This window comes from Periweissella beninensis, from assembly GCF_016908275.1.
GTDB lineage: Bacteria > Bacillota > Bacilli > Lactobacillales > Lactobacillaceae > Periweissella > Periweissella beninensis.
In genome coordinates this window covers 1-43696 of the sequence record NZ_JAFBDN010000013.1, presented here as the reverse complement: position 1 = coordinate 43696, position 43696 = coordinate 1, and the positions used below count along the sequence as shown (strand labels likewise).

The 43696-nt window shown below is 36.6% G+C and carries 42 protein-coding genes; 36 read left to right on the top strand and 6 right to left on the bottom strand.

Annotated features, from left to right (window positions below; genetic code table 11):
* Positions 1 to 199 precede the first annotated feature (199 nt).
* Entirely contained in the window at positions 200 to 460 is a 261-nt protein-coding gene (locus tag JOC59_RS06045; RefSeq protein ID WP_205143908.1) for a DUF2628 domain-containing protein, read from the bottom strand.
* Positions 461 to 620: 160 nt separating this feature from the next.
* Between JOC59_RS06045 and JOC59_RS06040 the strand changes: the two genes are divergently transcribed.
* The 7 genes from JOC59_RS06040 to manA all read left to right on the top strand — a co-directional run bounded on the left by JOC59_RS06040 (position 621) and on the right by manA (position 6319).
* Positions 621 to 1526, top strand: a complete 906-nt coding sequence (locus JOC59_RS06040; protein ID WP_205143907.1) for a YitT family protein — start codon at positions 621 to 623, stop codon at positions 1524 to 1526.
* A gap of 58 nt (positions 1527 to 1584) precedes the next feature.
* On the top strand, positions 1585 to 1773 hold the full coding sequence (locus JOC59_RS06035) for a 2-hydroxymuconate tautomerase (protein WP_205143906.1): 189 nt from the start codon (positions 1585 to 1587) through the stop codon (positions 1771 to 1773).
* A gap of 169 nt (positions 1774 to 1942) precedes the next feature.
* Positions 1943 to 3442, top strand: a complete 1500-nt coding sequence (gene glpK / locus JOC59_RS06030; RefSeq protein ID WP_205143905.1) for a glycerol kinase GlpK — start codon at positions 1943 to 1945, stop codon at positions 3440 to 3442.
* A 240-nt stretch (positions 3443 to 3682) separates the two neighbouring features.
* Positions 3683 to 4243: an alkaline shock response membrane anchor protein AmaP gene (gene amaP / locus JOC59_RS06025; RefSeq protein WP_205143904.1), complete on the top strand. Its 561-nt coding sequence runs from the start codon at positions 3683 to 3685 to the stop codon at positions 4241 to 4243.
* Positions 4244 to 4265: 22 nt separating this feature from the next.
* Positions 4266 to 4472, top strand: a complete 207-nt coding sequence (locus JOC59_RS06020) for a DUF2273 domain-containing protein (RefSeq protein WP_205143903.1) — start codon at positions 4266 to 4268, stop codon at positions 4470 to 4472.
* A 28-nt stretch (positions 4473 to 4500) separates the two neighbouring features.
* Complete coding sequence (locus tag JOC59_RS06015; RefSeq protein ID WP_205143902.1) at positions 4501 to 5028, top strand: Asp23/Gls24 family envelope stress response protein; 528 nt, start codon at positions 4501 to 4503, stop codon at positions 5026 to 5028.
* Positions 5029 to 5359: 331 nt separating this feature from the next.
* Complete coding sequence (manA, locus tag JOC59_RS06010) at positions 5360 to 6319, top strand: mannose-6-phosphate isomerase, class I (protein WP_205143901.1); 960 nt, start codon at positions 5360 to 5362, stop codon at positions 6317 to 6319.
* A 14-nt stretch (positions 6320 to 6333) separates the two neighbouring features.
* Here manA and JOC59_RS06005 read toward each other — a convergent pair whose 3' ends face one another.
* A complete protein-coding gene (locus JOC59_RS06005) occupies positions 6334 to 7173 on the bottom strand; it encodes a methylenetetrahydrofolate reductase (RefSeq protein ID WP_205143900.1) in 840 nt (279 codons plus the stop codon).
* 337 nt (positions 7174 to 7510) lie between these two features.
* Here JOC59_RS06005 and JOC59_RS06000 point away from each other — a divergent pair, with 337 nt between their 5' ends.
* The 17 genes from JOC59_RS06000 (at position 7511) to JOC59_RS05925 (ending at position 27527) form a co-directional block, all read left to right on the top strand.
* Entirely contained in the window at positions 7511 to 8701 is a 1191-nt protein-coding gene (locus JOC59_RS06000; protein ID WP_205143899.1) for an aminotransferase class I/II-fold pyridoxal phosphate-dependent enzyme, read from the top strand.
* A gap of 4 nt (positions 8702 to 8705) precedes the next feature.
* Positions 8706 to 9707: an NAD(P)-dependent oxidoreductase gene (locus tag JOC59_RS05995; protein ID WP_205143898.1), complete on the top strand. Its 1002-nt coding sequence runs from the start codon at positions 8706 to 8708 to the stop codon at positions 9705 to 9707.
* Positions 9708 to 9710: 3 nt separating this feature from the next.
* Entirely contained in the window at positions 9711 to 10757 is a 1047-nt protein-coding gene (locus JOC59_RS05990) for a PTS sugar transporter subunit IIC (protein WP_205143897.1), read from the top strand.
* 236 nt (positions 10758 to 10993) lie between these two features.
* Positions 10994 to 11728 carry an amino acid ABC transporter ATP-binding protein gene (locus JOC59_RS05985; protein WP_205143896.1) on the top strand — a complete coding sequence of 245 codons (735 nt, stop codon included), beginning with the start codon at positions 10994 to 10996 and terminating at the stop codon, positions 11726 to 11728.
* 27 nt (positions 11729 to 11755) lie between these two features.
* On the top strand, positions 11756 to 12985 hold the full coding sequence (locus tag JOC59_RS05980; RefSeq protein WP_205143895.1) for an argininosuccinate synthase: 1230 nt from the start codon (positions 11756 to 11758) through the stop codon (positions 12983 to 12985).
* Entirely contained in the window at positions 12978 to 14375 is a 1398-nt protein-coding gene (argH, locus tag JOC59_RS05975; RefSeq protein WP_205143894.1) for an argininosuccinate lyase, read from the top strand. The genes JOC59_RS05980 and argH overlap by 8 nt, the downstream gene beginning before the upstream one ends.
* Positions 14376 to 14527: 152 nt before the next feature.
* Positions 14528 to 14923: a tautomerase family protein gene (locus JOC59_RS05970; protein WP_205143893.1), complete on the top strand. Its 396-nt coding sequence runs from the start codon at positions 14528 to 14530 to the stop codon at positions 14921 to 14923.
* Positions 14924 to 15171: 248 nt separating this feature from the next.
* Positions 15172 to 16509 carry a hypothetical protein gene (locus JOC59_RS05965; RefSeq protein ID WP_205143892.1) on the top strand — a complete coding sequence of 446 codons (1338 nt, stop codon included), beginning with the start codon at positions 15172 to 15174 and terminating at the stop codon, positions 16507 to 16509.
* A gap of 150 nt (positions 16510 to 16659) precedes the next feature.
* Positions 16660 to 17067, top strand: a complete 408-nt coding sequence (locus tag JOC59_RS05960; RefSeq protein WP_205143891.1) for a hypothetical protein — start codon at positions 16660 to 16662, stop codon at positions 17065 to 17067.
* Positions 17068 to 17486: 419 nt separating this feature from the next.
* Positions 17487 to 17609, top strand: coding sequence for a hypothetical protein (locus tag JOC59_RS09430; protein ID WP_275588315.1), 123 nt, complete (start codon positions 17487 to 17489; stop codon positions 17607 to 17609).
* A gap of 27 nt (positions 17610 to 17636) precedes the next feature.
* Positions 17637 to 20609 (top strand): type I restriction endonuclease subunit R, encoded by a 2973-nt coding sequence (locus JOC59_RS05955; RefSeq protein WP_205143890.1) that lies wholly within the window; start codon positions 17637 to 17639, stop codon positions 20607 to 20609.
* A 22-nt stretch (positions 20610 to 20631) separates the two neighbouring features.
* Positions 20632 to 22233, top strand: coding sequence for a type I restriction-modification system subunit M (locus tag JOC59_RS05950; protein ID WP_205143889.1), 1602 nt, complete (start codon positions 20632 to 20634; stop codon positions 22231 to 22233).
* Positions 22220 to 23482 carry a restriction endonuclease subunit S gene (locus JOC59_RS05945; RefSeq protein ID WP_205143888.1) on the top strand — a complete coding sequence of 421 codons (1263 nt, stop codon included), beginning with the start codon at positions 22220 to 22222 and terminating at the stop codon, positions 23480 to 23482. Before JOC59_RS05950 ends, JOC59_RS05945 begins: the two co-directional genes overlap by 14 nt.
* A gap of 103 nt (positions 23483 to 23585) precedes the next feature.
* Positions 23586 to 24290, top strand: a complete 705-nt coding sequence (locus tag JOC59_RS05940) for a hypothetical protein (protein WP_205143887.1) — start codon at positions 23586 to 23588, stop codon at positions 24288 to 24290.
* 474 nt (positions 24291 to 24764) lie between these two features.
* Complete coding sequence (locus JOC59_RS05935; protein WP_205143886.1) at positions 24765 to 25550, top strand: DUF2785 domain-containing protein; 786 nt, start codon at positions 24765 to 24767, stop codon at positions 25548 to 25550.
* A 78-nt stretch (positions 25551 to 25628) separates the two neighbouring features.
* Positions 25629 to 26234 (top strand): nitroreductase family protein, encoded by a 606-nt coding sequence (locus JOC59_RS05930; RefSeq protein WP_205143885.1) that lies wholly within the window; start codon positions 25629 to 25631, stop codon positions 26232 to 26234.
* Positions 26235 to 26438: 204 nt separating this feature from the next.
* Positions 26439 to 27527, top strand: coding sequence for an NAD(P)/FAD-dependent oxidoreductase (locus tag JOC59_RS05925; RefSeq protein ID WP_205143884.1), 1089 nt, complete (start codon positions 26439 to 26441; stop codon positions 27525 to 27527).
* On the opposite strand, the gene JOC59_RS05920 is transcribed toward JOC59_RS05925, so the two are convergent.
* Positions 27524 to 27907 carry a ribonuclease HI family protein gene (locus JOC59_RS05920; RefSeq protein ID WP_205143883.1) on the bottom strand — a complete coding sequence of 128 codons (384 nt, stop codon included), beginning with the start codon at positions 27905 to 27907 and terminating at the stop codon, positions 27524 to 27526. The genes JOC59_RS05925 and JOC59_RS05920 overlap by 4 nt on opposite strands.
* A gap of 25 nt (positions 27908 to 27932) precedes the next feature.
* Here JOC59_RS05920 and JOC59_RS05915 point away from each other — a divergent pair, with 25 nt between their 5' ends.
* The 6 genes from JOC59_RS05915 to JOC59_RS05890 are packed head-to-tail and all read left to right on the top strand — an operon-like array spanning position 27933 to position 33896.
* Positions 27933 to 28322, top strand: a complete 390-nt coding sequence (locus JOC59_RS05915; protein WP_205143882.1) for an EbsA family protein — start codon at positions 27933 to 27935, stop codon at positions 28320 to 28322.
* A complete protein-coding gene (gene lspA / locus JOC59_RS05910; protein ID WP_205143881.1) occupies positions 28322 to 28795 on the top strand; it encodes a signal peptidase II in 474 nt (157 codons plus the stop codon). Before JOC59_RS05915 ends, lspA begins: the two co-directional genes overlap by 1 nt.
* Positions 28796 to 28797: 2 nt before the next feature.
* Positions 28798 to 29730, top strand: a complete 933-nt coding sequence (locus JOC59_RS05905) for an RluA family pseudouridine synthase (protein WP_205143880.1) — start codon at positions 28798 to 28800, stop codon at positions 29728 to 29730.
* A gap of 22 nt (positions 29731 to 29752) precedes the next feature.
* A complete protein-coding gene (pyrR, locus tag JOC59_RS05900; RefSeq protein ID WP_205143879.1) occupies positions 29753 to 30271 on the top strand; it encodes a bifunctional pyr operon transcriptional regulator/uracil phosphoribosyltransferase PyrR in 519 nt (172 codons plus the stop codon).
* 53 nt (positions 30272 to 30324) lie between these two features.
* The gene (locus tag JOC59_RS05895) at positions 30325 to 31401 is read left to right on the top strand and encodes a carbamoyl phosphate synthase small subunit (RefSeq protein WP_205143878.1); all 1077 of its coding nucleotides are present in this window, start codon (positions 30325 to 30327) and stop codon (positions 31399 to 31401) included.
* A gap of 2 nt (positions 31402 to 31403) precedes the next feature.
* Positions 31404 to 33896 (top strand): carbamoyl phosphate synthase preATP-grasp domain-containing protein, encoded by a 2493-nt coding sequence (locus JOC59_RS05890; protein WP_205143877.1) that lies wholly within the window; start codon positions 31404 to 31406, stop codon positions 33894 to 33896.
* Between the two features lie 177 nt (positions 33897 to 34073).
* Here the strand turns inward: JOC59_RS05890 and JOC59_RS05885 are convergent, their stop codons facing one another.
* The gene (locus tag JOC59_RS05885) at positions 34074 to 34922 is read right to left on the bottom strand and encodes a DNA-binding domain-containing protein (protein WP_205143876.1); all 849 of its coding nucleotides are present in this window, start codon (positions 34920 to 34922) and stop codon (positions 34074 to 34076) included.
* Positions 34919 to 36217, bottom strand: a complete 1299-nt coding sequence (locus JOC59_RS05880; protein WP_205143875.1) for an ATP-binding protein — start codon at positions 36215 to 36217, stop codon at positions 34919 to 34921. The genes JOC59_RS05885 and JOC59_RS05880 overlap by 4 nt, the downstream gene beginning before the upstream one ends.
* A 120-nt stretch (positions 36218 to 36337) precedes the next feature.
* Here JOC59_RS05880 and argF point away from each other — a divergent pair, with 120 nt between their 5' ends.
* The 6 genes from argF (at position 36338) to JOC59_RS05850 (ending at position 42778) form a co-directional block, all read left to right on the top strand.
* Positions 36338 to 37336, top strand: coding sequence for an ornithine carbamoyltransferase (gene argF, locus JOC59_RS05875; protein ID WP_205143874.1), 999 nt, complete (start codon positions 36338 to 36340; stop codon positions 37334 to 37336).
* Positions 37337 to 37350: 14 nt separating this feature from the next.
* A complete protein-coding gene (gene arcC, locus JOC59_RS05870; RefSeq protein ID WP_205143873.1) occupies positions 37351 to 38283 on the top strand; it encodes a carbamate kinase in 933 nt (310 codons plus the stop codon).
* 90 nt (positions 38284 to 38373) lie between these two features.
* Entirely contained in the window at positions 38374 to 39915 is a 1542-nt protein-coding gene (locus JOC59_RS05865; RefSeq protein ID WP_205143872.1) for a YfcC family protein, read from the top strand.
* A gap of 187 nt (positions 39916 to 40102) precedes the next feature.
* Positions 40103 to 41455, top strand: a complete 1353-nt coding sequence (locus JOC59_RS05860) for a cytosine permease (RefSeq protein ID WP_205143871.1) — start codon at positions 40103 to 40105, stop codon at positions 41453 to 41455.
* A gap of 59 nt (positions 41456 to 41514) precedes the next feature.
* Positions 41515 to 41970 carry a universal stress protein gene (locus JOC59_RS05855; protein ID WP_205143870.1) on the top strand — a complete coding sequence of 152 codons (456 nt, stop codon included), beginning with the start codon at positions 41515 to 41517 and terminating at the stop codon, positions 41968 to 41970.
* A 55-nt stretch (positions 41971 to 42025) separates the two neighbouring features.
* Positions 42026 to 42778 (top strand): class I SAM-dependent methyltransferase, encoded by a 753-nt coding sequence (locus JOC59_RS05850; protein ID WP_205143869.1) that lies wholly within the window; start codon positions 42026 to 42028, stop codon positions 42776 to 42778.
* Between the two features lie 189 nt (positions 42779 to 42967).
* On the opposite strand, the gene JOC59_RS05845 is transcribed toward JOC59_RS05850, so the two are convergent.
* Positions 42968 to 43576 carry a hypothetical protein gene (locus tag JOC59_RS05845; RefSeq protein ID WP_205143868.1) on the bottom strand — a complete coding sequence of 203 codons (609 nt, stop codon included), beginning with the start codon at positions 43574 to 43576 and terminating at the stop codon, positions 42968 to 42970.
* Between the last annotated feature and the right edge of the window lie 120 nt (positions 43577 to 43696).

The window sequence follows — 43696 nt, the reverse complement described above, 5'->3', positions numbered from 1 at the left end:
AATTTGGGTCTTTTAATGCGAGTGATATTTTGAGATAATTATCCATGGAGATTTCCTTTCTGCTTGGTGGTGGTGGGTTATCTCTTTTTTTACACTTTTTTTAAAAAATGCAAGAAAAAAAGATACCGATTAACATGACGACGTCATGTCTATCAGTACCAAAAAGTGTAGACCCTAAAAAATTGCCTGTCAGTCAGGATTAATGAAAAACAACCCAGCCTTGTGCTAACCGTTCTTTAATATAGAGTCGATTGTAGAAAATAGCAAAGATAAACCCCACAATTGAAAAACCAAAACCAAAGGTTGGGAGCGCAAAGATTAGTTGGAGGGCAAAAATAATCAAGGCATTTTTAAAATCACCACGTAATAGCGCAGGGAAAAAGCCAAAAAACATCGTTGTCCACGAAAAACCGGTTTTAACATTTTCAAAGTTATTATCTTTTTTTAAAGTTATGTACATACTTTACCTCAATAAAATAGTAGTTCTTATTATAGCCTTTGCCGATAAGTAATACAAATTAAAAATTAATTTAAAAATTTAAGCTTTATGTGTTGTCAAACGGTCTAATATACCATATTATTAGGCGTTGGATAATTATATAAGGATATTGGATAGTGCCATGAATAAAAGAGTTTTTTTAGAATATTTTACAAAAATTATTGTGTTAATTGGAACAGCGATTATAGAAGCGGTCGCTTTGAATGAATTTTTAATTCCAAATAATATCTTCTCCGGTGGCTTTAATGGGGTGGCACAACTGTCATCGTGGGCTGCTGAAACCTTGTTAAATGTGCATATTTCGACAGGGATCTTTATCTTAACCTTAAATGTCCCCATTGCGTTAATTGGTTGGTTAAAAATTGGCCCCCAATTTACGGTTTTTAGTTTTATCAATTCATTTTTAACATCAATTTTAACGTTAATTTTGCCGATATCACAGGTCGCCAATAATTCTCTTTTAGCGAGTTTATTTGGGGGTGTCTTAGTTGGTGCTGGCTCGGGGCTAACGTTTAAATATGGTTTTTCAACGGGGGGCATGGATATTGTTGCAATGGTCGTCCAAAAAACCACTGGTAAATCAATTGGGAGTATTACGATGTCAATTAACATGGTAATTGTGGCGATTGCGGGCCTTAATATTGGTTGGAATAATGCATTATATACCATCATTGGGATTTATGCTACATCACGTGTAATTGATACCATTCATACGCGCCATCAAAAACTAACCGCGTTTATCGTTACTGATATGGCAGAAGAAGTTATTCGGGCGTTACACGCGGAGTTAATACGTGGAATTACGATTATGCCGTCGCAAGGAGCATACACCCGGCAGGAATCAAAAACATTAATGATGGTTATTTCTAGATATGAATTATACCAAATGGAACATATTGTGAAGGAAATTGATCATGATGCCTTTATTAACTTAGTGAACACGGTTAATTTATCAGGTAATTTCTGGGATGAAGATGCGCAACAACAAATTCGTAAAAATGTTCAAGTCAATGGTATTAAACAATAAAAAAGGGTATAATTAAGTGACTATTTTCAATAATTATACTAAGTTGAGGTACTAAGGTATGCCATTTGTTCATATTGAGTTAGTTGCTGGTCGTTCACAAGATGCAATCAAGAAGATGGTTCAAGATGTTACCAATGCGGTGGTTACAAACACTGGGGCACCTGCAGAACATGTTCACGTGATTGTTAACGAAATGCCAAAAGATCGTTATGGCGTTGCTGGGGTTTTAAAAAGCGACGAAGATTAGCAAATTTAAAAAAGCTGTAACAAAACTGTGGTTTTGTTACAGCTTTTTGTTTTATACTTATAGATATCTACTAATAATTTTAATTAAATTACTATAAAATTAAACTATATTAAGACCATCACGAAATTTTCAGATTACTATTTTAAAGTGTAAAGTAAAGGAAAATAAAATGACAGACGAACAATATATTATGTCAATTGATCAAGGAACAACAAGTACACGTGCCATTATTTTTAATAAGCAAGGATCAATTGTTAAAGTAGCACAACGTGAATTTTCACAAATTTTCCCCAAAGCAGGGTGGGTTGAACATGATGCCAATCTAATTTGGGAAACCGTGCAACAAGTGATTGCAGACGTGTTAATTCAGGCAAATATTAAACCATATAAAATTGCGGGCATTGGCATTACCAACCAACGTGAGACAACGGTAATTTGGGATCGGATTACCGGGGAACCTGTTTATAATGCGATTGTTTGGCAGTCAAAACAAACGGCCCCTATTGCTGATGAGCTAAAAAAGGCAGGCTATACAGCACTAATTCATAAAAAAACGGGCTTAGTAATCGATTCCTATTTTAGTGCAACCAAAATTATGTGGATTTTAGATAATGTCGCCGGGGCTCGGCAACGGGCTGAACAGGGTGAGTTAATGTTTGGGACGATTGATACTTGGCTTTTATATAAATTGACCAATGGCCGCGTGCATGCCACTGATTATTCAAATGCCAGTCGGACCATGTTATATAATATTAACGACTTAACTTGGGATGAAGAATTACTTACACTATTAAAAATTCCCAAGAGTTTGTTACCAGAAGTGAAACCATCATCGGGACAATTTGGGTACACCCAAGACTATGGCTTTTATGGAATTAAAGTACCAATAACCGGAATTGCTGGTGATCAGCAAGCCGCCTTATTTGGCCAAACTGCTTTTGAACCGGGTATGGTAAAAAATACTTATGGTACGGGAGCCTTTATTGTGATGAATACTGGTGATAAACCAAAATTTTCTGACAACGGCCTGCTAACGACCATTGCCTATGGATTGGACGGTAAAGTTAATTATGCCCTTGAGGGGAGTATCTTTGTAGCTGGCTCAGCAATTCAATGGTTGCGGGACGGGATGCAGTTAATTGAACATGCTAGTGATACCCAAGCCATGGCGCAAGCAGCTAAGGAATTAGATAATGTCTATGTAGTGCCAGCCTTTACCGGTCTGGGAGCCCCATATTGGGATCAAGATATGCGTGGTGCCGTCTTTGGATTGACACGTGGGACAACCCATAATCAATTTGTGCGGGCAACGATTGATGCGCTAGCATATCAAACCCGCGATGTGGTTGATACGATGGTTAAAGATACCGCCTTGCCAATCAAAGCATTGGCGGTTGATGGTGGTGCATCAAATAATGATTACTTAATGCAATTTCAAGCTGATATTTTAGATACAACAATTAAACGGCCTGTTGTAACTGAAACAACGGCATTAGGGGTGGCTTTTTTGGCGGGCCTAGCAGTTGGTTTTTGGAAAGATCAAGCTGAAGTCCAAAAATTATGGCAATTACGCGATGAATTTAACCCGACAATGCCTGCTGTGCAACGGAATAAGGCTTATGCTGGTTGGCAATTAGCAGTTAAAGCTGCCCAAGCTTTTAAAAATTAAACATGTAATTATGCTGTTAGTAGCGCTTACATGGACGGTAGAAATAGACAAAAGCCTGAATTTTCACAAAAATTCAGGCTTATTTGCATTAATTTATGATTATATAAAGATATCAAGCATAATAATTGACTAATCATTAAACTTAATGGTATATTATAAAAAATATGTTAGCTAACTATTTGATATATTATTTGTACTTTTTAGGCAACTAAAAAATACTCAGTAGAGGGGGGTGAGTATGTGCGCAAATGGCAAAAGTGGTTAATTAGTATTATCTTAATTGTATTAGCAATTCCATCGTTAATCTTAGTATGGCCAACTCAACTAAGAAGTGTTGCTAGAGCAATAAATGAGGGTTTTACGCAGTTAAATATCACACCAATTCCGTGGTTGGAGGTTAGCTATTGGGTTGGTGTCGCTGTCTTGGTTATTTGTTTCCTAGCAATCATTTATGTAATTCTAATCCCACGTTACCGTCATAATGTTTTATTACATCAAGATGGCCAAGGCGAATTAGAGTTGAGCGAACAAAGTATCGTCAATTATGTTGGAACAGTGCTAGCTAGTCATGGGATTGGCGATCCAGATGTAAAAGTACGAGCTACCAAACATAAATTGCGGGTTCAAGCGCTTGGATATACTAGTCATAAAGAACAACTAGAGAAACATTTAGCTCCTATTACAGGTGAGCTTGATACAAAACTGAAAGAGTTGATTGGTGATGATAAATTAACCGTTGTTAGTACTTTAACAATTCATCAACGCGATCGGAAAAAGATTAAGTCGCCACGGGTAGTATAACTGAAATAGGAGGTGAGGCTGAATGGACAACTGGCGTAAGTCGCCACCATTAATCGGCGTCGGAATTGGTGCGGTGCTTGCAATCTTACTACTATTAGTAGGTTTTTGGAAGACCGTCTTGATTCTAATACTGGCGGGTGGTGGTTGGTACATTGGTAATTTTATGGAAAAAAATGATTTATCAATTAAACAACTGTTCCAAATTATAAAAACAATGTTAAGTCGTTAATAAGCTAATTCACAGGGGGAAATAATTTATGGTAACTATTAATAACACTACAACTAAAAAAGAAGACACAACTAAACAAATCAAGGGTGAACTTTCATATGATGATAAGGTAATTCAAAAAATTGTGGGTATTTCACTCGAAGGCACACAAGGTTTGCTCAGTATCGATGGTGGATTAATCTCAAATATTAAAAATAAATTAGTTAACTCAGATAATCCAACTGAAGGTGTTGATGTTGAGGTTGGAAAAGAACAAGTTGCTGTTGATTTAAATATTGTGGCTGAATATGGTGCTGACATTCGTAAATTATACGATGAAATTAAGGCAACAATTGCGAAACAGGTTGAAAAGATGACAGGTTTAAATGTTGTTGAAACGAACGTCCGCGTAGTAGACATTCAAAGTAAAACAGAATTTGAAGAAGGTAATGTTTCCCTACAAGATCGGGCTGGTGATTTAGGCAATAGTGTTAAAAATGCGACATCAAACGGCGTGAAGAAAGTGCAAAATACTGTAAGTAGTGACGATGATGATAAAGCATCACGTGTAAAATAAGCACGATTTGTTGTTCGTAATCAAACTGAATTAAAAATTAAATGAGTTAATTGTAAGTGTAATTAGCTCAAAATTTAAAAAATAAGGATGGCACATCTATTGTTAGCGTTATTTGCTACCAAAAAATCATTAGTGCTTAATCCTAAAGAAGAGCTGGATTGAAGTGAAAATCGAGCTCTTTTTTTGTGCTTAGGCACGGTTGGTTCCGTTTGCGCGGCCCCTGTGTTCTGGAGACTAAGCACCTAAATAAGTAGCGGATTATGGGATGTAAGTTTGAAAACGTTTTCAGAAAGCGCTATAATTAGGCTGGAAACAACATAGGAGGCAGATTATGCAAAGCGAGCCATTATTTTTAGAAAGTGTTTTACATGAAAAAATTTGGGGTGGGACAAAATTAAAAACTGATTTTGGTTTTAAAATTCCTAGTGAACATACGGGCGAAGCATGGTTGATTTCGGGTCATAAAAATGGAGTTGTGACGGTTAAAAACGGTCCATTTGCCGGCCTTAGTTTAGCTCAAGTATGGCAACAACAGCCACAATTATTTGAAAATAATGATGCGACCCAGCCGTTTCCCTTATTAGTTAAAATTCTCGATGCGAGAGCAGATTTATCAGTACAGGTTCATCCGAATGATGCATATGCCAAAGTACATGCACATGATTTGGGCAAAACAGAGTGTTGGTACATTTTAGCAGCGGAACCAGGGGCTAAATTGTATTATGGGCATACTGCTAAAACGCAAGCAGAGTTTGATGAAATGCTTGATCAGCATGCTTGGCAAAAGTTGTTTAGGACGGTGGCCGTTAAAGCCGGTGATTTTGTTTATGTGCCCGCTGGGACACTCCACGCCTTAGGAGCAGGAATCCTAGCATTGGAAACGCAACAAAGCTCGGATGTAACGTATCGAGTCTATGATTTTGACCGCGTTGATGAGACTACTAACACAAAACGAGCTTTGCATTTAGCGGATGCCAAAGCGGTCACGACAATTCCAGCACCACCAGCTGAAATAATTAATACCCAGGATAATCACCAAAATATATTACCCCTAGCCCATGAAAAATATTTTGATGTGTTTCACTGGTTAATTACCGATAGTTATGCTTTTAAAAAGCAAGCACCATACACATTAGTTACTATTATTGCTGGGGCAGGTAAATTGATAATTGGTAATAACACGTATTCCTTAACTAAGGGGGTCTCCTTTATTTTACCGGCTAATATCACCACATGGCGAATTGAAACAACAACTAAAATTGAGGCCATTGCGTCAAATGCTAATCAATAGTCATTAGCAAGACACTATGCGTAGGTGGCGGTATCTTTATTACTGATGAATTGGTGAAGATGATCTACGACACGTGGCTGATTCATTGTAAAAATATGAAAATTAGTAATGCCTGCTTGCATTAGGGTCGTAATTTGCTGATCAATAAAATCATTACTAATTGTTTGACAGCATGCAGCATCATTTTGATGGATTAGCAATGCGTTTTTTAACGACTCTGGTAGCGCAATTTGCAATTTATTAGTCACAATTTCAATTTGTTCAGGGGTTGTTATCGGCATTAAACCAGCGGTTAGTGCCAACTGCTGGTTTTTCATTTGTTGTGCTAAATTAAGAGCCGGTGCATTTTCGAAAAAAACTTGTGAAAGAAAAGCGTGCGCACCGTGCTTTTTTTTATCTAGTAAGGTGTTAAGGTGGCGCGTATTAGCAGCTACCGTTTGTTGGGGATGACAGGCACCATAAGTGTGGGCCGTCGGATAATTAGTCTGCATATACTTAAACAAAGCTAAGGAATCTGTAAAATGTGTCGGGTGGTTATTTTGATCACCACTAATGATTAAAAAGTCATTAATCTTAAGTTGCGCACAGTGAGCCATAATACGATCAATATCTTGGCGAGTAAAGCACGTAGCTGGCAGATGGAGCATTGTTGGTAAGTTATATGCTTGCATAAAGTTAGCTAATACTAAGCTAGTAGCAAAAAAGGAACGTGCATGATTACTGTATGCAATACTAACATATTTAGGTTTAAGAACCGTTAAACGTGTTAAGAGATCATGCATGGCTAACCAATCAATGGGATCAGTCGGATAAATTTCAAAAGAGAGATTAATTAGTGAAGATCTAAGCGGCATTAGGGCTCCTTTCGAGAGCAATAGTTTTCTTTGATTATAACGTAAATAAACTAAGAAAAGGCTTGACTTTAGTTAAAAATAGATTAGAATGATTAATAACAAATAAAAAAGAGGTATGAAAAATGCAAATTAAAACGACAGCAACAATTAAACAAGCGTTTTATTTCTGGTTCTTTTCGGTCAAGTCCGTATAGAATCAGTGCATTTTTTGCGAGATTCACGGGCGTTTAACATCCGTGAATCTTGTCATATCATTTAGATGAAACTAATGACGGGACCCGGATGTTATCCTAACATCCGGGTTCTTTTTTATTAAATTAAAAACGAGGAAACGATTATGCCAAATACGAAAACAGCACTACTTAAGCAATTAAATACAAATCTTACCAAAATTGAACCAAGTGAAATTAGAGCTTTTGATAATGAAGTAAGTCAAATTAAAGATATTGTTAAATTAACCTTAGGTGAACCAGATTTTGCGGTGCCAACGGTCGTTAAGCAAGCTGCCATTACTAGTATTGAAGCAGACGACTCACATTATGCGCCCGGCAACGGCACAGTCGCATTACGCCAAGCGGCCAGTGATTTTTTAGCTGATCGGTATCAGTTAAACTATGCGGCTAATAATGAAATCGTTATTACCATTGGTGCGACTGAAGCGATTTATGCCACAATTGCGACGGTGCTTAATCCGGGGGATGAAATTATCATTCCCACACCGATATTCCCATTCTATGAAGCTATTACAAACATGTTGGGCGGGCAACCGGTATTGATTGATACCAGTGCAACCGAATTTAAATTAACTAAAGCGGCTTTAACTCAAGTAATTGCAGAGCATCCCCATGCCAAAGCAATTGTCTTAAATTACCCATCGAATCCAACTGGGGTAACCTACAGTGCAGCTGAATTACAGCAATTAGCGACCGTTTTGGCGACAACCGATTTAGTAGTCATTGCCGATGAAATTTATTCAGAATTAGTTTATGATGGTCAGCATGCTTCAATTGCCCAGTTTTTACCTGAACAAACATTACTCCTTAATGGGGTTTCAAAATCACATGCGATGACAGGTTATCGCATAGGCTTTATTGCGGGCCCAGCCGCATTGATGCAAAGGGTGGGGATGGTTCATCAAATGACGGTTACGGCCCCATCAAATCCAGCCATGGCTGCCGCTGTTGTCGCTTTAGGAACACCAGCCGGTAAAGATGCAACCTTAGCAATGAAAACTGCTTATCAGCAACGGCGTGATTTTATCGTGACAGCACTAACTGAGTTAAACTTTACCGTTGCCAAACCCAATGGCGCCTTTTATGTCTTTGCCAAACTTCCCACTAACTTGGAACAAGATGATCGTAAATTTGCGCGTAGCTTAGCCTATGATGGACTAGTAGCGGTCGTGCCAGGAGCTGCCTTTGGCTTGGGGGGCGCGGGCTATATTCGCATTAGTTATGCCAATAGTTTAGCTAATCTGGAATTAGCGATGCAGCGGTTAGCCAACTATCTTAAACAGTTAGGAGCTTAGTATTATGACCAAAATTTTAATGACTAGTGTGCGCGATGATGAACAAGCGGCAATTACCAACTATGCCAAAAGACAGCAAATTGAAATTATGACAGTACCTCAAGCGCTAGAAGAAGTGCTGGAATTGACAAAGGAAGTCGATGGGGTCGTGATGCAACAGCGGCACCCGTTACCACCAGAAAGTTATCAACAATTAGCAGCCAATGGGCTTAAACAACTAACAACCCGGACTGCTGGGTATGACATGATTAATCTTAAATTGGCGCACCAGGTTGGTTTAAAAGTGACGAATGTGCCCGCATATTCACGAAATAGTGTTGCCGAACACGCCTTAATGCAAATTTTTAGAATTTTACGTAAGGCTTATCTGGTTGATGACCGCGTTGGCCGGAATGATTATCAATGGGCTGGTTTACAAGCGAAAGAAATTCATTCAGCCACGATTGGAATCATTGGGGTCGGCCGAATTGGGGGAACCCTAGCCCGGCTATTAGCTAGTTTGGGTGCGCGCGTTTTAGGGTATGACTTGCAACCCCAACCAGCCTTGCAAGATATTGTCACTTATGTTGAAAAAGATGAACTGTTAGCCCAAGCAGATGTCGTGAGTTTACATGTTAATTTGAATCCAACGGCCGTTGATCTCTTAACGGCTACTGATTTTCAAAAAATGAAGGCAACAGCCGGACTGGTGAATGCTAGTCGGGGGCCAGTCGTTAATACCAAAGATCTCCTGACTGCATTAGAAACACAGCAAATTGCTGCAGCGGCCTTGGATACGGTCACTGGGGAAGACTTTATTTTTAATTATGACCATCAAGCCGATGGGTTAAGCAGTCAGCCACTAATTGAAGCACTACATGCACTGCCAAATGTAATCTTAACGCCTCACATTGCATTCTTTACCAATATTGCGGTGCAAAACATGGTTGATTTTGCGCTTGACGATGTTTTAGCCATTTTAAATAATCAGCAACCACAACATGAAATTACAGATACTGGAGTATAAGTTATGAAACAAAAACCGCAGCAGACGTTCCACGATATTATTTTAGCCGTATTAAATGGTAATTCATTTGCCATTGTGGTGGCGTTGATTCCAAGTGCATTATTAAGCCAAATTTTAAAATTTTTACCGCAAACACCACTTGTTAAAAATCTGGAAGTTGTAATTACATTGGCGCAAAGTGCCTTACCATTAGTCGCAGCGTTTGCGGTTGGTATGCTCTTGAAATTTAGTATGCTAGAAATCGGTTCGTTAGCCTTAGCAACGTTTGTAGCGGCAGGCAATACCGTCGCTACGGCAAATGGGTTTACTTTAAGTGGCTCGGGGGTTATTTTAAACATTATTTTAACCACGTTGCTTGGGGCATTAATCACGCCAGTGCTACATCGCGTGCTTGGTCAATTAAAAATGGTGTTTGAGCCATTACTAGTCTTAGTCATCGTGGGCCTGATTGGGCAGCTAACTTTACCGCTTATGCTCAAAATGCAAATCCTAGTTGGTAAATTAGTAAGCGGTGCAACGAATACGCAACCCTTATTAATGGGTGTTTTGCTAGGCGTTTTATTTGCCATTTTGGTAGTTTCACCCTTGTCATCGGTCGGAATTGCCACGGCGATTGGTTTAAGTGGGGTTGGTGCTGGGGCAGCCAATGCGGGGATTGTGGCTTGTTCATTTACATTGGCATTAATCGGGGCATCGGTAAATCCGTTAGGGGTCACGTTAGCCCATTTTATCGGCTCACCCAAAATTCAAATGGCAAACTTACTTGCGCGGCCCAAAATCTTTATTCCGACAAGTATTGCTGCTGGCCTAGCCGGTGGGGTCGCTAGTTTATTGACAATGCACGGGACGGCCTTCTCAGCTGGTTTTGGTTTTTCCGGTTTAATCGGTCCATTAACGGCATGGCAAACTTCACCCGGAAGTTTATTAGGGCTACGGGTGTTAATTACCTTTGTCTTAGTACCAGTTTTACTAGCTTTTATCATGCAATTTATTTTTGTTAAACGGCTTAAGTTGGTCGAACCAGCCGAATTAGCAGTAGCAGAATTATAACATTTCAACCACTAAATTAAGTTGGCCCAGTCAGCCGCTAATTTAGTGGTTTTTTGTGCTGTTAATTATGAGAATTACAAAGTGATTTAGCTATTTTTATGCTACTAAATGTTTAGATAATTGCATACTCAACTAAATTTTGTATAATTATTCAATTTAAGCGAATTAAGATTGTTTTATTAAAATTGGGTGATAAACTAAACGCAACAATGATTTAACTTGCAGGAGGAACATTAATGACAAATGTATTAGATATTCAGGGACTACAAAAAACATATGGGACAAATGATGTTATTAAAGATATTACCCAAACAGTTACCAAGGGCGAAGTAATTGCCGTTTTGGGACCCTCAGGTGCGGGGAAGTCAACTTTTTTACGCTCATTAAATATGTTGGAACAACCCACCGCGGGTGCCGTGATTTTTGAAGGCAAAGATTTGGTGCAATTAAATGATAAGCAACTTGATCATTACCGAACCCGGATGGGGATGGTTTTCCAAAATTTTAATTTATTTCCACATATGACGGTGTTGGAAAATATCAAGTTGGGGCCCATTAAAATTAAGGGGGTGACGGATCAAGCGGCTACGACGTTAGCTAATGATCTCTTAGCCAAAGTGGGCTTGCTGGACAAAGCGCATGTTTATCCCGCCAGTCTATCTGGGGGGCAACAGCAACGGGTCGCGATTGCCCGTGCCTTAGCAATGCAACCAAAAGTTATGCTATTTGATGAACCAACCTCAGCGCTTGATCCCGAAATGGTGGGTGAAGTGTTAAAAGTGATTAAAGACTTGGCCGATGAGGGGATGACCATGGTGGTAGTTACGCATGAAATGGGCTTTGCCCGTGAGGTTGCTACCAAAATTTGGTTTATGGCAGATGGCTATATTCAAGAAAGTGCGACACCAATTGAGTTCTTTAGCGCTCCTAAAACGGAACGGGCGCAAGACTTTTTAGCCAAAATTTTATAAAAGAGACATACGAAAGTAAGTGATGAGATGACAAAAGAAAAATTGATTTTAGCGTATTCTGGGGGCTTGGATACGTCGGTAGCAATTCCGTGGTTAATTGAAAAAAATTATGAAGTGATTGCGGTGATTTTGGATGTTGGCCAAAGTGGTAAAGATATGAAGATGCTACAAGCTAAAGCGCTACAAGTAGGGGCAAGTCAGGCGCTAGTTGTTGAAGCACAGGCTGAATTTGCTCAAAATTATGTGGCGCCAGTAATTCTGGCGAATGCTTTATATGAAGGGGAGTATCCGTTAGTGTCCGCACTATCACGGCCGTTAATTATTAAAAAATTGGTCGAAATTGCCCATAAATTAGCAGCAACAACCATTGCGCATGGGTCGACGGGGAAGGGCAATGATCAAGTCCGGTTTGAGGTCGCAATTCATGCACTCGATCCAAACCTAAAGATTGAAGCCCCAATTCGTGATTTCCACTGGTCACGGGAAGAAGAAATCGACTATGCTAAGGCACATAACGTACCGATTCCGATTGGTAAAGCATCCCCTTATTCAATTGATGAAAATTTGTGGGGGCGCGCTAATGAAGCGGGAATTTTAGAAAACCCTTGGAATGAAGCCCCAGCCGATGCGTTTAGTTTAACGAGTGCACCAGAAGATGCGCCGGAACAACCACGGTTTGTCGAACTAGTTTTCAAACATGGTTTGCCAGTCAAAATGGATGGGGAATCACTCAGTTTAGCAGTCTTAATTACTAAGTTAAATAAAATTGCCGGTGCGCATGGAATTGGGCGGATTGATAAAATTGAAAATCGGCTAGTTGGCATCAAGTCACGGGAAATTTATGAAGCCCCAGCCGCTGCGGTAATTATGGCGGCACATAAAGATCTAGAAGACTTAACCTTAGAACGGGATATTGCCCATTTTAAACCAATGATTGAAAATAAGTTGACGAACTTAATCTATGATGGGCTATGGTTTTCACCATTATTTGATGCGTTAATGGCCTTTATTAACGCTTCACAAGTTGTTGTGAATGGGACCGTTAAAGTTAAGCTATATAAAGGACACGTTTTTGTGGTTGCCCGTAAGTCAATGGAAAACTCATTATATAATGAAGAATTAGCCACTTATACCGCTGCGGATAGTTTTGATCAAATTGCAGCTCAAGGGTTCATTAAGTTATGGAGTCTACCAACAACGGTCTATGAACAAGTTAACCATGTTAATTCCACTAAATTGGAGTTTGATTATGAGTGAAAAACTATGGGGTGGACGGTTTACCCAAGTAGCGGCTGAATGGGTTGATGAATTTGGCGCATCGATTAATTTTGATCAAGCAATGGCGGCTGAAGATATTGAGGGCTCATTAGCCCATGTTAAAATGTTAAAGAAACAAGCAATTATTCCAGCTGAGGATGCCGATACAATTATGCAGGGATTAACAGCCTTAGCCCAAGAACTAGCAGAAAACAAGCTGACATTTACCGTTGCAAATGAAGATATTCATATGAATATTGAAGCGTTATTGACCGCCAAAATTGGTCCCGTAGCTGGTAAACTACACACCGCCCGCTCACGGAATGACCAAGTGGCAACTGATTTTCATTTATGGTTAAAGCACCGCTTGCCCTTAGTTTTAGCGGCAATTGATGATTTACAAGGGACGTTACTGACGCTTGGTAAAAAGCATGTGAAGACGATTATGCCAGGCTATACCCATCTTCAACATGCGCAGCCAATATCGTATGCCCACTATTTATTAGCATATTTTGAAATGTTGCAACGAGATTATGATCGATTTGAATTTAATCAACGGCATACGGATATGTTACCATTGGGAGCGGCCGCGCTAGCTGGCACAACTTTTCCGATTGATCGTGAAGATGTTGCCGCGACCTTAGGCTTTACTGAAATCTATCATAATAGTTTGGACGCGGTTAGTGATCGTGACTTTGCAGTGGAATTTCTAAGTAATGCGGCGATGCTCATGATGCATATTTCCCGCTTGGCCGAGGAAGTTATTTTATGGACAAGTTATGAATTTAATTATTTAAGTTTAAGCGATGATTTTGCAACTGGTTCATCAATTATGCCGCAAAAAAAGAATGCTGACTTTGCAGAATTATCACGGGGAAAAACGGGCCAAGTTTACGGAGCCTTGATGAGCTTGTTAACGACGATGAAGGCTTTACCGTTGGCTTATAATAAGGATATGCAAGAAGATAAAGCCCAGGTTTTTGCGGTGACTGATACGATTTTAGCAGTCTTAAAAATTTTTACACAAATGTTGGCCGAAGCAACCGTCAATACCGAGAAAATGCATAAGAGCGTGTTAAATGATTTTTCGAATGCCACGGAACTAGCTGATTATTTAGCGAAAAAAGGGTTACCATTTCGGCAAGCTCATGCCGTGGTAGGGGAATTAGTCTTAGCTGGTATTAGGAATAAGCAAGCGTTACAAGCGATGTCACTAGCGCAATTACAAGCCCATTGTCCCTTGATTGAACAGGATGTTTATGCTGTATTAGATCCCGAAGTGGCTGTGGCAACACGCACATCATTAGGGGGAACCGCATTTAGGAATATTACCCAAGAATTAGAGCGCGCAGAAAAAATTAAAAACGAGCATGGCATTTCCGCTACTTAATAAGTATTTGCCAGTTACTACTTACTATCCTAGTGGTTGAAGGCAGCTTTGAATAGGGGCTTAATCAGTAAACGGCGCCAAATTACGAATAATGGTAAAAATTCCGCAAATTAGGTATGCTATTGATAGTATAAAGAAGAGGAGTAAGTAAAATGCCATTACTAAAATTTGATTTATTAAAAAGTGGGTGGAGTGATCAAGCAAAAGTAAAAACACTCCTTGATATTGCCTATGCAACAACCTTAGCTGCCTTTAAGGCACCGCAAGGCGATCGCTACCAAATTGTGACGTTACATGCAGATGATGAAATGATTATTGAGGATACGGGCTTAGGCTTTACGCGTTCGCCACAAATGGTGGTCTTATCAATTCGGACGCGCCCCCGCACAACGGCGGAAAAAGAGGTGTTTTATCAGACATTTGTGGCTGAGCTACACCAAAAATTAGGCATCCAACCCAATGACGTAATGATTAATCTCGTTGAAAATACTGATGCTGATTGGAGCTTTGGTGGTGGCCAAGCGCAGTTTTTAACTGGTGCTTTGTAAGTACTAAAAGATATTTTACTAGGTCGTCTTTTTGGTTAAAACATTAATAACTAGCCATGGAGCTAGACTTGACTACTGATTAAGAAGTAGCAGGCCAGCTCTTTTTTGATAGCTTTTTAACTACGATAGGTAGCAGTGCCTAATTGTGTAAGGAACAGCTGGCTAGGGTGGGTTGGTTGTGTTGTGGTTAGATAAATTATATAATTATCGTTATATTAGGATAATTTTAAGGAAAATTTGGGGGATCCATGAGACAAAAACTCGAAAGTATAGGAAATTCAGCACTTAGTTTAATTAGTAGTACGGTTATTATTTTACCGTTTATGATGTTTTTAAAATTAGCCAGTCGGCACACCGTCATTGCGGTATTACCGTTTGTAATATTTTATACTTTTCGCATGACTGGAGTGTTCTTTATTCGGGGTATTCGGACAACGATTAATAGTTATACATTACTGAAACTAGCGATATACTGCGGTTTAATGGGCGCAGTATTTGGTTTATTAGGGTTAGTCGTCCCAGGCTTAGCAAGTATTGCCGGTGGGCTATTAGGGTTAAGTGCAGCGTGGCTACCGATGGCCAATGCAACGATAAATGCATTTAAACAGGAAAATGCATTGGTAAGCTCGAAAAGAAAAGACGCGACTGGCTTATTTTTAATCTTATTAGGGAGTGCCTTGGGATTACCATTGCAGGCTAGCTTGATCGTTTTCTTTTGCGTATATGGCTTAATGTACTTGTGTTCATTATTTGCAATTGCAAAGGTGCGTGATTATAAAATAACATCCCATGAATTAGAGGGTTACTCATATTGGTATCTAAGTTTATTTGGTGGTTTCTTTTGTCTAATTTTTGCGTTGCGGGCTAGTCGCTTACTCGTGAGTGTTGTCCAATTTGATTACTTTTTATATGGGACCTTATTTTTTATATTGTGTGTGCTAGGCTACAAGTTTCTCACAGGTAGTAACCCACAAAGAAAAGTCTCGCGGCAAGTAAGTATGTTAACGCTCGTCAATGGGGCTGTTGGTAACTATTTATTTTTGTTTAGTTCATTATATATTGCTGGTTACTATGGACATCGGCAGCTATTTATGCTGTTTTATCTACCATATGTCTTAGGCTTGTTGTTAGCGTCTAGAGTTGCTAAATTTTTTGACAAGCACACACAACAACAATGGGCTTTAGTGGGAATTGTATTAGGGTTACTTGTCGGAGTTAGCACACCCGTGATGCCAATCGCCATCTTAATAATTAGTCTGTTTAAAGGAGTTCTAAACAAGTCCTTAAATACAGTTTACTTAACTAAGAATACCTTGCCAAAAGATAAACGAATGTGGGTTAAGTACACAATTCAAGGGATTGGGAGCATTTTGAATCAATTTATATTAATGATTATTGGTTCAGTGCTAGTCTTAGAAAGCCAACGATCGATTCAAACCTTTTTTATGCTGACAAGTCAAACGACGGCCACTGCTACAAGCCAGGCTTTGATGCAAGTTTGGAATGTGATTGCAACGGGGATTTTACTATTAATAATTCTTTTATATGGCATTATGACCTATCAGCAAGCAGCAAAGGGAAAGTAGTCTAATAGTAAATTGATTGAAAAGCGTGATACAAATTATTTCAGAAAAATAAAAGTTTTATAATTCTAGTGGTTACAAATTTTAAATATAAATATCTTTTAAGAGGGATTTTTCAAAATTGAAAATATTATATTAACAGGTCTTGCTGTAATGCCAGCGTTAACTATCATTGCTACTACAGATACGTCAGCTACAGTTAGTGCTAGTTCCACTTGGCATAAAGGGACTCCTAAAAAAATACGTGGATCATGGTACTTTAAACAAAACTCTGACTATTTTTATCATACATTTTATAAAAATTCAGATGGTTCAAATTATTTAGCGTATTCAAAACATTATAGAAGATATTATAAGTTGCCATCTCACGGACAATCACATATGAAGTATCAAAAATTATCAAAAAATTTATATCGTTTACGTGGAAAAGATATGACAGGTCATTTTACTTCTTTTAAGGTTAGATATATCAGCAGAAATACAATCAAAATAAATGGAATCAAGGAACATCGTAAATCACCGGTTAAGTTAATTAGTGCACCTAAAGGAATGAAAGGCTAAAAACAGGTTCTTTGTCAAATGGTACGGATAGACTAAATAATTAAATTAATTTATTAAGCAACTAATTCATAATTTGGATTAGTTGCTTTTTTGTAATTTATCGCGTTTTTTAAGACCGAAGAGAATGTCTTAATAACGTGATGTCGTCATGTCTATCAGTACCAAAAAGTGTAGGGCTGAATTTTAAAAAACTAGTCTTATTATGATATAATACGCTAGACTAGCGGAGTACTGATAGTATTATCTTTCGTGTTGCTAAAAAACAGGTAGCAGATGATCCGAGTTACAAAGAAGATGATTTAGCTTATATAGATTATCAAATTTGCCAACAAATGGCAGAAAAGAAATTAGTTTATCAAATTATGGAGAGTTAGTGTACGAAACTACTGATGTAACACTTTTTACTATTGTATCTGTATTTGACTAACCAGCCACAATCAGCAACGGATGAACAGGTGTCTGTGAATGAGCAAAGTGATGTAGAAGCACCTAATCATCCAGACACTGCTAAATCCAAACAATGGTGGCGTTTTGGTAAATAACGATTAATCAATGAAAGTAAATGGAAAATGGCAGAAGATAAATTTGAACAAGCAGTGATTCAAAAACTAGAGAGTGAAGGGTGGGATTATTTACCAGCCTATTCAGGTGTTACCGTTGATAAACTATATCAACACTGGCGCGATATTTTAAACGAAAATAACGCGCATCGTTTAGAAGGAACGCCATTATCAGATAGTGAATTTGACCAAGTGGTTTTGGAACTGAATAAGAATAAGACGACTTATGATGCGCAACTGATGTTAGCTGGCGCTGGTGGTGTTGGGACCATCCCGTTAAATCGTGATGATGGGTCACAACTTGAGTTAGAAATATTTTACGGTGATGAAGTGGCTGGTGGTCGCTCACGTTATGAAATCGTCAATCAAATTACGTTTAATAACCTAACTAATAGTCTTAGTGCCAAACGTCGAATTGATATCATGCTCTTGATTAATGGGTTGCCGGTAGCTCATGTTGAAGAGAAAGATCAGTCCTTACAAAATCAATGGAATGCCTTTGAACAGTTAAAGAAGTATCACAGTGATGGCATGTACACGGGCTTATTTTCATTTGTACAAGTCCAGTTCATCATGTCGCAGAGTTCAGCGTATTATTTTTCACGCCCCAAGAATGTGGAATCCTACAACCATGATTTCGTTTTCTCATGGCGTGATGAGCAAGGCAAGGAAGTGACTGATGCGATGCGCTTTATCCATGAAGTCATGGGTATCCCGGCGTTGCATCGTCTAGTCACCGTGAATATGATTCCGGATGCCTCAAATGATAATGTCATGGTCATGCGTTCTTACCAAATTCAAGCCACTCGTAAAATCCTAGATCGTATTCGGGAAATGAATCAAAATGACTTCGTCGAACGTGAAGGTGGGTATGTTTGGCATACAACTGGGTCAGGAAAGACCGTGACGTCTTTTAAAGTAGCGCAATTATTAGCATCGATGCCGCGTGTACAGGACGTGATTTTCATTGTCGACCGAGTTGATTTAGTGACCCAGACGTTTGAAAACTTTAAATCATTTGCCTATAAGACCTTTGAGAACCGGATTAAGGTTGTGAATGGGCATGAATTAAAGAAGGAACTCAAGCATAATCAAACATCACACATCTACTTAATGACCGTGCAAGGCTTAGATCGGGCGGTCAAGGTGGGACTAGCGTCGCGTAATCGGATGGTGATTTTGATGGATGAAGCACACCGTTCAGCGAGTGGTGATTCAGTGGCCCGAATTAAAAAAGCGTTACCACAGACGACCTGGTTTGGCTTCACGGGGACACCTAACTTCTACAGTGACGAAGTGAATAACGTCAAGACGTCTAAGAAAATATCAACGTTCGATATTTTTGGGCCACGGTTGCATCGCTATAATATCCAAGATGCGATTGGTGATGGAAATGTGTTGGGGTTTGATGTCACCTACTATGAGCCCCATTTTGAAATGGCACAGACAGACAAAATGACCGAATTAGAGCTTGAAAAAGTGGTCTATGCCAGCTTGCCCTTTAGAGAAGCGGTAGTGGACGATATATTGGCTAATTGGGATAAGAATGCCAGTGGGCCGGTCAAGATAGGGGTACGCCAGAAGAATGCCTTCCAAGCTATTCTAGCCGTATCAGGTAAACAAGCAGTGGCCTCTTACTATAATTTATTCAAGCAAAAGGCTCCTGACTTACGAGTGGCGATGACGTACTCACGCGATGAAGATAATGGCGTCGGTGCATCAGATCTGCAACAAGCGTTGAAGCAAGCCATGCAAGACTACATTAAGCGTTATGGCACCCGTAACTTTTTGGAAGACCAAGACTCGGAACGGGCCTATTTGAATGATATGACCAAGCGTATTGCACGTAAGAAGCCCTACAACAAGGGTAATGATGATGATCGCTTGGATTTGATTATTGTGTCGGACCAATTATTGACCGGCTTTGACTCAAAGTATGTCAATATCATTTACATGGACAAAATGATGGCGGAAGGTCCTTTGATTCAAGCCATGTCCCGGACAAATCGAACCATTGATAAAAATGCAAAGCCTTATGGTAAGGTCCGTTTTTACCGTCAAGGGGCGGTGATGGAAGAGAACGTCAAAAATGCCTTGGTCATTTATACAAAAGGGGGCAATGATGTCATTACAGATGTTGCTGAAGTGCCGGATGAATCAGAACAAAAGGAACTCTTTGATACTGGTGTGTTAGCACCAAAGTCAGGTGATCAGATTATCGATTTGAATCCAGATATTGCTCGCTTAAAGACCTTGGCTGGCGATGATTTTTCACAAATTCCGCGTTCTGAAAAGGAACGACTTGAATTTGCGGTAGTGGCAGCTGAAGTTAATGCTAAGGTGCAGCAATTGATGCAACAAGGCTATGCCTTGGGGAATGAAGTCACAACTAGCGACGGGAACCCCATTACACTAGCAATCGGTGATGTTGAACAATTAAGCACGCTGCAAGCGCGTTTGAATGATGTTAATCAGACGCTACCACCAGAAAAACAGATTGATTTGACGAATATTAAGGTCGCCATTCAGTCTTATGCCAGTGAGATCATTAATTATGACAAATTAGTCGAACTATTGAATGTCTATATTGACGAGACGACTCCGGACAATCGTGCTGCAGTTGAAGAGCATGTTAATCCCTTAGACCAAAAGAATCGTGATGAAATCACGGAAGTCTTGGATGGCATTGAACAAGGGACATATAAGGAACACTTTGATACTGAAACCCTAACCCATGTACGAAAGACGATTCGAACGGCACAACAAGAACTCATGATTTATAAGTGGGCAGCGGACCATAACTATAATGGCAATGACATCTTGAGCGCTTATAACTTATACCGACCAGGGATCTCATTAGTGGATAATCCACAATTAAGTCACTACATCGAAGAGATCGAAGATAAATTAGCTATTAGTTTCTTCGAAATCGCTGATTTTGAAGAAGCCTTACTGGCATACTTTTCAGATATTACAAACTAATAAAGAAGGAATTTAACTCATCATGGCGTTAACAGTAGATAAAAAAGCACTCATTTGGAAAACCCTTAACGAAACGCGTGGTAAAATCGAGCCCGCTGAATATAAGAACTATATTTTCGGGTTGATGTTCTACAAGTTCTTGTCAGAAAAGGCCCAATCTTGGCTAGATGCGCAACTACGTGGTGAATCATGGGTAGATGTCTGGCAACAAAATCCTGAAAAGGCGGCTGCCTTTATGCAGCGGAAGCTCGGGTATGTGATCCAACCCGGCGATATGTTTAGCGACTGGCAAGCAGCCATTAATGTCGACCAATTTAATATCACCCAGGTCGCCGATGCACTAGCGCACTTTAACCAAGGGATTCAGCAAGGTGCGAAAGCCAACTTTGACGGTATCTTTGATGATATGGACTTGGCTTCAAGTCGTTTGGGCAGCAATACCCAAACCCGAACAAAGACCTTAATGGATTGGATTAGTTTGATTGATCAAATCGAACTGGATGAAGATGCGGACGTATTAGGGGATTTGTACGAATACTTAATCGGAATGTTTGCGGCTAATTCTGGTGCCAAGGCCGGTGAGTTCTATACGCCACACCAAGTGTCTGACATTATGGCCCGCATCTTAACGGCTGGTCGTGAAGATATGGCTCAATATAGTCTCTATGACCCAGCCATGGGTTCTGGTTCATTATTGCTGACAACAGCGTCATACATGCACAACGCCGGCGTTCGTGGGGCGATTAAGTACTACGGGCAAGAAGTGATTACGACAACGTATAACTTGGGCCGTATTAACCTAATGATGCACGGGGTGGAGTATAACGATATTCACATTCACAATGCGGATACGTTGAACTCTGATTGGCCTGATGGGGTAACGGATGGGGTTGATAATCCACGTATGTTTGATGCTGTGATGGCGAACCCACCTTACTCACTAAAGTGGGACAACGAGAACCGTGAAGATGATCCCCGCTTTAAGTCTGGGATTGCACCTAAGTCAAAGGCTGATTTTGCCTTCTTGCAACACGGTTTGTATCACTTGAAGCAAGATGGCCGGATGGCCATTGTCCTACCACACGGTGTCTTATTCCGTGGCGCAGCCGAAGGGCGTATTCGTCAAGACTTGTTGGAGAAGCATCATATTTCAGCCGTGATTGGCCTACCAGAAAAGATCTTTACCAATACCGGTATTCCAACCATTATCATGGTCCTAGAAAAGAATCGCACGTCAGATGATGTCTTGTTTATTGATGCCTCAAAGGGATTTGAGAAGCAAAAGAATAATAACAAGTTGCGTCCCGAAGATATTGAGAAGATTGTGGCGACCTTCTTAAAGCGTGAAGACGTGGAGAAGTATGCGCATGTCGCTACCTTTGATGAAATCAAGGAGAATGATTTTAACCTCAATATTCCGCGCTACGTGGATACATTTGAAGAAGAAGCGCCCGTTGATTTGGTGAAAGTCAGTCAAGAGATGCAACAGGTCCAACAAGAAATCACTGCGGCAAACGCTAACTTGTTGGCCATGCTAAATGAATTGGCTGTCACGGAAGAGAATGCCGAGATGATTAATGCGGCAAAAGCACTCTTTGGAGGTGTGACTGATGAAAAACACTAAGCCAAGTATCCGCTTTGCTGGTTTTACGGACGATTGGGAAGAGCGTAAGTTAAAAGACGTTTTAGACATATCCAAAACCAAAAATAAAGCTCAGCAGTATGGAAAGGTCGATGTTCTGTCTGTATCTCGAGAAGTTGGAACTGTTAATCAAATAAAATATCAAGGTCGATCGTTTGCTGGATCTGACCTTTCTAATTACAAGGTAGTCCAAGGCGGTGAATTAATATATACCAAAAGTCCACTTAAAGGCGCTCCCTACGGAATATTTCAGGTCGCGACTATAAAAGGAATTCTATCTCCCTTATATGCTGTGTATACGTCTACAGATAAAGCTTATACACCATTTGTAGCGATGGCATTGAAAAACGATAATATCGCTACACACTACCTAACTCCATTAGTCACAAAAGGCGCAAAAAATACTATTAATGTGACTGATGAAGGAGCATTAGAAGGAAAAATACAATTCCCAAATATTTTGGAACAAAAACAAATTTTTATATTTTTCAAACAGTTAGACGAGACTATCGCTCTCCATCAGCGCCAGTTAGATTTGCTCAAGGAACAGAAGAAGGGGTTCTTACAAAAAATGTTCCCTAAACAGGGAGCAAAAGTCCCTGAATTACGGTTTGCTGGGTTTACTGAAGATTGGGTACAGCGTAAGTTAATTGATGTCAAAAACAATGAAGATAGATATTCTTATACAGGAGGTCCCTTTGGTTCTGATTTAAAATCTTCAGATTACACTGAAATCGGTGTACGAATAATTCAATTGCAAAATATAGGTGATGGTAAATTTGTAAATGACTATAAAATTTACACTTCTGAAGAAAAGGCGCGAAGTTTAAATTCAAATCTAATATATCCTGGAGAAATTATAATAGCTAAAATGGCTAATCCCTTAGCTAGAGCAACAATATTGCCAAAAATTGAACCTAAATATTTAATGGCTTCGGACGGTATTAGGTTAAAAATTAACACTGATTATTTTGATAATTATTATATATTAACTCTGATTAATTCAGATGTTTTTAGAAAAGAAGCACTAAATAATTCTACCGGCACTACAAGAAAACGAATTGGACTGGTAACGTTAGGAAACTTGCCGATGATGATTCCTAGTTTTGAGGAACAACAAAAGATTGGATCATTTTTCAAACAACTAGATGACACTATCGCTCTTCATCAGCGTAAGTTAGATTTGCTCAAAGAACAGAAAAAAGGATTCTTACAAACTATGTTTGTTTAATGTCTATTTTTATGGTTACATCAGGATAACAGTGTTCGTGAGAAAAATTATTAATTTCATATATTAGGGTTAGCGTATAAATAACAATAGAAAGATTCAGTAAATGGAAAATATTATTGGTTATATTAAGTTTGTTGAAGAAGATTATATAGATAGTTTTTTATCACTAAAAAAATTATGGTTATCCGAAATTTCTGTTTTTACAAAAAGTAGTGAAGAATCAGTTGGTGACCTAATCAATGATCCAAGCGAGGGGAAATTAGATAGCATTTTTTTAAATATGCCATCATATATAACTAGCTTTACGGAACTAACCACAAATTCTTTTGATACCAACGGGAGATTAAAAGAAACTATTGCGGATTCTATAATTAAAAGTGAAGAAACCCTTGGCAAGAATAGAAACTTTGTATTCATACCGATAGAAAACATGCAACTCCTACTGACCAATTTAAATGACACACAGAATGGTGAGCGAGACGGTGTATTAAGTCACACCACTATATTCTCCAGAAAAGTTTGTTATATAGATGACTATCAAAATACAATGCGTAAACTTGAAGATGATTTTTTTGCCGGCAATGTAAGTATAGATAATATTGCAAAAGGTTTTTTACAAACAAAAGACGAAAAATATAAGATTCAAAACGAGTTTAGACTTGGAATTGTCTTTCCGTATAAAAAAAATGACTACCTATATAGCTCTGAGCCTGGTGTTGAATTGGAATTAACACCAGTAATACCATTTGCAACGTTATGTTTTAAAAGAGAAGGATTAAAAACTTTAAATATAAACCAATTGAACTAAAAATAAAGTCCGACTTTAAATTTAATGCTAATTTTTTGAGTACATTTAATAACCCTTTTAATAAGTAGTACCGTACCACTAAGTATGTACTATTAATATTAAGGTCTATAATTGAATTATCACTCCGTACAAAACGTATTAAAACAACCCCCATTATCTAATTATTAGATAATGGGGGTTTTGGTTCTTTGTCAAATGGTACTGATAGACTAAATAATTAAATTAATTTATTAAGCAACTAATTCATAATTTGGATTAGTTGTTTTTTTGTAATTTATCGCGTTTTTTAAGACCGAAGAGAATGTCTTGATAACGTGACGTTGTCATGTCTATCAGTACCAAAAAGTGTAGACCCTTTAAAAAAATACATATTCATTTGCTAATGGGAAATATAATGTTACAAATAAAAGATAAACATGGTAAAATTGAGGTGAATGTTTTAATGTGGATTTTGTTTTGGAGGTAAATTTAGCAATGGAGTTAGAAACGATAACGGCTAGTGAAGAAGTGGCTTCAATAAGTGATCAAAAGTTAAAACTATTAGTTCAAGAAACAGTTAATCAGGTTTCAGTAAAGCAACTATTTATTACTTGGCAACAATTATTCGACTCGCAACAATTAAAAAACTCACAAATGCACGAATTATTTACAGAGATATATCATGAACAACTTCTTTTTAATGGTATTGAAAGTAATGATAATAATTTAGCATTAAAGCGTTCACTAATAGCGTTTGTCTTGGCGAGATTAGCACAATTGCATTTAGAAAGACCATGGCTTAATCTTGCAGAAGCAACCTTATTATCAGAAATGGCTTTAGATTATATGGATCAAGAGTCGGTTCATGTATCAGAATGTCAACATTATAGTTGGCTCCAACCATTTGCAAATGGTGCTGAACTTTTAGCAGATGTGGTCTTATTTGTTGAGTTTGATAATGAACGTGTTCAACGAGCATTGACGGTAATTAGTCATATTATCTTAGATATTGGTCCTTTTAGTGGCGGGGAAGAGAGCCGTATTGATAATGTAATTGTGCATTTAGTTGGTGAGGATTTAATTGATAGTAAGGAACTAATGCGGTGGGTAAACGACTTGATTGCTAATGCAAAGAAAGATTTAAGCCAAACATTTAGTTTGTCGACCTTTTTACGTTCCTTAGTATTTAAACTTGAATATGAAGGATTATCCTTTAAGCAATTTAATCAAACCGTTAATCAGTTTTTAAATGAAGTTTATCAACAAAACAATTGTTTATAAGAATAAAAAACTTTACTTACTTTTTAATAGCGTGTATACTTACTTATTGTTAATAATAAATAAAGGAAGTATATCATAATGGAAGATAAATTTTTAGAATTACAAAAAAAGCGTCGAACTATTTATGCACTTGGTAAAAATGTTGAACTTACAAATGATGAAATTGAAAATCTAGTTAAGTCAGCGGTTAAAGAAGCACCTACCGCCTTTAATAATCAATCAACACGGGCGGTAATTCTATTTAATGAAAAACATGATAAGTTTTGGGATATTGTAGTTGAACGTTTACACCAAGAAGTTCCAGATGAAGACGCTTATGCGAAGACAGTTGCTAAAATTAATGCATTTAAGGCCGCTTATGGGACAGTTCTGTTCTATACTGACATGGCAATTGTTAAATCGTTTGAAGAAAATGTTCCATTTTATGCTGAAAAATTCTATGATTGGTCAGAACAAGGAATGGGAATTGCTAATTACTCATTATGGTTAGCCTTAACTGATAATAATTTAGGTGCATCTTTGCAACACTATAATCCAATTATTGATGAACTAGTTGCTAAAGAATTTGATATTCCAAGCAACTGGCGGTTACGTTCACAAATGCCATTTGGTTCGATTGAAAGCCCAGCTGGTGAGAAGGATTACATTGAAGATAATGAACGTTTCCGTGTTTTAGACAAATAATTAAATAAGTATTTAATATGACTAATTATTAATAGGCATTTAGTAAATAAGTTAAGACCTTTCAAATTGGAATAATTCCAGTTGAAAGGTCTTTTAGATGTCTTTAAAGAGTTAATAATAATTTTAATTGGCTATGGTCCTGTCTGTCAGAAACTTTTTTTTTTGGTATAATTAAACGAATAATACTAAGAAAGGAGTACTTAAATGCAAAGAATAGGAATTATTGGTGGTGGAATTGTAGGCGCATTAACAGCTTACTTTCTTAAAGAAGCTGGGTTTAATGATATTACAATTTTTGATAGGCAGATTGGGCAAGCAACAGCTGCATCAGCGGGAATTATTTCGCCATGGCTATCAAAACGGCGCAATCAAAAATGGTATCACTTAGCGAATGACGGCGCGAGCTTATATCCGCAGATTGTGAAGACAGCTAAAATTACAGCGGCTGCTTACCAACAAACAGGGACAATTATTACACGTGCTAATAGTACAACTGTTGAAGCACTATTTGCATTGGCCCAAATGCGTAAAATTAGCGCACCTATGATGCAAGAAATTCGAATTATTTCAGCAGATGAAATAATGAAAATGATACCACAAACGCAAATAAATAGTGCGGGTGTTTATATCAGTGGTGGTGCTCGGATTGATGGAGCACAATTTGTTAGTGAGGTTAATAAATATACCCAGGTTAAATATATTAATGAATCTGTTCATTTAACAGCTAACGGTAAGATTGAAGGTTACCCAGAATTCGATAAGATTATTGTAGCAACGGGAGCTTGGCTACAAGAAACCCTAATACCGTTAAATTATGCAGTAAATGTACGACCACAAAAAGGCCAATTAATTGAACTAATTGATGCCCAAACAATTACAGTAAAAAAACAACCAGTTCTGATGCCAGAAGGCGAAAGTGATTTTATTCCACTAGGTGAAGGGCGAATCATTATTGGCGCAAGTCATGAAAATGATGCTGGTTATGATTTAAAACCGACACCCATAATTAAAGATTACTTACTTAAAAGTGCGCAAAAAATAAATCCACAGCTAAGGCATGCTCAAATTACTAAGATGCGTGTGGGAACACGCGCGTATACACCTGATTTTGCGCCATTTTTTGGTTATTTACCTGAATACCCTAATATTTATGTAGCGAGCGGCCTTGGGTCATCCGGATTAACGACAGGGCCTATGATTGCTAAATTACTAGCAGAATTGATTATTAATCGACAAACCGACATATCAGCATATACTAAGCCAATTAGTGAGTATATTAAATTTAAAAATTAATTATGTAGTGCTTGAAGTGCTAAATTATGGGCCCCCAAGTTAGCTTTTTCAGGTAACCATTGAGATATGACCAAGCCGTATTGATCTTGAAGGTTATTAATTTCGGTTACGATAGTTTGGTGGTGTTTCGCATAATTTGCCTGTAAACTTTGGTCAACAATTTTACTATCAGTGAAAAAAAAGATAGTTTCATTTGCCGTTACATAATTGTTAAGAATGGTGAAAGCATATTTAACAGCGGCAAATTCAGCAGTGTGGTTATCCATGACACCTAAATAATGCTTTAATTGGATTTGTTGACCATCTTTAATTAACAAAATACCAGCACCACTTGGCCCAGGATTTCCTTTTGTTGCAGCATCAGTATATAATTTAATCATAATTAGAAACCTCGAGGTGATTTTTTTGAAACCGATACGTTCATTTTACCAACCTAGCGGCTTAATTAGTATCATAAGTTGGAGTTGGGTAGTAGCATTAGGATTATTAGCCTTGATAATTCAGTTAGAAGTGACACATTTTAATATTTGGACTGCAGGATTATTGGGGATATTTATTATCGTTACATATCTTAGTATTTATCGTAGAAGAGTTTATTTAATCGATGATACTTTATTTTTAGGACATATTTTTTATCGATATGATAGTGTCGAAATTAAGCAATTGAAAAATATTAAATTAAGTAGACATCAATTAAAATTTGATGTTAATGGAATGACCCGTGAGTACTTTATTACTAAAAATTTCAAAAATGTTTTAGAAAAACGGTTAGTTGAAAAGGATATTAAAATTTAATGAAAAAATTTTTGGTACTAGATACTAGTATAGCAGTGATTATTTTAGTGGTGGATCAATTGGTAAAGCAAGCCATTGAAAAGAGTAACTTAGGGTTACACCATAGTGTCTTGGTTCAAGATACAATTATTCCAGGAATATTAGCTGTTACTAAGCTGCATAATAACGGTGCTGCTTGGAGTATTATGGCAGGACAACAGTGGTTTTTTTATATTATAACGACTTTAGCACTAGTTGCTTTAGGATTTGCATATTATAAATTCAAAAACAAGCTGCTTTTTAGATTATCATTATTAATAATGATTGCTGGCACATTAGGTAATTTTATTGACCGAGTACGCCAAGGCTTTGTGGTCGATATGTTTGTTTTAAAATTTATTAATTTTCCAGTGTTTAACATTGCTGATGTTGCGTTAACAGTGGGTGTAATTGGATTGTTTTTAAGTATCTTGACTGATAAGGAGATAGATTAGCAATGCCAGAGCTTAAATTAGTGATTGATACACAAGTGGGTCGTATTGATAAAGTATTGGGAAATGAATTTAACCAATACACGCGTTCACAACTTGCAGATTGGATAAAAAAGGATTTAGTGTTAGTTAATGGGCAACCAGTTAAGGCTAAATATGCTGTTAAAAGTGGGGATGTTGTTATAATAACACCACCTAAACCAGAAACACTTGATTTAATTGCTGAAAACATTCCTTTAGATATAGTATATGAGGATAATGACCTTTTAGTTGTTAATAAACCAGAAGGAATGGTTGTACATCCAGCACCAGGACATACCAGTAAAACATTAGTTAATGCGTTACTATATCATGTTCCTTTAGCAAAAATAAATGATACATTACGACCAGGCATTGTTCATCGTATTGATAAGGATACATCCGGTCTACTAATGGTTGCGAAAAATGATATTGCACAACAGAAGTTACAACAAGAATTAAAAGCGAAAAAAAATTTACGCGAATATATCGCATTAGTTCACGGTAATTTAGTTGAAGAGACTGGTACAATAAACTTACCATTAGGACGTGCCAAAACGGATCGGAAAAAGCAAGCAGTTATTAAAGATGGTCGGAATGCAGTAACACATTTTACGGTTTTAAAACGCTTTGTTAACTACACGCTAATTAAGGCGGTGTTAGAAACCGGGCGCACACATCAAATTAGAGTTCATATGGCTTACATAGGGCATCCCCTGGTCGGAGATCCATTATATGGGCCTAAAAAAACGTTAGGTGGCCATGGGCAATATTTACATGCTAAAACTTTAGGTTTAACCCAACCAACGACAGGTGAACAATTAAAATTTGAGACAGCACTACCAGAATATTTTGTTAAAACATTACAAGGTTTACAGCCCCTTGATGATGGGCATGATTTAGATATTTTAAAATTATAATTACAGAAGTAGGAGATACAAAATGTCAAAACAAATAATTGATGCTATGGCAATGCAAAGAGCATTGACGCGGATTACTTATGAAATAATTGAAAAAAATCGAGGAATTAATGAATTAGTGTTAATTGGTATTAAAACACGAGGTGTATATTTAGCACAAAGAATTGCTGCCCGATTACATCAACTTGAAAATACAGAAATTCCGGTTGGTGAATTGGATATTTCACATTATCGAGATGATATGCAACTAGAAAAGCCTGCCGCAAAAATTGATATTAAAGTAGATGTAACTAATAAACGTGTCGTGTTGGTTGATGATGTTTTGTATACTGGCCGTACGATTCGTGCTGCACTTGATGCTATTATGGATAATGGTCGACCAGTCAATATTAATTTGGCAGTGTTGGTTGATCGTGGGCATCGGGAATTACCAATTCGAGCTGATTTTGTTGGTAAAAATATTCCAACTGCTCAAAATGAACGAATCAAAGTAAATGTTGAAGAAATTGATGGTTTTGACGATGTGGAAATTGACAAATAGTTATTAGTGATAATTTACATAACATCAAAATCAACTGAAAGGAGCGTTTAATTATGAGTAATCGCTATTTAATTTTAGCTGATGGTAGTACGTATGAAGGAATCGGATTTGGATCAGAAGCAACTACTTTCGGTCATATTGTTTTTAATACCGCAATGACAGGTTACCAAGAAATTATTACAAATCAGATATATCATAATCAAATTATTGTTTTTAGTGCGCCAACAATTGGTGCTGGGGGAATTAACCATGATGCTTATGAATCAATTTTTCCAACCGCTAAAGGAGTAATCGTACGTGATGTTGCTGAAGTATCAACCAATCGTTTGAAACGAATGAATTTAGATAAATTTTTAACACGACATAATATTCCGGGAATAACCGGTATTGACACACGAGCTCTTATTCGTCATTTAAGGGAAACAGGTCCACAAAAAGCAAGTATCGTTGATTTTCCAGATGATCATGCTTTTGATCAGTTAAACGCAACAGTGTTGACCACCCGGCAAGTCGATGCTGTTGCAACACCACGAGCCTATCCAAACCCTGGAACTGGGAGTACAGTTGTTGTGATTGATTTTGGTTTGAAACACGGTATTTTACGCCAATTAAGTTTACGGAATGCCGATGTGACAGTATTACCGTACACTGTTGATACTGAAACGGTCCTTAGTTTAGATCCTGATGCCGTAATTTTTTCAACAGGGCCGGGAGATCCTCGAGACTTGCCTAATTCGGTGTTTGAGTTAATGCGCCAACTTCAAGAGCGGGTCCCATTGTTAGGAATCGGATTAGGACATGAAATTTTTGGTTTAGCTAACGGTGCTAGTCTTGTAAAGTTACCATTTGAACATCATGGAACGAATCATCCAGTTAAAGAAGTTATCACTAACGCATTATTATATGTCCCACAAGGAGCAGGTTATGCTGTTGATCCAACATCAATTGATCATGCTAAATTGATTACAACGCATATCGATATAATAGATAATTCAGTTCAGGGTTTACGACATCGAGATTATCCTGCGTTTTCAGTAGCATTTTTCCCAGACTCAGCGCCCGGCCCATTAGAGGGGACAACCGTGATTGATGAATTATTTGAAATGATTGAGACAAAGGATAGGTTTTAATTATGATAAAACCAAAAATTAAAAAAGTATTACTTATTGGTGGTGGGCCAAATGATTTTGGCCGTGAGTCAGAATTAGATACCGCCATGATTCAAATTATTGGGGCTTATGCGGAAATGGGCATTGAAACGGTGGTAATTGATGAAAATCCATATTCATTAGCGCTTGAAATACCTAAGATTGGTACATATTTACAAGCCATTACGGCTGAAAATATAAAAAAAATAATTGAAATTGAGCAACCAGACGCAATTTTACCAGCGTGTGGTGGCTTAACAGCTTTTAATGTATTAGGTGAATTGCTAGTAGATAAAGATTTTCATTTAATGGAACGATTGGAACTTTTAGGTGTTAATCAACAAACACTTGAACTTATTAATAACCCTGGTTTATTAGCTAATCGTTTAAAACAAATGGGGGAACCTGTGACTATCTCCAAAGTTGCTAACTCAGTTGAAGATGCATTTGATGTGGCTCGTGAAATTGGATTTCCAGTTAATGTGAAACCTGTATCAGCCCATTTTGAAGCTAGTCGTCAAATGGCTAATGATTCTGAATCATTGGATTTAGCATTGAAAATTGCTTTTCGACAAAGCCGGACTAAACAAGTAGTTATTTCGCAAGATATAACCGGCTTACGGGAGGTCGGGGTTGCAGTATTAAGAGATAAGCATGATGTTAATATGCTAGTGGGCGCTGTTGAGGATATTGATCCAGTAGGAATTCATGCCGCTGACTCCATTATTGTTACACCAGTCCAGACATTAACGGATCGGGAGTTTCAGCGGTTACGAATGGCAGCCTTTAGAATTATGAAACAGCTTAATATTCGAGGAATTGCGCATATCCAATTTGCACTTGATCCAAAAACTGATTCTTACTTTGTAATTAAAATTAGTCCATATTTTGATATGAATAGCTCATTAGTTGCGCGCGCAACTGGGTATCCGTTAGCTTTGGTTTGTGCAAGTGTGATGATTGGAATCGAACTTGAAAAAGTAAAATTACCAAGTGCATTTGCTAGTAAGATGGCAATGATTGAACCAGTCATGGACCATGTAGTTATCCGTTTTCCAGTATTTCCTTTTGGTGAAATTGAAAATGCCGGTATTAAGGTCAATCATCGTTTAAATACGATGCAAAAATCAGTTGGTTCAACGATTGGGATTGGCCGTTCAATTGAAGAAGCCCTTGAAAAAGCGATTCGAGCAGCACATTTTAGTAATCGTAGTTTTTCACCGCATATTATGAATGCATTACCAGAAAATGATTTAATTCAACAGTTAATTCATCCACGTGATAATCGGATATTGTTACTTATTGAGGCTCTTAGACGTGGATACACAGTTGATGAATTAGCAGAATTAACTAAAATTGAAGAATATTATCTTTATAAACTAAGACACATTATGGAATTAGAACGAGGTGTGATTAATAATCCTGGTAATATTGAATTATTAACACAAGCAAAATATTATGGCCTTTCAGATGGGTTAGTCGCTAAGCTATGGCAGAGTGATTTTGATAGTGTGCGAGGATTAGCTAAAGATAATGATTTGGTGCCTACTTATAAGGCAATTGAGCCATCCGCTGGAGAATTACCGGAGCGTGTTAGTAAGTATTATAGTACCTTTGAGATGGAAAATGAATCAAGCCAACTAGGTGAAAAATCTGTGTTGATTATCGGTACAGGTGCATTTCGTTTGGGTGATGGAGCAAGTGGTTCATATATTACAGCAACGGTTTTAAGTGAACTAAAATTGAATGGTTTTCAAACAATTATTATGAATAATAATCCAAATGCATTAAGTTTAATTCCACGTTTAGCTGATAAACAGTATATTGAGCCCCTTGAGATTTCGGATGTTATGAATGTTGTTGAATTGGAACAACCTGCATTAGTAATTGTACCAGGTAATAGAATTAAGTTAATTACAGCATTACGTAATCGTGGGGTACGGACGATTGTCTTACCTAAAGAGAAGTATATGCCACATGGTCCTTTAAATGGGGAGCATGAATATGCAGCAAATTACTATTATGATGGTAAAAATAGCTATTTGATTAGTTTAACTGATCATATTGCAGGTAAACTAATGATGGATCGTGAGGTTTTAAACCAATTTGTGACTAAAAATATACCTTTACCCAAAATGGAATTTGCGTCGCCTGGGTTGTACCAATTAGTTATGCCTAAACTACCGCATAAAAGTTCGGTTGAAGGTGGCCAATTGCGACCAATACCATATGGTCAAATTGCTTTTATGAATAAGGTGACTGGAATAAATTGGTTGAGAATTATGGTTCGTGATTATGTTCATTGTTTAACGGATGCTGATAAGGCACTTTTAGCAAAATTACCTGAAATAACTTGGAAATATCAAGTTAGTGAATTAGTTGCTAATGATACGGATTTTTTTCAACATTTACAACCTGCTAGTGATTTAGATACAACTAAATTTGAAATGGGTGTTAGTTTAAAAATCTTAGGCTAGGTTTACTACTATAAAGTTCTTTAGTAAACCGGGAATAAATTAAAGCGTCAAAACGAATTTTTTGTCTTCGTTTTGGCGCTTTTTCATTATTCAAATTTGTTTATTCGGCTTACTTTGGCTATTAATAAGGGCTAGCTAGTTATTTTGTGATGAAAACTATAAATAAGTTTAATTAATTTAAAAGTGTTTATTACTTTCTTGTACTAAACCATCAAAAAAATGTTTCAAAGATACTTTGCCACCAGTTAAACGTTTATTTTGGAGAAATTGACTTTCAATGCAGACATTTTTATATTCATACAGTGCGTTAGCATATTCAATAACTAATTCATCACCCATATCATCTAACAACAAGGTTGCTAAGTTACGTAGCCCAACCTTTATGGCCCGTCTTATTCTTTGAAAGAGAATCTTTTTCTCATGGTCGTCAATATGATATAGGGTATTAAAATTAATTTCACGAAATGTTAAATTTTTATCGATCATTAATTGAGCGATGGCTAAGATATCAGATACGCCTTTTTCAGAAGTAATACCTAAAAATCGTAATACCGATAAAATTTTTTCTTTATTTGCAAAAGTGGTTGTTGATATAGTATTAATGTGATCGTTATTAGGTATTAATAAATTTTGAATATGTTGTAGTTTCTTGACCATTTGAAGACTCATTATAACGTTTTGAATAACAGTTTTTACTTCAATAATATTAATTGGTTTGTCAATAAAAAATTCAATACCAGCCTCATAGGCTTGCGTTCGTAAGGCACTATCATGCACTTGAGAAATCATGACAAATTTTAAATCTGGTTTTAATGGTTTTATTTGTTTAATTAACTCAATTCCAGATATTTCAGGCATCAATAGATCAATCAAGACAATATCAATGTTGTTAGCAATCAAAATCGTATTGAGAGCATTACTGGCGGTATGCGCAATACCAACAACGTTATTATTAATATCATCTTCTAATATTCTTTGTAAGATCATCGGAACTGAGGGATCATCATCAATAATAAAAAAATTCATAAGAGTTCTTCCTGACTTAATCTTTGTTTATTCAAGGTTATTTGAAAATTTGTTCCTTTGTTAATAGTTGAGGTTACAGAAATATCCCCTTTAAATTGTTCTTCGACAATAATACGGACATGGGAAAGACCAATTCCACGATAAACATCACCGGTATTCATGTTAAATTTTGTTGTATAGCCGGGTTGAAAAATTAAATTTAATATTGAAGCATCGATACCACTGCCATTATCACTAATATTAATAATAATATCTTCACCAACATCTTCAGCAGTAAGGCAAATGATACCATTATTAATGTCTTGTAAGGCGTCAATACTATTAAACATTATATTTGAAATGATGGATACTAAATAATAATGATTTGGCACAATTATTTCTACATTACTTTGTACGTTAGTAACAATATTATAATGATGTTCCTTAATGTTAATACGAATATAACTTGCAACGACACGTAAAATATCACTGAACTTCATTGTCGAGTTATTACTATCATTAAAATAATCACCAAGACCACGTACAACATTTAGATAATCTTTTTTAATCTCATGAACATCTCGAGCAATTGCTAAAGCCATATCTTTACTTTGATGATTTATATTAGTCATTTCTAAATTTTGATTTAATAGATATGCATTGCGCATAACATTCTCAATTTCAGTAATATTCTTTTTCATAAAATAAACTTCACTTTTAACTGATGCAGCAATCCAAATAAAATAATAGTAACGCTGTTCATGAGTGTCGTCGCGCATCATTAAATTAAAATAATGATAGATAAATGCAAATACACAACTACAGATGCTACGAACTAACGCCACAATAAAAATAAACTGAAATAAAAAATAATTATAATGGCTAAAATTGGTTAGAAGACTAACCTCTAGAAGATTAGCTAAATAATCACAAATGATGATAGTCAATAAAAATGAACTATTGTTCCAATGACTACGGCGCCAATAAAGTAGATAATATAAAGCACCATAACAGATGTAATAAGCGATATCTGTAACAATAAATGTAAAAATTTGAGAATTTGAATTATGATGGCTGATGAAAAGTAATATCCCTCTAAAAAATGGTGATGCGATACTGATGCTAACGATTAAGTAAAAGGGATTTAAGTCGGCATTAAAATATAAAAAAATCGGTAAAATTAATGGTGCAAGCGCAATAATAAAACCATGAGTATATGTTTGAAAATTCACCTGAGATGCTAGTGAAATACAAATAGCTGCAATAAATATTCTTTGAGATCGACCGTAATCTATAAATTTGGTTTGAGTAAACACAGAAATAGCCTCCATGATAAAAATTGAGCAAGTTTTTTGAAAGATTTCATGAAGTTTTTTGAAGTTTTATGAAACCGCTTACTATAATGATAATTGTAAATAAAAAAGGAGGATAACACAATGTTTAACTTACGTAATCGCAGTTTTTTAACCTTACTTGATTTCACACCAAAGGAAATGGCATTTTTATTACAATTATCAGAGGACTTGAAAAAAGCCAAGTATACTGGTATTGAAAAGCAAAAATTGGTAGGTAAGAATATTGCTTTAATCTTTGAAAAAAGTTCAACACGGACGAGATGTGCATTTGAAGTAGCAGCTTATGATCAAGGAGCGCATGTTACTTATCTAGGACCAAGTGGCTCCCACATGGGTAAAAAAGAAAGTGCTAAGGATACAGCGCGTGTGTTGGGTGGTATGTATGACGGAATAGAATATCGTGGTTTTTCACAAAGAACGGTTGAGACATTAGCTCAATACTCTGGCGTACCAGTTTGGAATGGGCTAACTGATGAAGATCATCCAACCCAAGTGTTAGCAGATTTTTTAACTGCTAAGGAAGTTTTAAAGAAAAATTATCAGGATATGCACTTCACCTATGTTGGTGATGGACGAAATAATGTAGCTAACGCTTTGATGATCGGAGCTGCAACGATGGGAATGACCTTCCATTTGGTTTGTCCTAATGAGTTACAACCAAATGATGAACTAATGAGCAAGGTAGCAAGGATTAGTAAAAAAACAAATGCAAAAATTATGGTGACTTCAGATATTGAAAAAGGTGTAAAGGATTCAGATGTTATTTACACAGATGTTTGGGTGTCAATGGGTGAAGCTCCAGAAGTTTGGGAAGAGCGAATTAAATTGTTAAAACCATATCAAGTAAATAAAGCGTTGATGGAAAAAGTTGGTAACCCCAATGTTATCTTTGAACATTGTTTACCTTCATTTCACAATGATGAAACAAATGTCGGTAAAGAAATTGCTGAGAAATATGGGTTAACAGAAATGGAAGTTACCGATGAAGTGTTCGAAAGTGCGGCATCAGTTGTATTCCAAGAAGCTGAGAATAGAATGCATACCATTAAAGCAGTAATGGTTGCAACTCTAGGTGAATAAAACGAGGTAATATAATGGCAAAAATTGTTGTAGCATTGGGCGGTAACGCACTAGGTAAATCGCCGAAAGAACAAATGGAATTAGTTAGGAATACAGCAAAATCTTTAATTGGCTTAGTAAAAGCTGGTCATAAAGTTGTTATCAGTCATGGTAATGGGCCACAAGTTGGGGCAATCAACTTAGGAATGAATTTTGCAGCAGAACATGATAAAACAGCCGCGTTTCCGTTTCCTGAATGTGGTGCTATGAGTCAAGGCTATATTGGGTATCATCTACAACAAAGTCTACAAAATGAGTTAGCAAGACAACAGATTGATAAACCAGTCATATCAGTGATTACACAAGTTGCCGTCGATGCCACAGATAAGGCATTTGATAATCCGACTAAACCTATTGGAGACTTTTATAGTCAAGAAGATGCTCGACGAATTGAACAAGAAAAAAACTATATTTTCAAGGAAGACGCTGGTCGTGGATATCGGCAAGTTGTACCATCACCACGCCCTGTTGAAATTATTGAACTGAGTAGTATCAATACATTAATCGAAAATAATAATTTAGTCATTGCAAGTGGTGGAGGTGGCGTGCCAGTAATTAAAACAGATCAAGGATTACGAGGTGTACCAGCGGTAATTGACAAGGATAAATCAAGTGCATTATTAGCTGATAACTTAGATGCTGATCAATTAATTATTTTAACGGCAGTTGATGAAGTATATATTAATTATGGTAAGACTAATCAACAAGTCTTAAAAAAATTAAATAGCACAGATGCAGATATATATATTAAAGAAGGTCAGTTTGCACCTGGAAGTATGTTACCTAAAATTGAAGCTTGTTTAAATTTCGTTAAAAAAAGTAATATGCGGTGCGCTTTAATTACTTCGTTAAACCGGCTAGATGATGCATTAGCGGGCAACCTTGGAACCCTCATTACCCAAAAGTAAGTAAAGAATGAATAATAAAATGAGATTCTAGGGATGATACAAATTGATTGTCACTAGAATCTTATTTTATAATTAAAAAGGGGTTAAATCATGAAAAATATTAGAAATAAGAAATTTAAACTGAAAATGCCGGGCGCATTTGTAATTTTGTTTGTATTAACTATTTTAGCAGTGATTGCTACGTGGACCATTCCAGCTGGTAGCTATGCAAAGCTATCATATAATCAAAATAATGCGCAATTACAGATAAAGGAGCCTAGTGGAACTGTAAAGAACGTACCAGCAACCCAAACACAATTAGATAAATTGGGCGTCAAAATTAATATTAAACAATTTACGTCTGGCGGAATAACGGATGCAATTTCAATTCCAAACACGTATCAAAGGTTAAAGCAAAAGCCTGCAAGTGTAGCAGCAATTCCAAATAGTATGGTTAATGGGACTATTGAGGCTGTAGATATTATGGTTTTTATCTTTGTTTTAGGAGGGCTAATTGGTGTCGTTAAAGCTAGTGGTGCTTTTGAATCAGGCTTAATTGCATTAACCAAAAAAACTAAAGGCCATGAATTTTTACTAATTTTCTTTGTAGCTGTGTTAATGGTCCTAGGTGGAACTTTATGTGGTATTGAAGAAGAAGCTGTTGCATTTTATCCAATATTGGTACCGGTCTTTATAGCGATGGGCTATGACTCGATAGTGAGTGTAGGAGCTATTTTTTTAGCTAGTTCAATTGGAACGTGTTTTTCAACCATAAATCCATTTTCTGTGGTTATTGCATCTAATGCAGCGGGTATTAATTTTACACAAGGAATAGTTTGGCGGATTATTGGCTGTATAGTTGCGGCAATTTTTGTTATTGGGTATTTATATTGGTACAGTAAAAAGGTAAAAGAAAATCCTGAATTTTCTTATTCATATGAAGATCATGAAACATTTGTAAAACTATGGTCTGTAAGTTCCAGTAGTGAAGAGCAAGCGATTTTTACGATACGTAAAAAAATTATTTTAATTTTATTTGTAATTACTTTCCCGATCATGGTTTGGGGGGTTATGGGAAAAGGATGGTGGTTCCCTACGATGGCCGCATCATTTTTAACTTTTGCGATTGCTATTATGTTCCTAACAGCAACGGGTAAATTTGGTATTGGTGAAAAAGGTGTTGTTGATGCGTTTGTAAATGGGGCATCAAGTTTAGTTGGAGTTTCTTTAATTATAGGTCTAGCTCGTGGAATCAACATCATTTTAAATGATGGTAAAATTTCAGATACCATGCTTCAATTTTCATCCAACTTAGTAACACATATGAATGGTCCTATTTTTATTATTGTAATGATGTTAATATTCTTTGTATTAGGATTTGTTGTACCATCTTCGTCAGGTTTAGCAGTATTGTCAATGCCAATATTAGCACCATTAGCAGATACTGTGAATATTCCACGTTTTGTGGTAGTCACTGCTTATCAATTTGGCCAGTACGCAATGCTCTTTTTAGCACCAACAGGATTAGTAATGGCGACATTGCAAATGTTAGATATGCGTTATTCACACTGGTTTAAATTTGTCTGGCCAGTAGTAGCTTTTGTATTAATTTTTGGTGGTGGCATTTTAATTGCAGAAGTTTTAGTATATTAAAAAAATTAAGCTAGTATTTAACAAAATTACTGGTATAATTAAAAAAATATCTTTTTAAATTGGTCCAGAGAGTCCAAAAAAAGCACAGTTAATCTTAAATTTGTTAATTAAATTTTTAAAGACAGTGCTAACATGGCTGTCTTTTTTTGTATACATTTTGACTAATTTAATACGTTTAGGAGAAAAAATGAATAAAAATTTTGGTAAAATAACTGTAATTAATGATAATCAACGAAAAATGAATCATTGGGATATGTTCGCAACGTGGATTGGCGCTAATGCTAATAATGGAACATGGTATATTGGCGGTGTCATTGCCGCAGCTGGCCTATGGACGAGTTCGCTTGCATTAGTAACGGCTGGTATAATTTCATATATTATTTTAGGTTTAGCCAGCTATATGGGGTTTAAAACGGGGTTACCAGCAATGGCTCTTACGCGTGCTTCATTTGGGCTAAGAGGTTCGTTTATTCCGTCAATAATCAATGTTATTCAATTTATTGGTTGGACTGCCGCAAATACATTTATTGCAGCAATTTCTATTAGCGTTATTCTACATGACATATTTGGCTTTAAAACATATCAACAGCATGGTCTATTAGGAATTTCAATTGGCATTTTAATTATGGGACTGTTACATTTATGCTCAATTTCTTTAGGGCAACGCTCAGTTCAATTAATTGAACGAATCGGTATTATTTTAGTAATTATATTTGTTATTTGGGAAAGCATTGTTGTTTTTAAACAAGTATCATTTGCACAAATTGCTAATTGGCAACCTAAGGTGGTTGTTAAACTTAGTTTTGGTAATGCTCTTGATATATTGGCAGCGTTTAATCTAGCATGGGTGACTGCTGCTGCAGATTTTTCACGTTTTGCAGCAAAAAAGACCGCTGCGACAGTAACTCCATTCCTAGGGGCTAGTCTGGGATTGTTTTGGTTTGCATTTATTGGTATTTTTGCAACCATTGCAACGGCATTGTCCCTAAATGTATATGATCCAAATAATTCTGATCCATCAACAATTGCTTCAAAATTAGGATTAGGTGTGATTGCTTTAATTGTGATTGTGATAACATCAACGACGGCTAATGCAGTTAATTTAATGGCAGCAGGGTCAGCATTGACAAATTTCACTAAAAAAATTAATTTAAATCAGGCATTATGGATAGTTACCATTATTGCAACCATTGTTTCATTTATACCACTATTTTTTGCAACATTTTTAGATGCTTTTACGCAATTTTTAGATTTAGTGGGGATGTTTTTAGGACCAGAGATAGCGATATTTTTAACTGACTACTTTCTATTGAAAAATCAAAAGTATGATATATCAGCTTTTACAAAGATTGCGGGGCAGTATTGGTATGATAAAGGTGTTAATATAATTGCATTATTAAGTTGGCTGCTTGGATTAGGCGTATTCTTTATCTTTTCAATGTTACCAATAATTAAAGATACAATTGGTGCTACTTTTCCGACAATGTTAGTCACTAGTATTGTTTATTTAATTATTAGTAAGATTAATACTAAAGATTAGATAGATAATTCTAAAAAAATCTATGTTAAAATTTAGTTAGAATTAGTGAGGTGATAATTATGGAAAAGCAAAAATATAATACTATTTTAGTGCCAGTAGATGGCTCCAAACAAGCTACTTTAGCCTTAAAGAAGGCTATTGCCACTACTAAAAGAAATGGTGAAAAAGCACGTTTGTATATTGTACACATCATTGATCCCCAATTATTTAAAAATATTGGTACGTTTGATCAAAGCATGGTTGAAGAAGCTGCAACAAATGCTAACACAGTGCTACAAGAATATGTTGAAGAAGCTAAACAGGCGGGGGTTAAAAATGTAGAATATATAGTTGAATATGGTTTACCTAAAAGCTTAATTGCCAAAGAAATGCCACAAAAAATACAGGCAGACTTAATTATTATGGGGGCAACTGGGTTAGGTAGTGTTGAAAGAGTTTTCATTGGCTCAGTCACGGATTATGTTATCAGAACAGCTAATATTGATGTATTAGTTATTAAAAATAATAAGGAATAACGCTTATTTTATAAAGTATAAATTAAAAAATTGTATTGAATAAGGATGTTCTTGAATGAAAAAGTTAAAGAAAGTCATTATAGATGCCCCAATAGTGCCAATAGCATATATTGGAGTTGGTTTATTAGCAACTATAAGTGCTATAGTTTTCAAAAATGACTATAAGAATTATGGATGGATGGTAACTTATGGGATTTTAATGATCGTAGGTGGGATTATTTTTTTACATACGTCTATTAGGGGAAAAGTTATTATTTGGAATAATATCATGGCACAACTAAAGATACCTAAGAATAGTCAAATATTAGATTTAGGAACTGGTCATGGACTTGTATTACTTAAATTCGCAACACGTTTGGCAAAAGATGGGCACGCAACTGGCATTGATTTGTGGCACAAGCAGGATCAGTCAAATAATACTTTAGAGTACACTCAAATGATTGTACAGGAAAAGGGTTTAGCAGATATTGTTACCTTACAAACGGCGGATATGCTTGATTTACCATTTAGGTCGCATAGTTTTGACTTTGTGACAGCTAGTATGGCGTTACATAATATTCGAACAAAGAAAAAGCGTGGAACGGCCTTATCTGAGGCTATTCGAGTTCTCAAAGATTCCGGTACTTTAATTATTGTTGATACAGGAAATCATAAAAAAGAATATATTACTTATTTACGTTCAAAAAACTATCAAATTGAGCAGGCTAAAACATACGGTATTGTAGGTTGGTGGACGGGACCGTGGATGACGAGCTACTTGATTATTGCTAAGAAGCAACTAAATTCGCAAGTTCTTCAAAATAGTTGAAATTTATCAATTAAGTAGTCTTGCTAAACCATGTCAGCATATTTTTTAAGAGGTTTTAATTCAGTAATTATTTAGTATTTTTTGGCGTACTTCTGTATACTTTTAACGTTTTTGCAGTTACAAAAACCCCTAAGCTAAACCCATAGCTTAGGGGTTATTATTTTGTAGTATTTTTTTACTAAGTAGCGCTTAAAAATGGTGAGCATTCTTTTGTGGCCATTTTTTAAGACCTAGGAGGAGAAGATAACCACCAAAAATTAGCCAACTTATTAAATTGATTAAAAGTCCTAAGCGCATCGATAAGGATGGTTTATAAGTAATGGTTACGACATTATGACCACGACTACTTCTGACCATTAATGTACCAATCTTGGTTGTGTAATATTGACGTTTAGTTGGTGTCTGACCATTTATTAAAATGCGATCATTGGCATATTTAACTACACCGGTATTATGATAGTTTTCTTTGGTAGCCATCCAACTTACCCGTAAGCCAGTTTTAGTAGCTGTTTTTTTATTATGCGTATTTTTAGCTATTTGCATATTATATTCATTATATGGATGCAAAATTACTGCCCCTTGCTTAACCGGTAAATAATCAGAAGTTGGCTTCCAAATTACTTTTAGAGCTGCGCCTAAATTCTTACTATAAAAACGTTGTCGTAATTTTTCACCATTAAGTATATAGCTAACATTGGTCTTGCTAGCAATAATATTATTAGGTGAACTCCAGTTTAAACTTGCGGTATATACCAGATTTTGAACAAGCAAAATACTAAGCGTTGCAATAATAAACATTATTAATTTACTGATATTATTAACTGGCGAATTTTATAATCAAGTTAGCCACTTTAGAAAAATGACAAAATAAAAACACCAAGACTTAAAAATCAGGTATCATTGGAGTTCTCACACAAA

What these genes read in the sequence shown, in the direction of transcription:
- JOC59_RS06045 (WP_205143908.1), bottom strand. Translation starts at nt 460, where the DNA reads ATGTACATAACTTTAAAAAAAGATAATAACTTTGAAAATGTTAAAACC.
- JOC59_RS06040 (WP_205143907.1), top strand. Translation starts at nt 621, where the DNA reads ATGAATAAAAGAGTTTTTTTAGAATATTTTACAAAAATTATTGTGTTA.
- JOC59_RS06035 (WP_205143906.1), top strand. Translation starts at nt 1,585, where the DNA reads ATGCCATTTGTTCATATTGAGTTAGTTGCTGGTCGTTCACAAGATGCA.
- glpK (WP_205143905.1), top strand. Translation starts at nt 1,943, where the DNA reads ATGACAGACGAACAATATATTATGTCAATTGATCAAGGAACAACAAGT.
- JOC59_RS06020 (WP_205143903.1), top strand. Translation starts at nt 4,266, where the DNA reads ATGGACAACTGGCGTAAGTCGCCACCATTAATCGGCGTCGGAATTGGT.
- JOC59_RS06015 (WP_205143902.1), top strand. Translation starts at nt 4,501, where the DNA reads ATGGTAACTATTAATAACACTACAACTAAAAAAGAAGACACAACTAAA.
- manA (WP_205143901.1), top strand. Translation starts at nt 5,360, where the DNA reads ATGCAAAGCGAGCCATTATTTTTAGAAAGTGTTTTACATGAAAAAATT.
- JOC59_RS06005 (WP_205143900.1), bottom strand. Translation starts at nt 7,173, where the DNA reads ATGCCGCTTAGATCTTCACTAATTAATCTCTCTTTTGAAATTTATCCG.
- JOC59_RS06000 (WP_205143899.1), top strand. Translation starts at nt 7,511, where the DNA reads ATGCCAAATACGAAAACAGCACTACTTAAGCAATTAAATACAAATCTT.
- JOC59_RS05995 (WP_205143898.1), top strand. Translation starts at nt 8,706, where the DNA reads ATGACCAAAATTTTAATGACTAGTGTGCGCGATGATGAACAAGCGGCA.
- JOC59_RS05990 (WP_205143897.1), top strand. Translation starts at nt 9,711, where the DNA reads ATGAAACAAAAACCGCAGCAGACGTTCCACGATATTATTTTAGCCGTA.
- JOC59_RS05985 (WP_205143896.1), top strand. Translation starts at nt 10,994, where the DNA reads ATGACAAATGTATTAGATATTCAGGGACTACAAAAAACATATGGGACA.
- JOC59_RS05980 (WP_205143895.1), top strand. Translation starts at nt 11,756, where the DNA reads ATGACAAAAGAAAAATTGATTTTAGCGTATTCTGGGGGCTTGGATACG.
- argH (WP_205143894.1), top strand. Translation starts at nt 12,978, where the DNA reads ATGAGTGAAAAACTATGGGGTGGACGGTTTACCCAAGTAGCGGCTGAA.
- JOC59_RS05970 (WP_205143893.1), top strand. Translation starts at nt 14,528, where the DNA reads ATGCCATTACTAAAATTTGATTTATTAAAAAGTGGGTGGAGTGATCAA.
- JOC59_RS05965 (WP_205143892.1), top strand. Translation starts at nt 15,172, where the DNA reads ATGAGACAAAAACTCGAAAGTATAGGAAATTCAGCACTTAGTTTAATT.
- JOC59_RS05960 (WP_205143891.1), top strand. Translation starts at nt 16,660, where the DNA reads ATGCCAGCGTTAACTATCATTGCTACTACAGATACGTCAGCTACAGTT.
- JOC59_RS05955 (WP_205143890.1), top strand. Translation starts at nt 17,637, where the DNA reads ATGGCAGAAGATAAATTTGAACAAGCAGTGATTCAAAAACTAGAGAGT.
- JOC59_RS05950 (WP_205143889.1), top strand. Translation starts at nt 20,632, where the DNA reads ATGGCGTTAACAGTAGATAAAAAAGCACTCATTTGGAAAACCCTTAAC.
- JOC59_RS05945 (WP_205143888.1), top strand. Translation starts at nt 22,220, where the DNA reads ATGAAAAACACTAAGCCAAGTATCCGCTTTGCTGGTTTTACGGACGAT.
- JOC59_RS05940 (WP_205143887.1), top strand. Translation starts at nt 23,586, where the DNA reads ATGGAAAATATTATTGGTTATATTAAGTTTGTTGAAGAAGATTATATA.
- JOC59_RS05935 (WP_205143886.1), top strand. Translation starts at nt 24,765, where the DNA reads ATGGAGTTAGAAACGATAACGGCTAGTGAAGAAGTGGCTTCAATAAGT.
- JOC59_RS05930 (WP_205143885.1), top strand. Translation starts at nt 25,629, where the DNA reads ATGGAAGATAAATTTTTAGAATTACAAAAAAAGCGTCGAACTATTTAT.
- JOC59_RS05925 (WP_205143884.1), top strand. Translation starts at nt 26,439, where the DNA reads ATGCAAAGAATAGGAATTATTGGTGGTGGAATTGTAGGCGCATTAACA.
- JOC59_RS05920 (WP_205143883.1), bottom strand. Translation starts at nt 27,907, where the DNA reads ATGATTAAATTATATACTGATGCTGCAACAAAAGGAAATCCTGGGCCA.
- lspA (WP_205143881.1), top strand. Translation starts at nt 28,322, where the DNA reads ATGAAAAAATTTTTGGTACTAGATACTAGTATAGCAGTGATTATTTTA.
- JOC59_RS05905 (WP_205143880.1), top strand. Translation starts at nt 28,798, where the DNA reads ATGCCAGAGCTTAAATTAGTGATTGATACACAAGTGGGTCGTATTGAT.
- pyrR (WP_205143879.1), top strand. Translation starts at nt 29,753, where the DNA reads ATGTCAAAACAAATAATTGATGCTATGGCAATGCAAAGAGCATTGACG.
- JOC59_RS05895 (WP_205143878.1), top strand. Translation starts at nt 30,325, where the DNA reads ATGAGTAATCGCTATTTAATTTTAGCTGATGGTAGTACGTATGAAGGA.
- JOC59_RS05890 (WP_205143877.1), top strand. Translation starts at nt 31,404, where the DNA reads ATGATAAAACCAAAAATTAAAAAAGTATTACTTATTGGTGGTGGGCCA.
- JOC59_RS05885 (WP_205143876.1), bottom strand. Translation starts at nt 34,922, where the DNA reads ATGAATTTTTTTATTATTGATGATGATCCCTCAGTTCCGATGATCTTA.
- argF (WP_205143874.1), top strand. Translation starts at nt 36,338, where the DNA reads ATGTTTAACTTACGTAATCGCAGTTTTTTAACCTTACTTGATTTCACA.
- arcC (WP_205143873.1), top strand. Translation starts at nt 37,351, where the DNA reads ATGGCAAAAATTGTTGTAGCATTGGGCGGTAACGCACTAGGTAAATCG.
- JOC59_RS05865 (WP_205143872.1), top strand. Translation starts at nt 38,374, where the DNA reads ATGAAAAATATTAGAAATAAGAAATTTAAACTGAAAATGCCGGGCGCA.
- JOC59_RS05860 (WP_205143871.1), top strand. Translation starts at nt 40,103, where the DNA reads ATGAATAAAAATTTTGGTAAAATAACTGTAATTAATGATAATCAACGA.
- JOC59_RS05855 (WP_205143870.1), top strand. Translation starts at nt 41,515, where the DNA reads ATGGAAAAGCAAAAATATAATACTATTTTAGTGCCAGTAGATGGCTCC.
- JOC59_RS05850 (WP_205143869.1), top strand. Translation starts at nt 42,026, where the DNA reads ATGAAAAAGTTAAAGAAAGTCATTATAGATGCCCCAATAGTGCCAATA.
- JOC59_RS05845 (WP_205143868.1), bottom strand. Translation starts at nt 43,576, where the DNA reads ATGTTTATTATTGCAACGCTTAGTATTTTGCTTGTTCAAAATCTGGTA.